Source organism: Paenirhodobacter populi (assembly GCF_004022215.1).
In the GTDB taxonomy this organism is placed as follows: Bacteria; Pseudomonadota; Alphaproteobacteria; order Rhodobacterales; family Rhodobacteraceae; genus Rhodobacter; species Rhodobacter populi.
In genome coordinates this window covers 1-55,668 of the sequence record NZ_SAUZ01000020.1, presented here as the reverse complement: position 1 = coordinate 55,668, position 55,668 = coordinate 1, and the positions used below count along the sequence as shown (strand labels likewise).

Below are 55,668 nucleotides of genomic sequence, written 5' to 3'. Positions count from 1 at the left end.
GTTTCAGGAACCCACCCTGATGCCCTGGGCCACGGTCGAGGAGAACGTCTACCTGCCCTTCCGCCTGAAGCACCGCCGCTTCGTGCAGGTGGCCGAGGACATCCGGCTGGCCCTGCGGCTCGTCGGGCTCGAAGGGTTCGCCCGCGCCTATCCGCGCGAACTCTCGGGCGGGATGAAGATGCGGGTGTCGATCGCGCGGGCGATGGTGACGCGGCCGAAACTGATCCTGATGGACGAACCCTTCGCCGCGCTCGATGAAATCACCCGCCACAAGCTGAACAAGGACCTGCTGGAGTTGAAGGAGAAGATTTCCTCGACGGTGATCTTCGTCACCCATTCGGTGTTCGAATCGGTCTTCCTGTCGGACCGGATCGTGGTGATGGCCGCGCGTCCGGGCCGGGTGTTTCGGGAACTGGCCGTCCCCGCCCCCTATCCGCGCGGCGAGGAATTCCGCACCTCCGCCGATTATGCCGCGCTGTGCCGCACCGCATCGGATACATTGCATCACGCGATGGGAGAGTCCGCATGACCGTGACCGATACCACCGAGCCGCTGATCGACGCGGGCGAACAGGCGCGCCTCACCGCCCGGCGGCGCGAGCGGGTGCTGCGCTGGCTCCTGCCCATGCTGACGGTGATCGCAGCGCTGGTGCTGTGGGACCGGATCGTGGTGTGGAACGCCATTCCACATTACATCCTGCCCGGGCCGGGGCTGGTGGCGCGGACGCTGGTGCAGGATGCGCCGATCCTGTTCCCGGCGCTTCTGGTTACGTTGCAGATCACGCTGATGGCGCTTGCCGTCGCGGTGATCGGCGGGGTCGGGCTCGCCGTGCTCTTCAGCCTCAGCCGCTGGACCGAGATGTGCTTCTACCCCTTCGCGGTGATCCTGCAGGTCACGCCCGTCGTCGCCATCGCGCCGCTGATCTTCATCTATGTGGAAAACCGGCTGGTGGGGCTGCTGCTCTGCGCATGGATCGTCGCCTTCTTCCCGATCCTGTCGAACACCTCGCTTGGCCTGCGCTCGACCGATCCGAACCTGCGCGACCTTTACACGATCTACGGCGCCAGCCGCTGGCAAAGGCTGCGCTACCTGCAACTGCCCACCGCGCTGCCCTATTTCCTTGGCGGGCTGCGCATCGCGGGCGGGCTGAGCCTGATCGGCGCGGTCGTCGCGGAATATGTGGCGGGCACCGGCGGGATCGGATCCGGCCTCGCCTTCCGCATCCTCGAGGCGGGCTACCGGCTCAACATTCCCCGGATGTTCGCGGCGCTCGCGCTGATCGCGCTGACCGGGATCGTCATCTTCGCCGCGCTCAGCCTGATCAGCCATCTGGCCCTGCGCAAATGGCACGAAAGCGCCGTCAGGAGGACGGAATGAGCGATTTCCTGACCCTGCCCCCCGGTCCGCTGCGGCTGGTGAACCTGCAAACGCCCGCCTGCCTGATCGGGCGGCCGGGCGATCTGATGCCCGTCAGGATCTGCATCGAGAACGGCCGCATCGTCCCCGATGTCGCCAGCCCGCCGATCGACATGAAGGGCGCGATGGTCTTTCCGGCCTTCATCGACATGCACACCCATCTGGACAAGGGCCATATCTGGCCCCGCGCGCCCAACCCGGACGGCACCTTCGACGCGGCGCTGGCCACGGTGGAGGCCGACCGCCGCAGGCACTGGACCGCCGAAGACGTCCGTGCCCGGATGGATTTCGCCCTGCGCTGCGCATGGGCGCATGGCACGCGGGCGATCCGCACGCATCTGGATGCGCTGGCACCGCAGGACGACATCTCCTTCCCCGTCTTCACCGAGATGCGCGCCGAATGGGCCGGGCGGATCGAGATGCAGGCCGTCTGCCTCGTCCCCGTCGACATCATCGAGGAAGGCGGCCCCTTTGCCCGCACCGCCACCATCACCGCACGGGCGGGCGGCGTGCTGGGCTGCGTCACCTTCCCCATCCCGGATCTGCGCCGGCGGCTGCGGGTGTTCCTCGACCATGCGCGGCGGCGCGGGCTGCCGGTGGACCTGCATGTCGATGAAACGGGCGATCCTTCGGTCGCGACGCTGCGGGTGATCGCGGAAACCGTGCTGGAAACCGGCTTCGACGCGCCGGTGACGGTGGGGCATTGCTGTTCCCTCGCCACCCAGCCGGAGGCCGAGGCGCTGCGCACGCTCGACCTCGTGGCGCGGGCGCGGCTGAACGTCGTGTCGCTGCCGATGTGCAACATGTATCTGCAAGACCGGACCGCGCATCGCACCCCGCGCTGGCGGGGCGTGACGCTGGTGCATGAAATGGCGGCGCGGGGGATCAACGTCTCTTTCGCCTCGGACAACACCCGCGATCCGTTCTACGCCTATGGCGACCTCGACATGATCGAGGTAATGCGCGAGGCGACCCGGATCGCCCATCTGGACCACGCGGGCACGGACTGGCCCGCCGCCTTCACCCTGAACCCCGCCCGCGCCTGCGGCTTTGCCGCGCCCGGCCTTGCCCCCGGCGCGCCCGCCGATCTGGTCATCACCCGCGCCCGAAGCTGGAGCGAGCTTTTCGCCCGCCCGCAATCCGACCGGATCGTGATCCGCAAGGGTGCGCAGATCGACCGCAGCCTGCCCGACTATGCCGAACTCGACGGATTGATCCCATGAACCTCGACGCGGCAAAGGCCGCCCTCGCGCATCTGGAGCTTGACGACAACCCCGCCTCGGTCCGCGCGAAAAGCCGCGATTTCTTCTGGTATTCGCCGGTGCTCAAGGCCCGGCTGGATCATGTCGTGGCGGATTTCGTCGTCTCGCCCCGAAACGAGGCCGAGGTGATCGAGGTCCTGCGCATCTGCCATGCCCATGACGTGCCCGTCACCCTGCGCGGCGCGGGCACCGGCAATTACGGGCAGGCGATGCCGCTGGCGGGCGGCTGCGTGATGCACATGAAGAACATGGCCGGGGTGAAGGAAATCCATCCGGGCCGGGTGATCTGCGAACCCGGCATCGTGATCCGCGACCTTGACGCGATCACCCGCGCGCAATCGGGGCAGGAGCTGCGCATGACCCCTTCGACGGCGGCCACCGCCTCGATCGGCGGGTTCGTCGCGGGCGGCTCGGGGGGCGTCGGCTCGGTCCGCTGGGGGGCGTTGCGCGACCTCGGCAACCTGATCCGGCTGCGCGTCGTGTCGATGGAGGCGGACCCCCGGATCCACGACTTCACCGGGGAGGAGCTGCACCGCGTTTCCCACGCCTATGGCACCAACGGCGTCATCACGGAGATCGAGCTGCCCCTCGCCCCCGCCTACGACTGGATCAGCACCTTCGTCGCCTTTCCGGATTTCCCCACGGCGGCGGAGTTCGGCGCGCGGCTCGCCGATGAGGACGGCATCCTCGTCAAGCTCATCACCATATGCGAGGCGCCGACCGCCAGCCGCTATTTCCAGCGCTTTCGCGGCCATGTCGGCGAAGGCGACCATGTGGTGCTGGTGATGGTCGCGCCGCATGCCATGCCGGCCTTCGGCACGTTCCTGACCCGCTGGCCCACGGGGCGGATGATCTACCGCTCGGACGCGCCCGACTGGCCGCGCGACCCCGGCGTCGCCTATGAATACGGCTGGAACCACACCACCCTGCGCGCGATCAAGGTCGATCCCGCGATCACCTATCTGCAGGTGCGCTACCACGGGCCGGATTTCCTCAGCACGATCGAACGTATCCGCGCGCGCTTCGGCCCCGAGCTGATCCAGCATCTGGAGGCGATGCGCGAAAACGGCCGCACGATCTATGCCGGGCTGACCCTCGTGCGCTTCACCACCGAGGAACGGCTGGACGAGATCATCCGCATCCACGAGGACCTCGGCGCGATGATCTTCAACCCCCACCGCTACACGCTGGAGGAAGGCGGGCGGCAGTCCACCGATGCGCGGCAACTGGCCTTCAAGCGCGAGGCCGACCCCAAGGGGCTGCTGAACCCCGGCAAGATGATCGCCTGGGATACGCCCGACTGGGATTACCGCACGATCTACAGCTATGCCGGGCTGAGGCCCGCGCCATGAGGCCCACACCATGACCCGCGTGTTGATCCTCTATGCCCATCCCTGCGACGACAGCTTTGCCGCCGCGCTGCATGGGCTGGTGTGCGCCACGCTGGCCGCGCGGGGCTGGCAGGTGGACGACTGCGACCTTTACGCCGAAAGGTTCGACCCGGTGATGACGGCCACCGAGCGGCGCGCCTATCACGACATCGGCGCCAATCTGCGCCCCGTGGCGGATTACGTGCAACGGCTGCGCAATGCCGACGCGCTGATCATCATCGCGCCGGTGTGGAACTACGGGTTTCCGGCGATCCTCAAGGGGTTCTTCGACCGGGTGTTCCTGCCCGGCGTGTCGTTTCGCATGATGGGCGGCCAGACATGGCCGGCGCTGACGCATATCTCGCGCCTGTGCGCGGTCACCACCTATGGCGGCTCGCGGCTGCGGGCGGTCTGGGCGGGCGATCCGCCACGCAAGCTCGTCACCCGGGTGCTGCGCCGCACGACCTCTCCGGCGCGGATGCGCTATCTGGCGCTCTATGACATGAACCGCGCCAGCCCCGCGCGGCGGGAGGCCTTTCTCGACAAGGTCCGCAAGGAAATGGAGATGATCTGATGCGCGCCCTGATCGTCTATTGCCACCCCGATCCCGGCAGCTTCACCGCCGCGGTGCGCGATGTCGTGCGGGACAGGCTGCGTGCCGCCGGGGCGGAGGTGCAGCTCCTTGACCTTTACGCCCGCGATTTCCGCCCGGTGCTGAGCCGGGACGAATGGCAGGGCTATCTGGACTGTCCGGGCAATGCCGGCCCGGTGGCCGATGACGTGGCGGCGCTGCGTTGGTGCGACACGCTGATCTTCGTCTATCCGACATGGTGGTATGGCCTGCCCGCGATGCTCAAGGGCTGGCTCGACCGGGTGCTTTTGCCCGACGTGGCCTTTCTGATGCCGGATGCCGGGAATGCCACGATCCGGCCGGGGCTGCACCATGTCACGCGGCTTGGCGTCTTCACCACGGGCGGGGCCTCGCGGTGGCTGACGCTGTTCGTCGGCGCGCCGGGCAAGCGCACGCTGCTGCGCGGTGTGGGGGCGCTGTGCGCGCCGGGGCGGCGCACGGCCTTCGCCATGCACTACCTGATGGACAGCTCCACCGCCGCAAGCCGCGCCCGCCACCTGCGCCGCGTCGCGCAGCGGATGGACCGGCTGATCGGCCCCTTGCCCCATGCTAAGGAGATCCGGATATGACCCGTTTCGACTGGACGCAGTATCGCGCGCCGGAGTTTCGCGGGCTCGACCCGGAACGGGTGATCGCCATCCTGCCCACGGCGGCGGTGGAACAGCACGGGCCCCACCTGCCCGTCGGCACCGACACGACGATCATGGAAGGCATGCTGGCCGAACTGCGCCGCCAGCTAGCGGCCCTGCCCGACGCGCCCGAGGTGCGCATCCTGCCGGTGCAGGCGGTGGGCAAGTCGAACGAGCATCTCTGGGCACAGGGCACGCTGACGCTGTCGGCGGAAAACGCGCTGCGGGTCTGGACGGAGATCGGCCTGTCGGTCGCCCGCGCCGGGCTGCGCAAGATCGTTCTGGTCAACAGCCACGGCGGCAATCTGGACCTGATCTCGATCCTGTCGCGGGAATTGCGGGTGCGCGCGGGGATGTTCGCGGTGAAGTGCCAGTGGACCGGCTTCGGCACGCCCGAGGGGATGTATCCCGCGCGCGAGCAGGCCTTCGGCATCCACGGCGGTGACATGGAGACCTCGCTGATGCTGCATTTCGCGCCGGAAACGGTGGATATGGCGCAGGCGCGGGATTTCGGTTCCAGCGCCGAACGGGGCGGCATTCCCCCGATCGGGCCGGTGTCCTACGGCTGGATCGCCTCCGACCTGAACCCGGCGGGGCCGGTCGGCAATGCCGCCGCCGCCAGCGCGGAGAAGGGCCGCGCCACCTGCGCCCATCAGGTGGCGGGGTTCATCGCCCTGCTGCGGCAGGTGGCGGCGCAGCCGCTGGACGGTTTCGCCCCCGCCGGGGCGCCGGATACGGATTGGTAAGATTCTGCCGATAGGCTTCGGGGGCAGCCGCGCGGAGGGCCCATGAATCTTTACGCCGAGATCATCAACGACGCCCTCGTCATTCATCTGGCGGAAGACCGGCTGGATGCCGCCGGCGCCATCCGCTTCAAGGACCGGATGCGCGAACTGACCGAACAACCCGCGCCGCATGTGGTGCTGGACCTGTCGCAGGTGACCTTTCTGGACAGCTCCGGCCTTGGCGCGCTGGTGTCGGTGATGAAGGAGCTGGGGCCCCGCCGCAGGCTGGAACTGGCCGGGCTGCGCCCGCATGTGGAAAAGGTCCTGCACCTGACCCGGATGAATACCGTCATCAGGATCCACCCCGATGTCGATCATGCGGTGGGGAGGTTGCGGGATGTGGGTTGAACAGCACTCCTCCTCCCGCAGCTTCGACGATCGCCGCCACGGCGAAGGCCAGACAGGTCCCGGCGGCCTGACCCCGGCCCGGGACGGCGCAGCGCAAGGCCCTCCCGAAGACGTCGCCCCGCCGGAACCCGCCCGGCATATCCACCTGCACAGCTTCCGCGCCAATCCCTTTGCCGTGCGCGACGCGCTATACGCGGCCCGGGCCACGACCGAACGGCTCCTGCTCATTGACGACGCATGGGCACTGGAACTGGTCCTGGCCGAGATCATGAACAACATCGTCGAACACGGCTATGGCGAGGGGGATGAGGGCACGATCTTCCTTACCCTGACATTGCAGGGCAACGACCTCGTCTGCACCGTCGGCGATTTCGGGCCAGAGCTGCCGACCGCCTGCCTGAACGGCGAACGGCCGCCGCCCGATCCGGGCGATCTGCCGGATGGCGGCTTCGGCTGGTTTCTGATCCGGGATCTGGCGCAGGACCTGCATTACGACCGGGAAGAGGGCCGCAACCGACTCACCCTGCGCTTTCCGCTGGCGAATCCCGCCTGACGCCCGTCAGTTCAACTGGAACTGCAACGGATAGCGTCCGTCCGAGAAATCGCCGAACAGCTCGATCAGGTCGGGATGCTCGACCGGCTCGCCGGAATCGTCGGCCTCCAGATTCTGCTCGGACACATAGGCGACGTAGAAATTGTCGTCATTCTCGGCCAGCAGGTGGTAAAAGGGCTGGTTCCGGGCGGGACGGCTTTCCTCGGGGATCGCCTCATACCATTCCTCGGTATTGGCGAAGCTCGGATCGACGTCGAAAACCACCCCCCGGAAGGGATGCTTCCGGTGCCGGACAATCTGCCCCAGATGGTATTTGGCGCTCGTGGTCAGCATGTTTGGCCTCCGCGCCGGTCCCTAGCGCCTGCGATCCCGTCCGTCCAGCTTTTCCCGAATGGAAGAGCGCGGAAATCGCGCATATGTGTCCGTTCCGCCGCGCAGTCAAATCATGTCTTTGTCATTTCCCCCCCTGCCGAATTCACGTAAAATATAACAAAACAAAGCCATGCAGGCAGAGCAGCAATGAACAAATTCCTGAAACTGGCCATCTTGCTGATGGTCGCCTCCTGCGGGGGAGGAGGATCGCAGGCGCCCCGGAATCTGGACAACGCCTGCCTTCTAGCCCGTGAAAAGCCTCAATATTTCGCCGCGATGAAGCGGACGGAGGCGCGTTGGGGCGTGCCCGTCCATGTGCAGATGGCGACCTTCCATCAGGAATCGAAGTTCATCGGCAATGCCAAGACGCCGCACCGCTACGCGCTCGGCATCATTCCGCTTGGCCGGCAGAGTTCCGCGCTTGGCTACAGTCAGGCGATCGATTCAACCTGGAAGGATTACCAGCAGGCGACCGGCAAGCGCAGCGCGCGGCGGACCAAATTTCAGGACGCGGCCGATTTCATGGGCTGGTACATGGACGGCACGACCCGGTCGCTTGGCATTTCCAAGCAGGACGCGCGCAACCAGTATCTGGCCTATCACGAGGGCCGCTCCGGCTTTGCCAACGGCTCGCACAATTCCAAGGGCTGGCTTCTGTCCACCGCGACCCGGGTGCAGCAGCGCGCCAACATGTATCAGACGCAGCTGGCGGGCTGCCGCCGCTAAGTCACTTCCGCGCGGTGATCTCGGATTCGATGCTGAACAGCCGCGGGCCAAGCGTCACGCCATTCTGCAGCCCGTTCAGCATCACCACCGTCTTGGCGCCGGAATCGTCGCTGATGATCCAGCGTTCCAGCCGCGTCGGATTGGCCGCGAAGACAAGGCTGATCGTGCCGTATTCCGGGTGCTGGGGGTCCTGCGCGACGACCGTGGTGGTCTTGCCGTCGGTGGTGTGACCCACCACCATCCTTGCCTGCGACAGGTTGACCGTGGGCGCAAGGATCACGCTCAGCGGCGTGCGCGACAGCGGATATTGCGTGGCCGGCTGGTTCGACTTCGGATCGAAAACCGCCACCTGTCCGGCCGAGGCCATCACCAGCGTCTTGTCCTTGTCGTATTCGAACCGCACCCGCCCCGGCCGCTTGATATAGACCGTGCCGGTCGCGGTCGTGCCATCCGCATTCACCTGGGTGAAGCCCGACTTCGCGCTGTCGATGCTGTTCAGATAGCGCGAAAGCTCGTTCAGCGGTATGGCCTGCGCGAAGGCGGGCACCGCGAGACAAAGGGCGAAGACGGGCGCAAGGGCGAAGCGAAGCATTCTCATGGCGCAAAGATAGCGCAAGTGCCGGAAAGCAAAAGCCCCGCCGGTTCAACTCGGGCGGGGCTTTCATCACTTTCGCGCGGCCTTACTGTTCGGGCACGAGGATCTCGCGTTTGCCGACATGGTTGGCGGCACTGACGACGCCTTCGTCCTCCATCTGCTCGACCAGGCGGGCGGCCTTGTTGTAGCCGATGCCCAGCTTGCGCTGGATGTAGGAGGTGGAGCATTTGCGATCCTTGATGACGATCGCCACCGCCTGATCGTAAAGCGCGTCCTCGCCATCCGTGTTGCCGCCAAGGCCCAGCACCGCGTCGATGTCGCTTGCGGCTTCCTCGTCCGGCCCCTCGACCACGCCCGACATGTATTCCGGCGGGCCGAAGCTCTTCAGATGGTTGACGATTTCCTCGACCTCCTCGTCGCTGACGAAGGGGCCGTGGATACGGGTGATGCGCGAGCCGGTGCCCATGTAGAGCATGTCGCCCATGCCCAGAAGCTGCTCGGCCCCCTGCTCGCCCAGAATGGTGCGGCTGTCGATCTTGGATGTCACCTGGAAGGAGATCCGGGTGGGGAAGTTCGCCTTGATCGTGCCGGTGATGACATCGACCGAGGGCCGCTGCGTCGCCATGATCAGGTGGATTCCGCTCGCCCGCGCCATCTGTGCCAGACGCTGGATGCAGGCCTCGATCTCTTTCCCCGCGACCATCATCAGGTCGGCCATCTCGTCGACGATGACGACGATATAGGGGAAGGGCTGCGGCTGGAATTCCTCGGTCTCGAACACCGGCTCGCCGGTTTCCTCGTCGAAGCCGGTCTGGACGGTGCGCTTGAACATCTCGTTCTTGGCCATCGCCTCGCGGACGCGGCCGTTGTAGCCCTCGATGTTGCGCACGCCCATCTTGGACATGCGGCGGTAGCGTTCCTCCATCTCGCCGACGACCCATTTCAGCGCGACGACCGCCTTTTTCGGATCGGTGACGACGGGCGACAGCAGATGCGGGATGCCGTCATAGACCGACAGTTCCAGCATCTTTGGGTCGATCATGATCAGCCGGCATTCCTCGGGCGACAGCTTGTACAGCAGCGACAGGATCATCGTGTTGATCGCCACCGACTTGCCCGAGCCCGTCGTCCCGGCGATCAGCAGGTGGGGCATCTTGGCGAGGTTGGCGATCACCGGCTCGCCGCCGATATCCTTGCCGAGCGCAAGCGGCAGCCGCATGTTGCTGTCGCCGAAATCGCGCGCGGACAGGATTTCCCGCAGCACGACCTTTTCCCGATGCGCGTTCGGCAGTTCGATCCCGATCACCGAGCGGCCCGGCACCGTGGACACACGCGCCGACAGCGCCGACATCGACCGCGCGATATCGTCCGCCAGACCGATCACCCGGCTGGCCTTCAGCCCCGGCGCGGGTTCGAGTTCGTACATCGTCACCACCGGCCCGGGCCGGACCGAGACGATTTCCCCCTTCACGCCGTAATCGTCGAGCACCGATTCCAGCATCCGGGCGTTCTCCTCCAACGCTTCGTCCGAAAGCTGATGGCGCTGGATCGTCGCCGGATTGGTCAGCAGGCTCAGCGGCGGGGTTTCGTAGTCCGGATGTTTCGGCGCCTCGAAGGCGAGCTTCGGCTGCGCCTCGGCCACCGCCTGTTTCGAGGGCGCCGGCGCCTTTTTCGGCGGCGCGACGACGCGGCGTTCCGGCGCGGGCGGGATCACCCGACGGTCAAGCTGGATCCCCGGCGCGCGGCCGCCCGTGCCCGCAAGCGCCGAGGGCAGCGGCGGGATCTCGTCGCCGTCGTCATCCTCGTCCAGCGCGGCAAAGGCGTTGCGGTCGAAATCGTCTTCCTCGACCCATTCGGGCGCGGCGCGGCGGGCGGGGACGGGCGGAATCTCCGGCTCCCCTTCCCACGCCTCGACCGCATCGACGGGTTCTTCCGGTTCATGCCATTCCGGCGTGGCCTCGACCACAGGGGCCATGCCGGGCATGTAGCGCGGGCGCGCCTGCAAAGGCGGCTCGGCCCGGCGCAGCGGCGGGGCGGGTTGCGCCACCTTGCGCGCCCCACCCGCCAGCCGTTTCGCCACCGCGGCAAGGACCGAGGCCGGCGTGCTGACCACGGGCGCAGGCTCGGCCACCGGCATCTCGGCGCGGCGCGGCGCGGCCAAAGGCGCGGGCTCCGGTTCGGCATGGATCATCGGCGCCTCGGCGCGGGTCTGCACGGCGCGGGCGATGCGGGCGCGGATACGGTCTTCGGGCACCGTTTCCTCGACCACCGGCTGATGCCAGCGGTCATCGGTGTCGATCAGTTGCGCCGTTTCCGCGGGCGGGTCCATCGGATCCACCGCGCGGCGGATGCGCGACATGAGCGAGCCCTTCGCCGGCGCGGGCGCATAGTCATCATATTGATATTGCGGATCGTTTCCCTGGTCATAGGAATCGGCCCAGTTCGCCTGCGCGGTCTGGTTCGCCTCCCATTCCGCCAGTTCGCGGGCGCGCTGCGCGGCCTCTTCGCGCCGCTGGCGGATCCGTTCCGCCGCCGCCTGCGCCGCCACGACCGAGGCCTGCGCCCCGCGTCCCAGCATCATCATCACCCCGGCATAGGCCGCCGCCGTGCCCAGCATCAGGAACCGGGCGATGGCGCGCAGTTCGGCCCGCTCGAAGCCCAGCACGAACAGGCCCATGGCCACCGTCGCCACCGCCAGAATCACCGACATCAGCTTCAGCCCGATCGAGCCTGACACCGGCGACATGCCCAAAAGCGACCCGGCCACCATGTCGCCGAAATGCCCGCCAAGGCCGAAGGCCTGCCCCCAGTCGTCATTCGGCACCAGCAGCGCGGCATAGACCGAGGCCAGCGCGATCCCGATCGGGAAAAAGATGACGCGCGAGGACAGCCGTTCCTCCCCCCGGTGCAGGATCAGCCGCACGCCCCAGACGATCAGCCCCACCGGCAAGAGCCACGCGCCCCGCCCGATGATGACGAACAGCGGCGAGGCGATGCCCGCCCCGATCCGGCCCAGCCAGTTGTGCACCGGCTGGTCGGAAACGGCCATCCAGCTCGGATCCTCGGGCGAATAGCTTCCCAGCAGCATCAGCGCCAGAACCCCGATGACGACCAGCGCCGCCCCGAGCAATTCCTTGAACCGCCGTTCCAGCGCCGCTTGCGTGTTCTGGTCCAGAAGCGGATCGCGTTGCCGTGCCTGATAAGAAGCCATGCCCAACCGTCCTTACGTATACAGGCAGTCGCGGAGCCGGATCAGCCCGCGCTGCGTTTCTTCTCTTGGGGCGACGAGAGCCACCCGGATATAGCCTTTCCCGGGGTTTTGCCCGTTCACCTCCTGCGCCAGATAGGCGCCGGGCAGGACCCGCACACCCGTCTCGCGCCACAGCTTCAGCGCCGCCTGTTCGCCGTCCTCGACCGGCAGCCACAGGAAGAAGCCGCCATCGGGCAGCTTGAAGCTGTTGACGCCCGCGAAGATCCGCGCGGCGTCGGCGTATTTTTCCGCATAGAGCGCGCGGTTGGCAACCACATGGCTCTCATCCGCCCAGACCCGTTCCGACACCCGTTGCAACGGCAGCGGCACCGCCGCGCCCGCATAGGCGCGCAGCTGCCGGATGCGGGCGATGGCATCCGTCCCCGAGGCCACGAACCCCGACCGCAGCCCCGGCAGGTTGGAACGCTTGGACAGGGAATGGAATGCCACGACCCGTTCGGGATCAATCCCCTCGGCCGCCGCGACCTCGAGCGCGCCGGGCGGCGGATCGCCAAGATACAGCTCGCAGTAGCATTCATCGGCAAAGACGCGGAAATCGTATTTCTCGGCCAGATGCAGCAGCCGCGCCAGATAGTCGCGCGAGGCGACGGACCCCTGCGGATTGGCGGGCGAACAGATATAGGCGATGACCGTGCGTTCCAAAATCTCGGGCGGCAGGGCGGCGTAATCGGGCAGGAACCCTGTTTCGCCGGTCGCGGGAACATAGACCGTCTCGGCCCGCACCTCGCGCGCGGCGACCGCATAGACCGGGAAGAACGGATTGGGCACCAGAACGACGGGCTTCTTGCCGTTCTTGGTTTCCGGCGCCAGCGCGACGGCGGCGTTGAACAACCCCTCCTTCGTGCCGTTCAGCACCATCAGCCGATCCGGCCCGACATCGACGCCATAACGCCGCCCGATCCAGCCCGAAATCGCGTCCAGCAATTCCGGCGTGCCATTCGCGGGCGGATATTTCCCGAATCCCGCGATGTTTTCCGCCAGCACCCCGGCCACGAAATCCGGCATCGGATGACGCGGTTCGCCAAGGGTGAACTGCACCACCTCGCCGCCCGGGGGCGTCGAATCAAGCAGCCTCCGCAGGCGCGGAAACGCATATTCGGGCAGGTTCGAGAACCGCTCGGGAGTATTCATCTGTGCCTCATGGTCGGAGTCGTCGCGCCCCGTTTGGCCCGAAGTTACCCAAGCCGCGCGCCCGCGTCCAGAAAAAGGAAGCGGCCGCCAAGGGTTGACGGCCGCAGTTGTGACATTTGCGCCGGAGAATCAGGCAAGCGCCGCCTCGGCCGCCTGCCCAAGGCGCAAGAGCCGTTCCTCGGTGAAAGGCGCGGCCATCAGGGAAATGCCGCACATCGGCTCGCCCGTCGGCAGGGTCAGCACGCACAGGCCGAACAGGTTGCCGATCCGGGTGTTGCGCAGCGCCAGCAGGTTCTCGGCCGAGAAGTAATCGGGATCGACCAACAGCCGGCGCGCATCGGGCGGCAGGATCGGCGCCGTCGGCACCAGCACCGCATCATAGCCCGCCACCGCCACCGCCCATTCGGCGCGGAGCGCGTCGAGCTTTGCCCAGCCCGCGACGTAATCCGCCGCCAGTACCGTCCGCCCGCCCCGGAATCGATCAAGGATCGGCTTCCACATCCGCTCGGGATGCGCCTCGATCACCGCTTTCCACAGCCCATAGGCCTCGGGCGCATACAGCAGCCCGGCCAGAGACATCGCCGGCGCCACCATCGGCAGGGCCTTGCGCTCGATCTTCGCGCCGGCCTGCGCCAGCCGCTCCACCGCCGCCTCGAAGGCCGTCACCGGCGCCTCGCGCGCATCGCCGAAGGGCACGCCCTCCAGCACCAGAAGCCGCGTTCCCGCCAGCGTCGCGTCGCGCAGATCGGGGGCCTTGCCGCCCTCGATCGCCGCCAGCAGCAGGGCGCAATCCTCGACCGTGCGGGCCAGCGGACCAACCGTGTCGAAGCGGGTGCAGAGCGGCACCACCCCCTTGGTCGACACCCGCCCATGCGTGGTCTTCAGCCCGACCAGATCGCTCCACGCCGCCGGCAGCCGCACCGACCCGCCGGTATCCGACCCCACCGCCGCCGCCGCGAGGCCAAGTTTGACCGATACCGCCGCGCCGGAACTCGACCCGCCCGGGGCCAGCCCCCCGGTCACCGCATTGCGCGGCGTCGCGGTCATCGGGTTCAGCCCGAGGCCGGAAAACGCCAGCTCCGTCATATGCGTCTTGCCCAGACAGACCGTGCCGTTCAGCGTCGCCTGCGCCAGAACCTCGGCGTCGCGCTCGGGCACCCGGCCCTGCAACAGGCGCGATCCGGCCTCGGTCGCCACGCCCGCCGTGTCGAACAGATCCTTCCAGCTGATCGGCACACCGTCGAGCGGCCCTCGCAGCAACCCGGCCCGCGCCCGGCCCCGCGCGGCCATCGCCTCGCCCCGCGCCCGCACGGGCGTCAGCCGGGCATAGATCTCGGGTTCCTGCGATGCGGCTTCCAGATAGGCCTCGGTGATGTCGACGGGATCGAGGTCACCCGCCGCGATCGCCCTCCCCTGCTGCGCCGCCGTCCAGAACCGTTCGAGCATCCGCCCCTCCTGTCGTTTTCCCGAAGCTAGCGCCGCCATGCACAGCGGACAATCCCGCGCATGGACAATCCCGCCCGACGCGCCATATTCAGCGCCATGAAACACGATTCAGACGTTCTCATCGCCGGTGGCGGGCTGAATGGCCCGGCGCTTGCGCTTGCGCTGGCGCAGGCGGGGCTGACGGTCACCGTGATCGACGCGGCCCCGCCGCGCGCACGGGCCGAACCCGCCTTCGACGGACGGGCCTATGCGCTGGCGCTCGCCTCGCAAAAGCTGCTGGCGGCGACGGGCGTCTGGCCCGCCATCGCCGACCGGACCCAGCCAATGATGGAGGTGAAGGCCTCGGACGGGCGCCCGGGCGAAGGCGCCGCGCCGCTGTTCCTGCATTTCGACAGCCGCGAGTTGGACCAGTCCCCCGTCGGCTACATGATCGAGGACCGCTTCCTTTATGCCGCCTTCCTCGACGCGATGGAGGCCGAACCGAACCTGACGCTGATCCGCGGCACCGCCGTCACCGCGCAACAGGTCGCGCCGGGCGGCGTCACCGTCACCCTGTCCGACGGGCGCACCCTGTCGGGCGCGCTGCTCGTCGGCGCGGACGGACGCCGCTCGGCCACCGCCGAACGGGCCGGCATCGCGCGCGAGGGCTGGGGCTACGGCCAGACCGCCCTTGTCGCCGCCATCGCGCATGAATTGCCGCATGAGGGCATCGCCCATCAGTTCTTCATGCCCACCGGCCCGCTGGCGATCCTGCCGCTGCCGGGGAACCGCTCCTCGATCGTCTGGAGCGAGACAGCGGAGAACGCCCGCATCGCCGCCGCCCTGTCGGACGAGGATTTCCTCGCCGTGCTGCGGCCGCGCTTCGGCGATTTCCTCGGCCGGATCAGCCTTGCCGGGCCGCGCTTCAGCTATCCGCTGGATCTGACGCTGGCGAAATCCTACGTCGCGCCGCGTGTCGCGCTGATCGGCGATGCGGCGCATGGGGTGCATCCGATCGCGGGACAGGGGCTGAACCTCGGCCTGCGCGACGTGGCGGCGCTGGCCGAAGTGCTGGTCGAGGCCCGGCGACGCGGCGAAGACATCGGCGCCATCGACGTGCTGGAACGCTACCAGAGCTGGCGGCGGTTCAACGGCACCACGCTCGCGCTTGGCATGGATACGGTCAACCGGCTGTTCTCGAACGACAACCCGGTCCTGAGGCCGGTCCGGGATCTGGGCATGGGGATCGTGCAGGCCATCGGCCCGCTGCGGCGCGGCTTCATGCGGCAGGCGGCGGGACTGTCCGGCCCGCTGCCGCGCCTGCTGCAAGGCCGCCGCCCCTAGCGCAGGCCTCACCTTCGCTTTGCCCTTCATTCTTCCCTAAATATCCCGGGGGTGAGGCGCTTGCGCCGAGGGGGCTGGCCCCCTGCGACGGCTCCGCCCGGAGGTCGGGTTACAGAACACAACCGCCGCGCCAATCGAGAGCGATAATGGGGGCCAGCCCCCTCTTTGCGCTAACGCGCAAATTCACCCCCGGGATATTTAGGGAAGAATGATGGGCAGAAACCCGCGCAGTTTCGTGACCGGGGCTAGTCGATCCTGCGGGCCTCGTCGGCGATCATGATCGGGATGCCGCCGCGGATCGGATAGGCGAGATGCGCGGATTTCGAGATCAGCTCCTGCGCCGCGGCGTCGTAATGCAAAGGCCCCTGCGTCAGCGGGCAGACGAGCGCCTCAAGCATGCGCGGATCGAAGGGGGGGCGGCTCGCCTCGCGCGGTTCGGTCATTGCCGGATGTCCCCCGGCCCGCCGCGCAGGCGGAATTCCAGCAATGTCACCAGCGTTTCGCGCCGCGTCACCAGATCCGGTGCCTCAAGCAATGCCTGCTTGTCCTCGGGGTCGAGCGGCAGCAGCATCGACAGCGAGTTGATCAGCAGTTCATCCTCGGCATCCTTGAGCGAGGCCCAGTCCGTATCCAGCCCCTGCGAATGGAAGAACCGCGCCAGCAGCCCCAGAAAGGCGTCGCGGTCAAAGCCCGGATCCTCTTCGGCGCGGCTCAGGTCGCGGGCGAAATCGTCCCAGCGGACGCGCCCGCGCCGGTAGGGGCAAAAGCCGTCCACCTCGCCCAGCAGGCGAAACCGCGACACGCCCGACAGGGTGATCATGTAGCGGCCGTCCTCGGTTTCCGAAAAGCCGGTCAGCCGCCCGGCACAGCCGATCCTGCTGAGCCCGTCGCTGCCGTCGCGTGCCTTGCACGGCTGGATCATGCCGATCAGCCGCCGTTCGGTCTTCAGGCAATCCTCGATCATCTGCAGGTAGCGCGGCTCAAAGATATGCAGCGGCAGCCGCCCCCGGGGCAGCAGGAGCGCCCCCGGCAGCGGAAACAGCGGGATCTGGTCGGGCAGGTCCATGGGCTTCATCATACGCATGATCTAGCCCGCTCCCGCGTTCAGACGAGGATCATCGAGGCCAGCCGACGCCGCCCCTTGGCCACGATCGGATCATTCGGCTTCAGCGCGTCGAAAATGGTGAAGAGCTGCGCCTTCGCCGCGCCGTCGTTCCATTCGCGGTCCCGACGGAACAGCTCGAGAAGCTGGTTCACCGCCTCCTCGACATTCCCGGCGGCGTGGAGCGCGGTGGCATAGTCGAAGCGGGCCTGATGATCGTCCGGATCGGCCTCGACCTTCGCGCGGAGCTGGTCCAGAGGCCCGGCTTTCGCCGCCTGCTTCGCAAGCTGGAGCTGGGCGCGCGCGGCCTCGACCGGGGCCGAAGTGGCGATCTTCGCCGGGGCGGCGGTCAGGATCTTTTCCGCCTGTTCCAGATTGTCCGCCGCGATATGGGCGCGGATCAGGCCGCCATAGGCCTCGGCATTCTCGGGTTCCTCGCCAAGGATCGCGGCGAAGGTTTCGGCGGCATCGGCCGCGGCGCCCTCGGTCAGCATTTCCTCGGCCGCGGTGATCGCATCCGCAAGGCCGCCGTCACCTGCCAGCGCCGCAAGCTTGTCGACGAAGGCCTTGATCTCGGACCCCGGCAGCGCGCCCTGAAAGGCATCGACCGGCTGGCCCTGCCAGAAGGCATAGACGGTGGGGATCGACTGGATCCGCAACTGCCCCGCGATCATCTGGTTTTCGTCGACATTGACCTTGGCCATGACGACCTTGCCCTTGGCGGCCTTGACCTCGGCCTCGAGCTGCGGCCCGAGCGTCTTGCACGGCCCGCACCATGGCGCCCAGAAATCGACGATCACCGGCACGGTCATGGATTTGTCCACGACCTCGGCCATGAAATTCGCTTCGTTCACATCCTTGATCAGGTCCGCCGCGGGGGCGGCCTGGGTATCGGTGCCGAACATCATCGGTATCTCCCGGAATTCCTTTGCCCCCTATATGCGACGGCAGGGGCGCTTCGCCAAGGGCTACAGATCGAAAGTCGCAAAGACCGGCGCGTGGTCCGACGGCTGTTCCCATCCCCGGGCCGCGCGCAGCACGCGCGATCCATGCGCGGCGTTGGAGATATCGGGCGTCGCCCAGACGTGATCGAGCCGGCGCCCCTTGTCCGCCGCATCCCAGTCGGGCGAGCGATAGGACCACCACGAATAAAGCCGCCCCTCCGGCACGTCCTGCCGGGTGACATCGACCCATTGCCCGGCCTCCTGCGTTTCGCCCAGTTGCGCGACCTCGACCGGCGTATGCGAGACGATCTTCAGCAGCGCCTTGTGGTTCCACACGTCATCCTCGCGCGGGGCGATGTTCAGATCGCCCACGAGGATCGCCTTCTCCGGCCGGCTTTCGTGGAATTCGTCGCGCATATGGGTGAGGAAATCGAGCTTCTGCCCGAATTTCACATTCACCTCGCGGTCCGGAATGTCGCCGCCCGCCGGAACGTAGAAGTTGTGGATCGTGACGCCGTTTTCCAGCCGCGCCGCCACATGCCGCGCATGGCCGAGGGCCGCGTAATCGCCCGCCCCCGCCTCACTGATCGGCAGCTTCGACAGGATCGCGACGCCATTGTAGCCCTTCTGCCCGCGCGCCACCATCCAGTTGTAGCCAAGCGCGCGGAAGCCCTCGACCGGGATCTTCTCGACCGGGCTCTTGCATTCCTGCAGGCACAGGATATCGGGCATTTCCTCGCGCATCAGGCGCTGCACGAGGCCCTCGCGCAGCCGGACCGAGTTGATGTTCCATGTGGCGAGGGTGAAGGCCATGGGATTCTCCTTGAAGGGCGGCGCGATACTGGCCCGGTCCGCCGCGAAGGGCAAGGCGGGGGTGATGCGCCGATCACCGATTTGTCATCGCCGGCGCCGCAGGAAAGCCGCATATCCGGCGTTGAAGGAATCTTCGTTCTCAAGGGGTGGGCAAATGGCCACTTTCAAGTTCAATCCGCGCCGCATCGGCAAGACCTCCTGCCTGCTGACGGCGGGCGCGCTGGTATCGGCGCTGGCGGGCTGCATGCCGCCGCCGAACGCGGGCTGCGGGCAATCGACGGTCGAGGGCGCCTTGCTCGGCACCGTCGCGGGCGCGGCGATCGGCGATACCTCGCGCCGGCGCGGCGGCGCGATCGACTCGGCTACCGGCGCGCTGATCGGCGGCACATCGGGCGCGGTCCTTGGCAGCACCGTCGACGGCGCAAGCTGCGGCGGCGGCTATGGCTACGGCGGGTCGACGCAGGTCGTCGTCCAGTCGGGCGGCGGCGGATACGGCCCGCCCCATGGCGGCCCGCATGGCCCGGGCGGCCCCGGTGGCCCGCGCGGGCGCTGGTAACCCCCGAAACGCGAAAGCCGCCCTTTGGGGCGGCTTTCCGTTCAGGCGTGATCCGCGAAGAGGGAACCTCCCCCGGTCCGGTTACTCGAACCAGCCGCCGATCGATTTCGAATCGCAGAATTCCTCGATTCCCCAGCGGCCGCCCTCGCGCGCCCGGCCCGAGGCCGAGACCCCGCCGAAGGGCGCGCCGGCGCCGCGGCTCTTACCGTTCGCCACCGCCATGCCGGAATGGAAGGCACGCAGCACCCGGTTCACCTGTTCGCCATTCTGCCCCTGCACGTAGTTCGTCAGGCCATAGGGCGTGTCGTTGGCGACGGTCAGCGCCTCTTCCTCGGTGTCGAAGGGCATGATCGACAGCACCGGGCCAAAGATCTCCTCGCGCATGATCGTCATGTCGGGGGTGCAGTCGGCAAAGATCGTCGGGCGCACGTAATAGCCCTTGTTCAGCCCCTCGGGCCGGCCAAGACCGCCCGCCAGAAGCGTCGCCCCCTCCTTGATGCCGGTTTCGATCAGGCCCTGGATCTTCTCGAACTGCGCCTGATTGATGACCGGGCCGATGTGATCGCCGCTTTCGCGCGGAGAGCCGACCTTCGTCGCCTCGGCCGTCGCCTTGGCGATGCTCAGCGCCTGATCGTAGACCGGGCGCTGGACCAGCATCCGGCTGGGCGCGTTGCACGACTGCCCGGCGTTCTCGAACATGTGGACGACACCGCGGCGCACCGCATCCTCGTCGGCATCGGCAAAGATGACATTCGCGCCCTTGCCCCCAAGCTCGAGGCAGACGCGCTTCAGCGTCTCGGCCGCATTTTTGGAAATCGCCCGCCCGGCGCGGGTCGAGCCGGTGAAGGAGATCATCTCGACATCCGGATGACCCGACAGCACCGTGCCGACCCCGGCCCCGTCGCCGTTCACGAGGTTGAACACCCCGGCCGGCACCCCGGCCTGCGCCACGAATTCGGCGAAGAGCAGCGACGACAGCGGCGCCTCCTCCGAAGGCTTCAGCACCATCGTGCAGCCCGCGATCAGCGCCGGGATGACCTTCAGCGTGACCTGGTTCATCGGCCAGTTCCACGGCGTGATCAGCCCGACGACGCCCACCGGCTCGTAGGAGATCATCGCCCCCGGCGTGCCGTCGCCCAGAGGATGCACCCACTGGAATTCCCGCGCCGCCTCGATGAAGTTCTGGATGTGCCAGCTGCCCGCACCGGCCTGCTCGGCCAGCGCGAAGTCGATCGGCGCGCCCATTTCAAGGCTGATCGCCTCGGCCATCTCATGCACGCGGGCTTGATAGATCGACAGGATCTTTTCGACATGGGCGATGCGTTCCCCGGGCGGCGTCGCGCGCCATGCGGGCAGCGCGGCCTTCGCGGCGGCGATCCCCGCCTCGGCATCCGCCGTTCCGCCAAGCGAGATCACCGCGCAGGGTTCCTCGGTCGAGGGGTCGATCACCGCGTAGTCCCGTCCGGCCTGCGGCGCGACCCATTCACCGTTGATGTAGAATTCGCGTTTTTCGATCATGCTGCGACCCTTCCTGTTCTTCGGCCCGTTCGGCCATCGGCGCGGACTCTATCATGGAAAACCCGCCCCGCCAGAGCCGTCACCGCCCCCTTCCGCAACGACGCGATTTTCCGCCAGAACCGAAAAAGAGAAGAATATCCTACGCGCGAAGACAGCGGCACATGTTTATCCCGATTTTCCATGCGGCAACCGCGGGGGGCTGAAATTCCGTTCCGCATCCCGTAGATTCCCCGCGAACAGAACGGACAAGGAGATCTCCGATGGGTCTGCGCATCAACGACACCGCCCCCGATTTCACCGCGAATTCGACGGCCGGCGAGATCAGGTTCCACGACTGGCTCGATGGCCATTACGCCATCCTGTTTTCGCATCCGCGCGATTTCACCCCGGTCTGCACCACGGAATTCAGCGCCGTCGCGCAGCTCGCCCCGGAATGGGCGAAGCGGAACACCAAGGTGATCGGCGTCTCGGTCGATACCGTCGCGGAACATGAGAAATGGAAGCACGACATCGAGTCGCTCGCCGGCAACCCGGCCGACTTCCCGATCATCGACGACACCTCGCTGACCGTGTCGAAGGCCTATGACATGCTGCCCGCGGACTACTATCTGCCGACCGAGGGCCGCACCCCGGCCCATTCGGCCACCGTGCGCACCGTCTACATCATCGGCCCGGACAAGAAGATCCGCCTGACGATTTCCTACCCGATGTCGGTCGGGCGCAACTTCGCGGAAATCCTGCGCGCGCTCGATGCCGTGCAGGCGACGGACGGCAAGCCCTTCGCCGCGCCCGCGAACTGGGTGCCCGGGCAGGACGTGATCCTCGCGCTCTCGGTCTCGACCGAGGATGGCGAGAAGAAGTATGGCCATGTCGAGACGAAACTGCCCTATCTGCGTTTCGTCAAGCTGCCCGCCTGAACCGACTGTTGCCGAGGGGGCGCCGCCCCCTCGCCCGTTCCGGGCTCACCCCCGGGATATTTATGGAAAAACGACGGCAGAGCGATTTCTCCCATCATCTTTCCTTAAATATCCCGGGGTGAATTTTGCCGGCAGGCAAAAGAGGGGCAGCGCCCCTGCGCCCTCTCCGTCAGCGCGGCGGTGGGCCGAAATGCGCCGTCAGCGCCGCGATGGCCCGGTCGTTTCCCGCCCCCACGCCCAGATTTCCGGCCCGGAGGCTCTGTTCCTGCGATCCCGGCCATTCGATGATCCGCATCGGCGCGCCGACATGGCGCACGATGCTGCCCGCGCGCCGCGCCATCCAGTAGAGCCAGACATCATCGGCGCTTGGCGCAAGTTCCATGAACAGATCGGCCCGCCCCGCCTCGGGCGCGAGGCTGCCGGGCGGATAGAGCACGCCGCCGACGCCGGTGCCGAAAATCTCCGGCCCCTCGACCGCGCCGGCGATGTTCTTGTCCCAGCTTTCATAGGGGGCGAGCCCGCCTTCGGGCAGCCATTTCACCCGATGTGCGCGATGCGAGACGATCCGCCCCGGATGCGCCCGTGCCACATCGGCCAGCCCGGCGAGCCAGTCCGGCCCGTAATACATGTCATCATCCGCCGTGACGATCGCCGCCCCGGGGAACTCCGCCAGCGCGGGCGCGAATTTCGTGTAGGAGCGCAGATTCTCGCAAGAGCGGATCTCCAGCCCCTCGGATTTCAGCGCCAGCACATCGGCGGGCAGCGCTTCCAGATCCGGCTCCGCGATCCACAGGATCACCCGGTCCGGCTGCACGCTTTGCCGCAACAGCGCCCTGAGCGTGATCGCCAGCACGGGATAGCGCGGCGGGTAGGATGTCAGCGAAACGATCAGCGGCACCGCCAGCCCATGCGGGCGCGACACCACCTGCCGCGCGGCGATCTCCCGCAAAGCACGCGACACCCGCCAGCGCCGCTTCAGCGCGCGGAACCAGTCAGCCACGGCCCTGCTCCCACAGCTTGCGCAGCCAGCTTACGTCGCCGATGCGGCGATACCATTTCTGCCCGCCGCCGCGCAGAGCCACGTCCATTTTCGGATTGCCGGCAAAGACCACGATCTTCGCCCCCGGCGGCAGCGTGGGATCGCGGAAATAGCTGGAGAACCCGCGCGGCACGCAATCGTTCTTGAAGCTGACACACCAGCCCCTGGGCCAGTAGTTCAGATGCCCGTGCGCGGCCAGCTGCGCCGACTGGAACTGCTGGCTGATTTCATATTTCGCCGTTGCCGCCGCCGGATCGGCCAGAAAGGCGTCGAGGATATAGGCATGCTCCCCCACCCGGTAGCGGAACACCGAGGAATTGCCCACCGAATGCAGAAAGGCATCGCGTTCCGGATTCACCCGGCGCAAGGGCTTTGCCCGGAACAGATCGTCGTCGCGGATGATGTAGAAATCGCCCGGCAGGTCGAAGAACGGATCAAGGCTGTCGACGATCACCTGATCGAGATCGAGGAACAGCGCCGTCCCCTCAAGCCCCAGATCGCGGCGGAACAGCGCCAGCTTGCGCCAGCGCGAGTCCTTGTGCCCCGGCGGCAGGCCAAGATCGGGCAGAGGCAGCGCCTCCACGCCCTCATCCAGCCCCGCCGCATCGTCGGTGAAGCAGATGAAGCGATGCGGACGGGCCAGATTCTCCCGCACCCCGCGCGCCAGATTGTTCACATAGTCGGGGCCATAGAGCGTGCCCCATTTCATCGTCAGGATCAGGACGGGTTCTGCATGCATAGAATCGACTTCCAGAGATTATCCAACCTATTCAATAGTCGGATGCTACTTTGACATAACGTCCGTTGAACTCTGGCTCACCAGAACGTTGCGCCCGTATCCCAGACAGGTCATCTGCATAGCATCCCGTGCTTGCTCGTTCATTGAATCTGTCCCTGAACCGATCTGAAAGTTCCCGCCATTTACGAAGCTCCTGACGCTCGCGACGGGACGGAACACCGATAGATGACAGCCATCTATAAATGTGGAATTTCATCTTGCGGACACTTTTCACAGGAACTTTCCTGCAATACTTATCCGGGTTGAAACCTGCATCTTTCAAGTTCTTTGCGAAGGCTCGAAGATAGTATGGATCCGTCGGCGACGCATACTCCTCCTGAATGCCCCACCAAGGCTTCTGCGAACGGCAAAGATGCACGAAAATCGGTTGAATGGAGCGAGTCAGACCAAGTTCCAACACATGCGCCTGAAAATTAAAGCGCGGACTGATCTCGGTCCATTGTCCATCAAACAGCCAATTCAGAAAATCCTGATCGAACGTCTTGGCCGTCGGATGCTTGCGAAAATATTCCAGCAAAAGCCTCCCAAAGTCATATTCGGAAAATTTCTTTGGATCTATTAGAAGAACTCCAGAATTTGCATACCGACCCGATTTTACGCCAATAGTATCGAACCATTCTCCGCGCGTCATACCCTTGAATACATGCGGAACCTTGTCCAGTGTTGCGATATCAGCAACCATTCCCAGACCTGACGGCAACGGCACGGACCAGATCCGATGATCCGCCCTCATCGAGAGTATATCGACATCCACGTAGATCAGGCGATCATACTGCTTCAGGAAGCTCGGTACGAAAAGGCGCAGATAGACAATATTGGGCCATTTCTTGTCGCCGGGGAGTCCTGCCGGAAGAAGAGGGGACAATCGATCATAGTGATAGAATACCCCGGGCGACAAAACTTCCGTGATATCAATCGAGGGATCTTTCCGCTCAATGAATAAATGGACGTCCACGCCCCACATTCGATGAAGATGGAGCGCCTGAGCACTTGCAACATCGGCAAGCCGGTCATCCGTCACAAGATAGATCGCGTTCATGGCTGTCTCCCCCTGCGGCTGCGAACCTGCGGATGGCGTGACTGGGTTCGCATCATATCATTCCCCGCTATCACAACAAAAAACGACCCCGGATGTTCCGGGGCCGTTTCCGACAAGCGCAGAATTGCTCAGGCTTCAGCGCCTTCGCTCTTCTCTTCCTTCTTTTCCGGGGCGATTTCCGCGCCGGTGTCCTGATCGACCATCTTCATGCCGAGCCGGACCTTGCCGCGATCGTCGAAGCCCAGAAGCTTGACCTTCACTTCCTGACCTTCCTTCAGCACTTCGTTCGGGTGGTTCAGGCGCTTGTTGGCGATCTGGGACACGTGGACCAGACCGTCGCGCTTGCCGAAGAAGTTCACGAAGGCGCCGAAGTCGACCAGCTTCACCACCTTGCCGGTGTAGATCTTGCCTTCTTCCGGTTCCGCCACGATCGACCAGATCAGGTCGTAGGCCTTCTTGATCGCCGCCGCATCCGAGGACGCGATCTTGATCATGCCGTCGTCGTTGATGTCGACCTTGGCGCCCGAGGTTTCCACGATCTCGCGGATCACCTTGCCGCCCGAGCCGATCACTTCGCGGATCTTGTCGGTCGGGATCTGCATCGTCTCGATCTTCGGCGCATATTCGCTGAAGCCCTGCGGCGCGGAAATGGCCTTCGACATCTCGCCAAGGATATGCATCCGGCCATCCTTCGCCTGCGCAAGCGCCTGCTCCATGATCGCCGGGGTGATGCCCGCGACCTTGATGTCCATCTGCAGCGAGGTGATGCCGTTCGACGTGCCCGCGACCTTGAAGTCCATGTCGCCGAGGTGATCCTCGTCGCCGAGGATGTCGGTCAGAACCGCCCAACGGCCGTCGTCTTCAAGGATCAGGCCCATCGCCACACCGGCGACCGGCGCCTTCAGCGGCACGCCCGCATCCATCATCGACAGCGAAGACCCGCAGACCGTCGCCATCGAGGACGAACCGTTCGATTCGGTGATCTCCGACACGACGCGGATCGTGTAGGGGAAGTCGGTCGGCGCCGGAAGCACCGCCTGCAGCGCGCGCCATGCGAGCTTGCCGTGGCCGATCTCACGCCGGCCGGGCGAACCCACGCGGCCAACCTCGCCGACCGAATAGGGCGGGAAGTTGTAGTGCAGCAGGAAGTTCGAACGGAAATTGCCGTTCAGCGCGTCGATGATCTGTTCGTCGTCGCCGGTGCCGAGCGTGGTCACCACCAGCGCCTGCGTTTCACCGCGGGTGAACAGCGCCGAGCCGTGGGTGCGCGGCAGGACCGTGGTTTCCGAGGTGATCGGGCGCACCGTCTTGTTGTCGCGGCCGTCGATGCGCGCGCCACCGTTGATGATGTCGCCGCGCAGGATCGCGCTTTCCAGCTTCTTGATCGCCGAACCGAGGTTCTTGTCCGCCAGATCGTCTTCCGACAGCGAAGTCTTGACCTTCTCGATGGTCGCGGCGATCGCATCCTGACGGGCCAGCTTGTCGCGGATCGCGAAAGCGGCGCGCATGTCTTCCTCGCCCGCGGCCTTCACCTTGGCGTAGAGGTCGGAATAATCCGGCGGGGTGAAGTCGAAGGGTTCCTTCGCCGCATCCTCGGCCAGCGAAACGATCAGGTCGATCACCGGCTGCATCTGTTCGTGGCCGAACTTGACCGCGCCCAGCATCTCGTCTTCCGACAGCTCATAGGCTTCGGATTCGACCATCATCACCGCGTCCTTGGTGCCCGCGATGACCAGATCGAGCCGCTGCTCCGGGTTGTTCCGGAGGTTGACCATCTCGTCCATCTTCGGATTCAGGACATAGGCGCCGTTCTTGAAGCCGACGCGGGCCGCCGCGATCGGGCCCATGAACGGCACGCCCGAAATGGTCAGCGCCGCCGAGGCCGCGATCATCGCAAGGATGTCCGGGTCGTTTTCAAGGTCGCACGACAGGACCGTCGCCATGACCAGAACTTCGTTCTTGAAGCCGTCGACGAACAGCGGGCGGCAGGGACGGTCGATCAGGCGCGAGACCAGCGTTTCGCGTTCGGAGGGGCGGGCTTCACGTTTGAAGAAGCCACCGGGGATCTTGCCGGCGGCGTAGTATTTTTCCTGGTAATGCACGGTCAGCGGGAAGAAGTCCTGGCCTTCCTTCGCCGTCTTGGCAAAGGTCACGTTGGCCATGACGGAGGTTTCGCCGAGCGTGGCGATGACCGAGCCGTCGGCCTGACGGGCGACCTTGCCCGTTTCCAGCGTCAGCGTTTCACCGCCCCACTGGATCGATTTTTTCGTAACGTTGAACATTCAGCGTATCCTATCTGGAGGCACCCACGGGCCCATCCCGTGTCCCCCGGTCATATGGCGGCCCCATTGCCGCCGCCCCCATCCTTTGCATGCGCCCGGGGGCCGAGGGCGTCACATCGCAGATGGCGATGGCCCATACACGAAAATACGGCCTTTGGAAAGCACGGAGATTGGGCCGCCGCGGCCATACACGCGGCATTTCGCCCGGATGAGCGCGAGGGACGATTGACAGACGGTATCGCACCCCTGAATTCTGAGCCCATCCTTTTTACGGAATCCATCATGACCATTCGATTTCACGCAGTATCGCTCGCTGCTCTGTGCCTGTTTTCCCCCGTCCTGCCCGCCCATTCCGCCACCCTCGGGCCAGCCGCCGTGCTCGACATCGGCCTGACTGTCAGCGTCACCCAGGTCGGAACATTCGCCGCACCGGCGGGAACCAACAACTACGCCTCCCCCGTCACCATTGGAGACCATCTCTATATCGTCAACCAGCGCGGCGGCACGCTCTCGATCCACACCGGCGACGGCACGATGACGAGCGTGATCTCCCCTTCCGGCGGCATCCCCGAAGGCGTCTCGCCGACCGGAGCGAACGCGCTTGTCAACATCGCCGGGGCGGACGGACGCATCTACGTCGCCTATACCTCCTCCATACTGCCAACAGGGTTCGCGAATGTCGAAGCCTTGCCGGAAGATCCGAAATACGGGACCGTCTCGACCTATCAGCTCGTCTATTCCTACACCCAGCAGGCGGACGGATCACTGACCGATCCGCAGCCGCTTGCCGCCTTCGAAACCTCAACCGTCTCCGGTGGCCATTTCGGCGGCGGCATGCTGGTGCTGCCCGACGGCAATCTGCTCATCGCGCGCGGAGACAATCTTGGCGGCAACGATTACGGCGGAACCGGGGCGCAGGCGCCGGACAACACGGTGGCCAAGCTGCTCATCGTGGACGGCACCTCGGGCGAGGTCACCGTGGCCGCGACGGGCGTGCGCAATGTCCAGCAGCTGATCTACGCCGACAACAGCCGGACCACGATCGCCTTTGCCGATATCGGCTGGCGCGCGGCCGAGGAAATCAACGTCATCGACACCGCGACCCTGACCGACACCACGACCGTCGAGAATTTCGGCTGGGGCATCGCCAGCGACGGGCTGGCCCGCGAGGGCACCTTCTACGTAGGTTATGACGGCACCGGCACCAAGGAACAGAACGCCGCAATTCTGGGCGAAGCGCCGCTGGGGGAGGAAGGCTTTCTTCAGCCCTATGCGCAGTTCACCCGCGAGGGCGGCACCTTCGACAGCTATTTCGCCAGCTCCGGCCCCATCGCCTCGGATATCTCCTTCAGCAGCATCGGCTTTCTCTTTGCGGATCTGGGCACCGGCAACCTTTTCGCCACCCTCGCCGATGCCAGCGAAAGTGTGCTGAATGATGTTTACAAGGTCTGGGTGCAGAGCCCGACGGGCGCGCTCGTCTCGATGTATGAGTATCTGGGGAATCGCAGGCCGGACCTGCGCTTCTTCACCTTCGCCGACGGATCGGTCGGAGCCATCTCGGAACGGTTCGGCACGATCTACCGCATCACCGAGGTTTCGCTGCCAGCCGTGCCGCTGCCGGCGACCGGCGGCATGCTGCTGTCGGCGCTGGCGGCCGGGGCGCTGCTGCGGCGTCGCGCCCGTCGCTGACCCACAAAAGCAGAACGCCCGCGTCTTGCGACGCGGGCGCCCGGTCTTCGGAAGGTCCGCAGTTCAGCGACGCAGGCCGAGACGCTCGATCAGCGACTGGTAACGCGCCACGTCGTTCTTCTTCAGGTAGTCGAGCAGCTTGCGCCGTTGCGCAACCAGCATCAGAAGGCCACGGCGGGAGTGGTTGTCCTTCTTGTGGATCTTGAAATGCTCGGTCAGGTTGGCAATACGGGTCGACAGCAGCGCGACCTGGACTTCCGGCGAACCGGTGTCACCTTCCTTGGTGGCATATTCTTTCAGAATGCGGTTCTTGTCTTCGACGGTGATCGACATCGGGATCTCCTTTTTCAGGGGTGGATGGCGCAAGCCGGGATGTCGTCCAGCAAGGCCCGTTGAGTCCGCCGTCTCCGGCAGATGGCTGCCCATAAGGGAAAACCGCCCGGATGGGAAGCCCGATTCGCAGGCTTCAGCCGGCGATGGCGGCGAATTCCGCGGGCCGCATCAGCAGCAGATCGCCCGGGGTCAGGTCCGCGCCATGCAGCACCTCGGCCAGACGGTCGCCGTTGACGGTGATCCAGCGCGCATCGCCCGCGCCCGCCTCGATGCCGAGTTCGGGCGGCTCCTCCCCGTCCCAGAGCACGACCAGACGATCCTCTCCCTTGGTGAAATCGGCGATGGTCGCGGGATGCGCCGGGTCGATCCAGTCGCCGATGGCAAAGTCGTCCGCGCCCTCGTTGCCGCTGGCCCGGTCGTCCGACCCGGCGATCAGCCGGTCGTCGCCCAGCCCGCCGTTCAGATAGTCGCGCCCGTCGATGTCCTTGCCGTCGACCAGCGCCCTGCCGTCCAGCAGATCGTCCCCCGCCCCGCCCATCAGCGTGTCGTTGCCCAGACCGCCGATCAGCGTATCGTCGCCGTCATTGCCCATCAGCGCGTCATTTCCCGCGCCGCCCCACAGCAGATCGTCGCCCGCGCCGCCCAGCACCGTGTCGTCACCGTCACCCCCGGCAAGCGTGTCGTCGCCCATGCCGCCCGCAAGGTAATCGTTCCCCTCACCGCCCGACAGGCGGTCGTCGCCGGTGCCGCCGTCCAGACTGTCGTCCCCCGCGCCGCCCGTGATGCTGTCGTTTCCCGCGCCGCCGAAGATGAAATCCCGCCCTTCGCCGCCCGACAGCGTATCGTCGCCCTCATAGCCGTTGATCTGGTTGATACCGCCGCCGCCCGAGATCTCGTCATCCCCGAGATCACCCCAGAGCGTGTCGTTCCCCTCCGTCGCGGCGGGCGAGACCGGGCGACCGGGCTCCGGCCAGCCGCCGGTCGGCGCGACCGTCCCCGCCCCGGTTTCGGGCAGGGACGGATCACCGAAACCGGGCAGGTCCATTTCCGCGGGGGAATCGGGCCGCAGCCCGGTTTCCGCGATCCCGTCGGTCTCATCCTCGCCGGTCTTGCCGTCGACGGAAGGGACCAGCGCGATCGTCGCGCCTGCCATCAGCAGGCCCAACAGTCCCGTCATCATGAACATGCCCGCACCCCTTACACTACGGGGCCTGTGTCGCATGAAATCCATGCCCGCCAAAGCGATGGCATGGTAAAGACGCGGCGAAATTTACCTATGGTTAAGCTCGTCCGCGAAGACCCACGGCTCCGGCTGGCGGTCGTAGCCGATATACAGCGGATGCTTCGGCGCGCCCGCCCGCGTCAGGCCAAGGTGGAACAGCTCGCGCCCCGTGCCGCGCAACAGCCGCTCGACCGCCGCACCCCGGCCCAGATGCGCGCCGTGCGCCCCCCAGGCGCAGACGATCCGCGCCCCCGGCCCCTCGGCCCAGGCCACGCTGTCCAGAATGGCGCGGTCGTTTTCCGGCCCGACCGGATCGGGTTGGGCGCGCATCTCCTTGGGGTCCGTCGCGCGCCAGGCAAAGATATTGGTGACGCGGAAGCTGCCGAATCCCAGCGTCCGGGCGCGGCGCTCGCACCGCTCCACGGTCGGGTCGTTCTGCACCTCCGTCGCGGTCGAAGGATTGAGCATCACGAACAGCGCCCGCGGCCCCGACACGTCCCAGACCCGGGTGAGCAGGTAACGATACCTCTCGCAATCCGAATAGACCGCGATTGACGGGGCGTCGCCCTTCACATGCTCCCTGATAATCATTCGTGCCTCTTACCTGTGCGATGGCCTTGTGCCCGGTCCGGGGTCATTCCGGGGTGACGAAGACCCGCGCCGGATGCAGCTCGCCGCCCATGTAACGGCCGACGGCGACGGCGCGGCCGTCGAAGCTCGCCCAGACCTCTTCGCCATATTCCACGTCGCGCGGCGCGATGACCATGCCCGGATTGCCGTGGCGCAGCCGCACCGCGCCCTCGGCCGTCGCCTTCACCTCGGGCAGATCCTCAAGCCCCAGTTCCAGCGGCAGCAGATGCGCATCCAGTTCCGGCGTCCGCGCCATGCGCTCGATATCCTCAAGGCTCAGCCCCTTGTCCGCCTCGAACGGGCCGGACCAGTCGCGCCGCAGCCATTTCACATGGCCGAGGCAGCCGAGTTTACGCCCGAGATCCCGGGCGATGGAGCGCACGTAACCGCCCTTGCCGCAGACCATTTCCAGTTCGACCGTATCCGCATCGGGCCGCGCCAGCATGATCAGGCTTTCGACGAACAGGGGCCGCGCCGCGAGATCCATCGCCTCGCCCTCGCGGGCAAGGTCATAGGCGCGCTCGCCATCCACCTTCACGGCGGAGAACTGCGGCGGCACCTGCATGATGTCCCCCCGGAAATCCGCCAGCGCGGCGGCGATCTGGTCATCCGTCGGGCGCAGGGCCGAGGTCTCGATCACCTCGCCCTCGGCATCGTCGGTATTGGTCGCGGCGCCAAGCGTGATCTGGAAGCGGTAGCATTTCAGCGCGTCGGTGATGTAGGGCACGGTCTTCGTCGCCTCGCCCAACGCGACGGCCAGAACCCCGGTCGCCGCCGGGTCGAGCGTGCCGGCATGGCCCGCCTTCTTCGCGTCCAGCGCCCAGCGCACCTTGCCCACGACCGAGGTCGAGGTCACCCCCGCCGGCTTGTCGACGATGATCCAGCCCGAAATGTCGCGGCCCTTCTTGCGGCCCATGCCGTTCTCCCTATCAGAAGGCCCGCCTGCTACCCCGATCGGGCGCGATGGTCAATCGCGGCGGGGGTGGGACCGTCGCGGCGGGGGCTGTCTGCCCCCGCACCCCCGAGGATATTTATGGAAGAATGAAGGGAAAAGGGTCAGTCCCGCGCGACCATGCCGACGATCGGCCCCATCGGCCAGCCGAAATCGGAACGCCCCTGCGCCGGAACCATCAGCCGCGAGATCGAGCCGTCGAGATACAGCGCATCGCGCGCGCCGAGTTCGTCGCGGAAGAACCGGGCGAGGCGATGGAAGTTCACCGGCCGGTCGGAGATCACGAACCAGGCGGTTTCGCCATCGGGCGAAACGCCGACGCCGTTGCGGATATAGGTGCTGTCGCTGTCGGGGATGAAACGCGGGTGCAGCGCCCCGTCGATCACCAGCATCGGCCCGGATTGGGTGGCATAGCGGCAGGCGGGGCGTTCGGCGGCAAAGCGGCGGCTTTCGATCACCCGCAGCCTGTCGCCCACGCAAAAGACGCCGTTCGGCAGCATGCCGAAATTGCCTTCGCCCGCGCCGGTGACGATCGGGTGATCCTCGCGCCCCTTCTCGACATAAAGCCCGACGGGGCTGCGGTCCGGCGCATACATGCCGCCGTTCATCGCGAAAACCAGCCGTTCTCCCGGTGCCATCAGCGCCTGCAACCGCCCCGGCGTGCCGATCAGCCGCCCGTTGTCATCCCTCAGCCAGACCCGCACGTCATCCGCGGCGGTGGCCGCGCAGACGGTGAAGGGCACGCCCTCGAAGGTGACCGTGCGGCAGGGATCCTCCGCCAGAGCGACACGCGGCACCACCAGCGCGAGCGCGGCGAACAGGCTAGCCCAGATCTTCATCGTCGCGCCGGGCGATGTCGCGCTGCACCGTCTCGTCCGAGAACATCCGGCGCGTCTCGTCCAGCCTGTCGAAGGTCTCATCGATGCGGAAGCGCAGATCGGGCGCGTATTTGATCGTCATCGCCTTCGCCACATGATGGCGCAGCTCGCCCGTGTGACGGCGCAGGGCGGCGAGCATCGCCTCCGCCCCCTCACCGCCAAGCGTGCCGCCGAGAGGGGCGACATAGACCGTCGCCACCTTCAGATCCGGAGAGGTGCGCACCTCCCCCACGGTGATCGAGATCCGGTTCAGGTCCGGATCATGGACCTCGCCGCGAAGCAGCACATCCGAAAGCGTGCGCCGGATGAGTTCCCCCACCCGAAGCTGACGTTGCGAAGGGCCATCGCCCGATGAAAAACGGTTCTTTGCCATATCCCGCACATAGTGCCTTGTGCGGCGCACCGCAACTCGGGCCTTTGCCCGCGACGCCGCAGGGGCTAAGAAAACCTGCAAAGAAGGAGAGAGAGATGGATGATCTGCCGGGAATCGTGATCGCCGGGGCCTCCGGCCGGATGGGACGGATGCTGGTCCGGACGGTTCTGGACTCGGACAAGGCGCGGCTTTCGGGGGCGGTGGTGCGCCCCGGACACGAATGGGTCGGCAAGGATCTGGGCACGGTCATGGGCGGCGCGCCGAACGGCGTGATCGTGACCGATGACCCGCTGGAGGCCTTTGCCGGCGCCCGGGCGGTGATCGACTTCACCACCCCGCGCACGACGCTGGAATTCGCCCGGCTCGCCGCGCAGGCGCGCGTCGTCCATGTCATCGGCACCACCGGCTTCGAGAAGGAACAGCTCATCGCGCTGGAACCCTGCGCGCGGCACGCGGTGATCATTCAGGCGGGCAACATGAGCCTTGGCGTCAACTTGCTGACGGTGCTGACCCGCAAGGTGGCGGCGGCTCTGGATGCCGACTGGGACATCGAGATCGTCGAGGCGCATCACAACCGCAAGGTCGACGCCCCTTCCGGCACGGCGCTGATGCTGGGCGAGGCCGCCGCCGAGGGCCGGGGGATTTCCCTCGAAGGCAATACCGAGGCCGGGCGCGACGGCATCACCGGGCCGCGCAAACGGGGCGCGATCGGGTTTTCCTCGATTCGCGGCGGCGATATCGTGGGTGAACATGACGTGCTTTTCGCCACGGCGGGCGAACGCATAGTGCTTCGCCACATGGCGACGGACCGCGGCATCTTTGCCCGCGGCGCGCTGAAGGCGGCGCTCTGGGGCCTCGACCGCAAGCCCGGGCGCTACGACATGATCGACGTGCTGGGTCTGTGACCTTCGTTCACCCCCGGGCACACCGGACTCTTATGACTTTCGTGTTTCCATAAATATCCCGGGGGTGAGGGCCGAAGGCCCGAGGGGGCTGGCCCCCTGCGCCCCATCCGACGGGGATTCCCGTTCCCGGCGAAAACTCCCACGGATGTGCAAACGGAACGGAAGAAGGGGGGCCAGCCCCCTCTTTGCCTGCGGCAAATTCACCCCCGGGATATTTAAGGAAAGATGAAATGCATAAGAACCGGGGCGTTGGTCTTTGACGATTTCTTCGCGCGCGGTCGTGCGGGGCGGGAAGCGCGGGGTCAGAAATCGATCGCGATGCCCTTCTTTTCCCAATCGCCGTAGCGCACGGGTTCCGGGCCGTCGCGGCCGCCGAGTTCGGCGGGCAGGCCCAGCGGCTTTGCCTTGCGGCGGCGTTCCTCTGCCTCGGCCAGGGCGCGTTGTGCAGCGGGGGGCAGGTCCTTCGGAGTCTCTGTCATGGCGGCCTCCTTGTTTCCGGGATGCACCTGTTATAGGCCGCACGGGACCTTGCAACAAGCCGGAGGACAGCGCCGATGGGCGGGATCGACCTTGCACGCCGCGCCGCCTGCGCGCTTTTGACCGGGGTGACCGAGGAACACCGGACGCTGTCCGAGCAGATCGGCGCCGGGGCGCTGGATGGGCTGTCGCCGCCCGAACGCGCCCGGGCGCAGCGGCTGGCGCAGACCACCCTGCGCAATCTGCCGCGCGCCGACGCGATGCTGAAGCCGCATCTGCGCAAATCCCCGCCGCCCGATCTGCGCGCGCTGCTGCGGCTGGCGGTGACCGAGCTTTGCGCCGAGGATGCCGCGCCGCATGGCGTGGTCAATGCCGCCGTCAGCCTTGCCCGCGCGGGCGGGCAGCGGACGGAGGGGTTCACCGGCCTCGTCAACGCGGTGCTGCGCAAGGTGGCCGAGGCGCGCCCGGCATGGGATACCCTGCCGCCGCCCGCCCTGCCCGGCTGGCTGCGCGGGCGGCTGATGTCGGCTTACGGCAAGGTCGCCGTGCAGCGGATGGAGGCCGCGCATCTGACAGGCGCGCCCACCGACCTGACGGCGAAGGGCGATCCGGCGGCGCTGGCCGCGCGGCTCGGGGGATTGCTGCTGCCGACGGGATCTGTGCGGCTCGCCCCCGGGGCGCATGTGACCGACCTGCCCGGCTATGCCGAGGGCGACTGGTGGGTGCAGGATGCGGCGGCGGCGATGGCGGCGCGCGCGCTAGCCCCGCGGGCGGGCGAAAAGGTGCTGGACCTTTGCGCCGCGCCGGGGGGCAAGACGTTGCAGCTTGCGGCGGCGGGGGCGGAGGTCACCGCGCTCGACATTTCCGCGCCGCGGCTGGCGCGACTGCGCGAGAATCTGGAGCGTTGCGGGTTGCAGGTGCAGACCGTTGCGGCAGATGCGCTGGACTGGCAACCCGAACAGCGATACGATGCGATCCTGCTGGACGCGCCCTGTTCGGCTACGGGCACGATCCGGCGCCATCCCGACCTGCCCTATGTCAAGGATGCCGCCGGGATCAAGGTGCTGGTCGCCCTGCAGGCGGCGTTGCTCGACCGGGCGCTGACATGGCTCGCCCCGGGCGGCAGGCTGGTCTTCGTCACCTGTTCGCTGCTGCCGGAGGAGGGCGAGCGGCAGATCGAGGCCGCGCTGGCCCGTCACCCCAGCCTGCGCTGCACCACGATCGACCTGCCCGGGATCGAGCCCGGCTGGATCACGCCGACGGGTGGGCTGCGGCTGCGGCCGGACTACTGGCCCGATCTGGGCGGCATGGACGGTTTCTTCATCGCCTCGCTGACCTTCACGCGCTGAAAACGCGGCAGATCGTCCCGTCGTGATGGCGCAAACACCAAATTCTCTGGACCTTGGGGCAGGCTCGCGCTAGGCCCCCGACCATCCGCGACAGCGGCGCCCGCGCGCCGCGACCAGACATCTGAGCATAAGGACTGCCAGCCATGACCAGACCCGTCCCCCTCACCCGCGCCCTCATTTCCGTTTCCGACAAGACCGGGCTCATCGACTTCGCGCAGGAGCTTGCCACCCGCGGGGTGGAGATCCTGTCCACCGGCGGCACCGCCAAGGCGCTGCGCGAGGCCGGGCTGTCGGTCGTCGACGTGGCCGAGGTCACGGGTTTCCCGGAAATGATGGACGGCCGGGTCAAGACGCTGCATCCGGTCATCCACGGCGGCCTTCTGGCGCTGCGCGACAACGAGGAACATCTGGCCGCGATGGAGGCCCACAACATCCAGCCGATCGACCTCTTGGTGGTGAACCTCTATCCGTTCGAGGAAACCGTCGCCAAGGGCGCCGCCTATGACGACTGCATCGAGAACATCGACATCGGCGGTCCGGCGATGATCCGCGCGGCGTCGAAGAACCACGCCTTCGTCGCCACCATCGTCGATGTCGAGGATTACCCCGCGCTGCTGGCCGAACTCGATGCCAACGACGGCGCGACCAGCTATGAATTCCGCCAGCGGCAGGCGCAGATCGCCTATGCCCGCACCGCCGCCTATGACGCCGCCGTTTCGACCTGGATGGCCAAGGCGATCAACGAGGAAACGCCGCGCCGCCGCGCCTTTGCCGGCAAGCTCGCCCAGACGCTGCGCTATGGCGAGAACCCGCACCAGAAGGCGGCCTTCTACCTTGACGGCTCGAACCGTCCGGGCGTCGCCACGGCGAAGCAATGGCAGGGCAAGGAACTGTCCTACAACAACATCAACGACACCGACGCGGCCTTTGAACTGGTCGCCGAATTCCCGGTGAACCAGCCCGCCGTCGCGATCATCAAGCACGCCAACCCCTGCGGCGTGGCGACCGGCGCGACGCTGGCCGAGGCCTATTCCCGCGCCTTCGACTGCGACCGCACCTCGGCCTTCGGCGGCATCATCGCGCTGAACCAGACGCTGGACGAGGCCACCGCGAAAGAGATCGCCGCGATCTTCACCGAGGTCGTCATCGCCCCCGACGCGACCGACGAGGCCAAGGCCGTCTTCGCGGTGAAAAAGAACCTGCGCCTGCTGACCACCGGCGCGCTGCCCGATGTGAAGGCGCCGATCACCACCTTCCGGCAGGTGGCGGGCGGCTTCCTCGTGCAGGACAAGGACAACGGCACGATCACCCCGGACGACCTGCAGGTGGTGACGAAGCGCGTGCCCACGGAACAGGAACTGAAGGACCTGCTCTTTGCCTGGACGGTCGCCAAGCACGTCAAGTCGAACGCGATCATCTACGTCAAGGACGGCGCCACCGTGGGCGTCGGCGCGGGGCAGATGAGCCGCGTCGATTCGACCCGCATCGCCGCGCGGAAATCGCAGGACATGGCCGAGGCGATGGGCCTGAGCGAGCCGCTGACCAAGGGATCGGTCGTTGCCTCGGACGCCTTCTTCCCCTTCGCCGACGGGCTGATCACCGCGGCCGAGGCGGGCGCCACGGCGGTGATCCAGCCGGGCGGCTCGCTGCGCGATCAAGAGGTGATCGACGCGGCGAACGAACGCGGGCTCGCCATGGTCTTCACCGGCATGCGGCACTTCCGCCACTGAGCCATCCCCCCGCGCCTGCGGGCGCGGGGTTCCTCAGCACAGGGTGACACCATGCGTCTGACGGCATGGGTCGCGGCGGGGGTCTTCCTGCTCGACCAGATTTCCAAATACATCGTTGTCCATCTGATGAACCTCGACCGCCTGCTGGTGATCGAGGTGCTGCCGCCCTGGCTGAATTTCCACATGGCGTGGAATCAGGGGGTGAACTTCGGCCTGATGGCCGGCGAGGGCGACCTGACCCGCTGGGTGCTGATCGCGCTGTCGCTGGTCATTACCGGCTGGGTCTGGATCTGGGTGCGGCGCGAACGGCATTCGCGGCTGATGCTGGTGTCGGCGGGGCTGCTGATCGGCGGCGCGCTCGGCAATGTCATCGACCGGCTGGTCTATGGCGCGGTGGCGGATTTCCTGAACATGTCCTTGCCGTTCTGGCGCAACCCGTGGTCGTTCAACGTCGCCGATATCGCGATCTTTGCCGGGGCGGTGGGGCTTGTGCTGTTTTCCGGCAAGGGCGACGGCGCGGCGAAAAAGCCCCGCCCGAAATCGGACGCGAAAGCCCGCCGCTGATGCGCCAAGGGGCGTGACGCCGCCGTGCCGATAGGCTAAGAGGGGGCGAAACGGTGATGGAGTGGCCCATGCGCGCGACAATCGGAAAGCTCGGGATCGCAGTGGCGATTGCGGCGCTGGTCGCGGCCTGTGGCGGGGGCGGAGAGCCCAGGCTGATGCATCTGCGCTCGACCGGCGGGCCGGACGAATTCGGCATCCTGCCGACCAAGCCCCTGCAGATGCCGACGAATCTGTCCGAACTGCCGACACCCACGCCGGGCGGCGCCAATCTGACCGACCCGACGCCCGTGGCCGATGCCACCGTGGCACTTGGCGGGCGGCCCGCCGGCACGACGGGCGCGATACCCGCGGCGGATGGCGCGCTGATCGCGCAAGCCTCGCGGCATGGCACGGATGCCTCGATCCGCACGCAGCTTGCGGCCGAGGATCTGGAATACCGGCGCCGGCACAAGCCGCGGCTGCTGGAACGGATGTTCTCGATCAACAGCTATTTCGACGCCTATCAGCCGATGGCTCTGGGTCAGGCCGCGGAACTGGAACGCTGGCGCGCCGCCGGGGCCAAGACGCCGGGCGCGCCGCCTCCGGACGACATGAAATAGCCGCGGAACGCTTGGCTGCCTTCGTTTTTCCATAAATATCCCGGGGGTGAGGGCCGCAGGCCCGAGGGGGCTGGCCCCCTGCGCCCCATCCGTTCGCGATTCCGGTTTCCGGCGCCCCTGCGGACATGCAAACACGGCAAAAACGGCGTCAGCCGCCCTCTTCCTTTCCCGTCGGACCAATCCCGGTCCGGGGCGCGAAATGCGCTCCGCCCCCATCAACTCCCCGTCACCCGCAATGCGGAAGGTTGCGCATTTCCGCGCGCACCGGCAAAGTCCCGCCGAACCAACGAGGAACCCATGTTGCGCGCATCCCTTGCCGCCGTTTTCGCGGTCTTCGCCATCGGCTCGGCCCATGCCGATCCCGTAAGCCACTTCACCCTCCCCAACGGCCTTGAAACCGTGGTGATCGAGGATCACCGCGCCCCCGTCGTCGTCCAGATGGTCTGGTACAAGACCGGATCGGCGGACGAACAGCGTGGCAAATCCGGCATCGCCCATTTCCTCGAACACCTGATGTTCAAGGGCACCGACACGATGGCGGCGGGCGAGCTGTCCAAGACCGTCTCCGCCAATGGCGGGTCGGACAATGCCTTCACCTCCTACGACTACACCGCCTATTTCCAGCGCATCGCCGCCGACCGGCTGGAGCTGGTGATGAAGATGGAAGCCGACCGGATGCGGAATCTGCAGATCTCGCCCGACGACTGGAAGACGGAACGCGAGGTGATCCTTGAAGAACGCTCGCAACGCACCGACAGCGATCCCGGCGCGCTTTACGGCGAACAGGCGCGCGCGGCACAATACCTCAACAGCCCCTACGGCACGCCGGTCATCGGCTGGCGGCAGGAGATGGAGGGCCTGACCCGTGACGACGCGCTGGCCTGGTACAACCGCTTTTACGCACCGAACAACGCGGTTCTGGTGGTGGCGGGCGACGTCACCCCGGATGAGGTGAAGGCGCTGGCCGAGAAATATTATGGCCCGCTCGAACCCTCCTCCGACATTCCGCCGCGCCTGCGCCCGCAGGAACCGCCGCAGCTTGCGGCCCGGCGGCTCGACTTCCGTGACGATCGGGTGGCGCAGCCCTATCTGAGCCGCACCTATCTGGCACCCGAGCGCAATCCCGGCGACCAGAAACAGGCGGCCGCGCTGACGGTGCTGTCGGCGATCCTCGGCGGCAATGCGCAGACCTCGGTCCTGTCGCGCAAGCTGGTGTTCGACCGGGGCGATGCGATCTATGTCTCGACCTCCTATGACGGCATGTCGATCGACAAGACGACCTTCGCCATCTCGCTGATGCCGGCGCCGGATGTGTCGCTGCCGGATGCGGAAAAGGCGCTGGACGCGGCGCTGGCCGAATTCCTCAAGGAAGGCATCGACACCGCCCAGTTCGAGCGGATCCGCGCGCAGGTCCGCGCCGGCCAGATCTACCAGCAGGACAACACGCAGGGCCTTGCCCGCCGCTACGGCGAGGCGCTGGCCTCGGGCTTCAGCATCGAGGATGTGCAGGACTGGCCCGATATCCTGATGTCGGTGACGGAGGATGACGTGATGGCGGCGGCGAAAAGCCTTCTCAATCCGGCGGCTTCGGTCACCGGTTATATCACGAAACCGGACAGATCGGACCCGGCCGCTCCGGCCTCCGCGGTTCCGGCCTCCGCCGGACAGGAGGTGGTGCAATGACCCGTTCCGTCCTCCGCACCCCGCTCCGATTGGCTGCGATGGCGCTTGTCGCGCTGATGGCGGCGATACCCGCCCATGCGCTGGACATCCGCGAGGTCACATCCCCCGGCGGGATCAGGGCCTGGCTGGTCGAGGCGCATGACATCCCCTTCACCGCGCTGGAAATCCGCTTCCGCGGCGGGGCGTCGCTCGACGCGCCGGGCAAGCGCGGCGAGATCAACCTGATGACCGCCACGCTGGAGGAAGGCTCCGGCAATCACGACAGTCAGGGCTTCGCCGCCGCGCAGGAAATGCTGGCGGCGCGGTTCGGCTTTGACGTCGATGACGATACGCTCAGCGTGTCCGCCCGGATGCTGACCGAGAACCGCGACAAGGCGGTGGATCTGCTGCGCGGCGCGCTGACCGATCCGCATTTCGATCAGGCCTCGGTCGACCGGGTGCGCGGGCAGGTGCTGTCGATCATCGCCTCGGACGCCAAGGATCCGGGCGCGCTGGCCACGCAGACCTTCCGCAAGATCGCCTATGGCGACCATCCCTACGGTTCCTCGCTGAACGGCACGTCGGACAGCGTGAAGGCCCTGACGCGCGAGGACATGTTCGACGCCAAGGCCCGCGTCATGGCCAAGGACCGGATGGTGGTTTCCGCCGTGGGCGACATCACGCCCGAGCAGTTGGGCGAGATGCTCGACCGCCTGCTGGGCGATCTGCCCGACACCGGCGCCCCCCTGCCCGAACCGGTCGCGCCCACGCTCGGCGGCGGGGTCACCGTCGTCCCCTTCGACAGCCCGCAATCGGTGGTGATCTTCGGGCAGAAGGGCATCGCGCTGGACGATCCAGACTTCTTCCCGGCCTATGTGCTGAACCAGATCCTTGGCGCGGGCGGGTTTTCCTCGCGCCTGATGGACGAGGTGCGGGAAAAGCGCGGCCTGACCTACGGGATCTACACCTACCTCGTCAGCCGCGACCTGTCGGACACTTGGCAGGGCAGCTTCGCCTCGGCCAATGAAAAGGTCGCCGAGGCGGTGAAGATCACGCAGGAGGAATGGGCCAGGGCCGCGACAGGCGAAGTGACGGATCAGGAACTGGACGACGCCAAGACCTACCTGACCGGCGCCTATCCGCTGCGCTTCGACGGCAATGCGAACATCGCCGACATCCTTGCCGGGATGCAGCTGAACGGCATGCCCATCGACTATATCGACACCCGCAACGACAAGGTGGAGGCGGTGACGAAGGAAGACGTGGCCCGCGTCGCCAAAAGGCTGATGGACCCGGCGGGGCTGCATTTCGTCGTCGTGGGCACGCCCGTCGGCCTGGAATAAACCACGAACAAAGCGCCCGGAATCTGTTGGGCTTTCGGCGGGGCTGTGCTAACTCTGGTAGCATGAACGCACAGCCCCCCAATATCGGCCAGTCCCGGCCCCAGTCCCGCCCGGTCATCCGCCAGCTTGACGAATCGGCGGCGAACCGGATCGCGGCGGGCGAGGTCGTGGAACGCCCCGCCTCGGCGGTGAAGGAACTGGTGGAAAACGCGCTCGATGCCGGCGCGACGCGGGTGGAAATCGCCTATGCCGACGGCGGCAAGACGCTGATCCGCATCCGCGACGACGGCTGCGGCATGACGGATGCCGATCTGCCGCTGGCGCTGTCGCGCCATGCCACGTCCAAGATCGACGGATCGGACCTGCTGAACATCCATACCTTCGGCTTTCGCGGCGAGGCGCTGCCCTCGCTTGGCGCGGTGGGGCGGCTGGTCATCACCTCGCGCGCCGAGGGGTTCGAGGCGGCGCAGATCTCGGTTTCCGGGGGCGCCATCGGCCCGGTGAAGCCCGCCGCGCTGAACCGCGGCACGCTGGTCGAGCTGCGCGACCTGTTCTTTGCCACCCCCGCGCGGCTGAAATTCATGCGCACCGACCGGGCCGAGGCGCAGGCCATCGCCGATGTGGTGAAGCGGCTGGCGATGGCGGAACCCTATGTCAGCTTCACCCTGCGCGACGTTTCGGGCGGTGGTGACGGACGGGAGGTTTTCCGCGCCGATGCCGAACAGGGCGAATTGTTCGGCGCGCTGGCGGGGCGTCTGGCGCGCATCCTCGGGCGTGACTTCACCGACAATGCCGTGGCCATCGACGCCGACCGCGAGGGCATCCGCCTGACCGGCTATGCGGCCCTGCCCACCTATTCGCGCGGCGCGGCGGTGGAGCAGTTCCTGTTCGTCAACGGCCGCCCGGTGCGGGACAAGATGCTGATCGGCGCGCTGCGGGCCGCCTATATGGATTTCCTCAGCCGCGACCGGCATCCGGCGGCGGCGCTGTTCCTGACTTGCGACACCGAGCGCGTGGACGTGAACGTCCACCCCGCCAAGGCCGAGGTCCGTTTCCGCGAATCGGGCATCCCGCGCGGCCTGATCGTCACCGCGATCCGCCATGCGCTGGCGCAGGCGGGGCACCGGGCCTCTTCCACCGTGGCGACGGCGACGCTTGGCGCCTTCCGGCCGGAGCCGGAACCCGCGCAGGCGCGACTCGACATGCCGCCGCGGGTGTATCAGATGGACCGCCCGTCCCTTGGCGCGATCCGCACGAGTTACGCCGCGCAGGCCCCGGCCTTTGACGAAGCCGCCCCCGTCTGGCAGGCGCCAAGCGCCCGGGCCGAGGCCCCGCCCCCCGAGGACCGGCAGCTACAGCACACCCCGCTTGGCGCCGCCCGCGCGCAGGTGCATGAAAACTACATCATCGCCCAGACCGAAACCGGGATGGTCATCGTCGATCAGCATGCCGCGCATGAGCGGCTGGTCTATGAACGGCTGAAACGGCAGATGGCGGACAGGGGCATCGCGGCGCAGGCGCTGCTGATCCCCGAAATCGTCGATCTGTCGGCGGGCGATGCCGCGCTGCTGCTGGAACATGCCGACGCGCTGTCGCGTCTTGGCCTGACGATCGAGCCCTTCGGCGGCACCGCCATCGCCGTGCGCGAAACCCCGGCGATCCTTGGACAGATCAACGCCGCCGCGCTGCTGCGCGACGTGCTGGACGAACTGGCCGACCTTGGCGACAGCCAGCTGGTGCTGGCGCGGATCGACGCGGTTCTGTCGCGCATGGCCTGCCACGGCTCGGTCCGGTCGGGGCGGCGGATGCAGGTCGACGAAATGAACGCATTGTTGCGCGAGATGGAGGCGACGCCCCATTCCGGCCAGTGCAACCACGGCCGCCCGACCTATGTGGAACTCAAGCTCGCCGATATCGAGCGGCTGTTCGGGCGGACGTGATGGAGCTTGATCTGAACAATCCGCTGATTCTGGGCGGCCTTGCGGTGGTGGCGCTGATCGTGGTGCTGCTGATCCTCGTGCTGCGGTCGGCCGCGCGCTCGGCGCAGGCGGTGGTGCCGCTGACCTCGCAGCTGGTGGCGCTTGGCCAAAGGGTGCAGTCGCTGTCCGACGGGCAACAGCAGATGGCGGGCGGCCTGCATCACGTGTCCGAGGCGCAGGCGACCAGTCAGGCCAAGATGCTGTCGCTGATGGAACAACGGCTCGGACAGGTGAACCGGCAGATGGTCGAAAGCCTGCACGGCTCGGCCACCCGCACGGCGCGGTCTCTGGGCGATCTGCAACAGCGGCTGGAGGCCATCGACAAGGCGCAGGCGAATATCGAGAAGCTGTCGGGCAATGTGCTGGGCCTGCAGGACATCCTGTCGAACAAGCAGACCCGCGGCGCGTTCGGGGAAATCCAGCTCCATGACATCGTGCTCAAGGCGCTGCCCGCCGACAGCTACACGATGCAGGCGACGCTGTCGAACGGGCGGCGCGCCGATTGCCTCGTGCATCTGCCGAACCCGCCCGGCCCCATCGTCATCGACAGCAAATTCCCGCTTGAGGCCTACGAGGCCCTGCGCCGCGCCGAAAACCAGTCGCAGGTGATCGAGGCGCAGCGGATGATGCGCATCGCCGTGCGCAGCCATATCCGCGCCATTTCGGACCGCTACCTGATCGAGGGCGAGACCGCCGATGGCGCGCTGATGTTCCTGCCCTCCGAGGCGGTCTATGCCGAGCTTCACGCCAATTTCCCCGAACTGGTGCGTGAGGGCTTTGCCGCCAAGGTCTGGATCGTCTCCCCCACCACCTGCATGGCGGTGCTGAACACGATGCGCGCGGTGCTGAAGGATGCAAGGATGCGCGAACAGGCGGGTGCGATCCGCAAGGAACTGGCGGCGCTCTATCAGGATGTCGACCGGCTCGGCGCGCGAGTGGCGAATCTGGACCGGCATTTCGGTCAGGCGGCGAAGGACATCGAGGAAATCAAGATCTCGGCCGAAAAGGCGGGCAAGCGCGCCCACCGGCTCGACAATTTCGATTTCGAGGAACTGGCCCCGGAAACGCCGCCGAAGCTGATGCAGGTGAAACCCTGAGCCAGGCGGAGAGGAAGTAGGGGGCCAGCCCCCTCTTGGCCTTTGGCCAATTCACCCCCGGGATATTTTGGGAAGAATGAAGGGAAGGGGCCGTCGGGGGAGTTTGGAACCTCGTTATTGCCGCTTGCGCAAATCGCCCGGGCCGCGCAACATTGCTTATCCAGAGGAGGTTTCCATGTCGCTGCCGATCAGCCCGGAGAAAATCGCCCATGTCATCATCCGCGCCCGCAAGTTCGATGCGGACGTGCCCGGATCCGGTCAGGGGCGCGAATTGCGCGCCTTCATCGCCGGGCTGAACGAGGATGAACAGGCCGCGCTGACCGCCGTGATGTGGATCGGTCGCGAGACCTATGAGCCCGAGGAGATCGACGAGGCGATCGAGACCGCGAAGGCCGAGGCCTCGGCCCCGACCGAGGATTACCTGATGGGGATCCCGATGCTCGCCGATTATCTGGAAGACGGACTGAACGCCCTGGGCATCACGCTCGACGAGGCTCAGGAAGATTTCGACCGCTCCGTGTGAACAGCAAAAAGGCGGGGTTTCCCCCGCCCCTTCGCCTTCTTCCGTGAGTGCGGAATGCGTCAGGCGACCAGCCGGTAGCCGCCCGATTCCGTGACCAGAAGCCGCGCATTGGCGGGATCTGGTTCGATCTTCTGCCGCAGCCGGTAGATATGGGTTTCAAGCGTATGCGTCGTCACGCCCGCGTTGTAGCCCCAGACCTCGTGCAGCAGTACGTCGCGCGCCACCACGCCATCCGTCGCCCGATACAGGAATTTCAGGATATTGGTTTCCTTCTCGGTCAGGCGGATCTTGTGATCCTTGGCGTCGATCAGCATCTTCATCGCCGGCTTGAACGTATACGGCCCAAGCTGGAATACCGCGTCTTCGGATTGTTCATGGGTGCGCAGTTGCGCGCGCAGCCGCGCCAGCAGCACCGGGAACTTGAACGGCTTGGTGATGTAGTCGTTCGCCCCCGAATCGAGGCCAAGAATCGTATCCGCATCGGTATCGTGGCCGGTCAGCATGACCACCGGGCATTTCACCCCGAGCTTGCGCAGCTTCTTGCACAGCTCGCGCCCGTCGGTGTCGGGCAAGCCGACATCCAGCACGACGATATCGTAAAGCCCCGACTTGGCCTTTTCCACCGCCTCGGCGCCCGAACCCGCCTCGAACACCTCGAATTCGTCGGTGGCGGTCAGCTGCTCGGCCAGCGCCTCGCGCAGGTCTTCCTCGTCGTCCACCAGAAGGATCTTCTTCAGTCCAGCCATCTCGGGGCCTCCGTTTCTTGTGGTCCTCTGTCTCGCGTGAAAGCTGAGGCCGGATCACGCCCGCGGCAAGGGGGCTGAAATCTTTCTCACGCGGACGTGTCGCACAGCGGCTGTGTGTTTCAATTTGTTTCAGGCCTCGCTATCTGTGTCGCATGGATATGCTGTCGCCCCTTGGCCCCACCCCGATCGAGCGCCTGAACCGCGCCCGTGCCGATCTGCGGATCGGCCTGCCCGTCGTGCTGTCGCGCCGGACGCTGGCGGTGGCGGTGGAAACGCTTGGCGCGGACCGGCTGGCGGCGCTGCGCGGGCTTGGGCCGCTGACGCTGGTGCTGACCTCGTGGCGGGCGGAAACGCTGAAGGCGCGGGTCTACGACAACGATCTGGCGCGCATCCGGGTGCCGGAGGATGCGGATCTGGCCTGGCTTCAGGCGCTGGCCGATCCGGCGGATGACCTGCGCGTGCCGATGAAGGGGCCGCTTGCCTCGGAACGCGGCGGCGATGCGACGGTGGCGCGCGCGGCGATCGCGCTGGCGAAGACGGCGCATCTGCTGCCCGCCGCACTTCTGGTGCCGCTCGACGGCCCGGTGCCCGAGGGGCTGACCTGCCTCGATGCCGATGAGGCGCTGCGCGAGCTTTCGGCGGAAACCGTTCTGGCGCCGGTCTCCGCCGCGCGGGTGCCGATGCGGGCGGCGGAAAAGGGGCGGCTCCACATCTTTCGCCCCGATGACGGCGGCGAGGAACATTACGCGGTCGAGATAGGTGCCCCCGACCGGGCGCAGCCGGTGCTGGCGCGGCTGCATTCGGCCTGTTTCACGGGCGACGTCCTCGGCTCGCTCAAATGCGATTGCGGGCCGCAGCTGCATGCGGCGCTGGATCACATGGGGCGCGACGGCGCGGGGGTTCTGCTCTACCTCAATCAGGAGGGGCGCGGCATCGGGCTGGCCAACAAGATGCGTGCCTATTCACTGCAGGATCAGGGCTTCGACACGGTCGAGGCAAACCACCGGCTGGGCTTCGAGGATGACGAGCGCGACTTCCGCATCGGGGCGGCGCTGCTGCGCCGGCTGGGCTTCGACAGGGTGCGGCTGCTGACCAACAACCCGGCCAAGGTCAGGATGCTGGAATCGCACGGGATCGAGGTGGTGGAGCGCGTGCCCCTGAAGGTCGGGCTGAACCATTTCAACGCCGGCTATCTGGCGACCAAGGCCGCCAAGTCGGGGCATCTGCTGTGAGGGAGCGCCTGCGGCTGACGCCCTCGGGCGTGCTGTTCCGGGGGCGGCGCTATCCGGTGCAGATCGGCCGCGGCGGGCTTGCGCAGGACAAACACGAAGGCGATGGCGCGACGCCCGTCGGACGGTTGCGGATCGTCGGAATGCTCTATCGCGCTGACCGGCTACCCCGGCCCTCGGACTGGGCCCGGCCGATCGGCCCGGGCGATCTGTGGTGCGACGCGCCGGACCATCCGGCCTACAACCACCCCGTCCGCGCCCCCTTCGGCGCCAGCCATGAAAGGCTGCGCCGCAGCGATCCGCAATATGACATCGTGCTGATCACCGACTGGAATTTCCCGAAGGCCGTTCCGGGCCGGGGCTCCGCCATCTTCCTGCATCAGCGCCGGAGGCTGGGCCATCCGACGGCGGGCTGCATCGCCTTCCGCCGCCGCGACCTGATCGACCTCGCGCGCCAGATCCGCCCCGGGACCGAGGTGCTGATCCCGCTCCTCGCCAGCTTCCGCGGCCCCCGGCGTTGAAGCGCCGTCTCTCTTTCGTGTTTCCATAAATATCCCGGGGGTGAATTGGCCGAAGGCCAAGAGGGGGCTGGCCCCCTGCGCCGGCCCGGTTCAGCGATGCGCGTAATCGCGCGCGCCAAAGATCGCCGATCCCACCCGCACATGGGTCGCCCCATGGGCGATGGCGATCTCGAAATCCGCGCTCATCCCCATCGACAGGCCGGTCAGGCCGTTCCGCGCGGCCATTTCGGCCAGCATGGTGAAATGGGGGGCGGGGTCGATACCTTCGGGCGGGATGCACATCAGCCCAATGACGGGCAGGTCCATCCCCCGCGCCTCGGCGACGAAAGCGTCCAGATCGGCGGGCAGGACGCCGGCCTTCTGCGGCTCGGCGCCGGTGTTCACCTGAATGAAAAGATCGGGGCTCCGCCCCCGCGCCTGCGCGAGCCGCGCGAGCTTTTGCGCCAGCGACGGCCGGTCCAGCGTATGGATCGCCTCGAACAGCTCGACCGCCAGCTTTGCCTTGTTGGTCTGCAATGGCCCGATCATATGCACCGCGATGCCCGGATATTCCGCGCGCCAGGCGGGCCATTTGGCCTCGGCCTCCTGCACGTAATTCTCGCCGAACAGGCGGTGGCCGGTACGCAGGACCGCCTCGACCCGCTCGGCCGGCTGCACCTTGGACACCGCGATCAGCGCGACATCCCCGGCGGGACGACCGGCCCTTGCCTCGGCCTCGGCCACACGGCGGGTGATTTCGGACAATCCCATGGCAAACTCCGTTTCGATAGCGCGCCGGAGTCAGCCACACCCCGGCCAAAAAGAAAAGAGCGGGCCAAGGCCCGCTCTTTCCGTTCCGGTCCCGAAGGATCAGAAGTTGAACTTCACGCCGAACTGGGCGATCGTTTCTTCGTCCTTGTCGCTCGACTTGGAGCCGTAGCCGCGCTCGATCGAGCCGAGCAGCTTGGTGCCGCCGCCCAGATCGTAGTCGGCGCCCAGACCGTAGGTGGTGTCGCTCTTGTTGTCGTCGGCATCGTTGTTGGCGATGTAGGCGTGCAGGGCGACCGCGTCGATGGCGTAGGTGCCGTAGACCACGACGGTCTTGCCAAGATCGCCTTCCTTGTTCCAGCCTTCGTAGCCTTCATCGATGTAGTTCAGACCAGCCGAGAACTGATCGGTGAACTGATAAAGACCGCCGATGAACCAAACATTGTTCTTCTTGATGCCGGCGCTGTCCCAGTTGCCCGCAGCGGAGATGGTCAGCGGGCCGGTTTCGTAGCTGAACGACACCGACTTTTCGCTTACCAGACCGATGCCATCCTCGTTAAGCGGCTGATCATCCGACTTCTGATCCGGGTCGACATACGAACCACGCGCGGTGAAACCGGCAATGCTGTACTGCGCATAGATGCCCGTACGATTGTCGGTATCATAGGCATAGGTGTTATAAGACAGGAACGCGCTGCGCGGGTCACCGAACGAACGTTCGGTCAGGCCGATTTCCGAATTCTGGGCCAGCGGATCTGAGTCGAACGCGGTGTTGGCGTTGCCGACTTCGACGCGCAGACCGCCATAGCTGACATAGAGCAGCGCCGGGGCAGTGCCAGTGGAGTCGTTGCCGTCGTCGAACTGCAGACGGATGCGACCACCGAACTCGACGCCACCATCGGTGGTGGTCAGAGCGTCGATGTTCAGACGCAGGCGCTGTTCGATCCAGGAGGTCGACTTTTGCGAGTCGTTGTCATCAGCGCTCGAATCGTACGAAGCACCGAACCGGCCGTAGCCCGAGATCGAGACCTCAGCGGCCGCGAAACCCGCCGAGAAGACCAGCGCGGTCGTCGCGAAGAGAACCTTTTTCATCGTTTTCCCTCATTGTATCTAAGGTAAGTCCCAGCCCGGTGAGATCCGTGCTGAGCATGTCGGCAATTTCATGCCTGCCGCCCGGCATTGCAATGGAATCAGTCCGGTCCCCGCCGAATGCCCCCCGTCATGGTGCAGTCTTGCCACAGTAGGCCCGACCGGCGGCTTGCGGCCTTCGCCTTATGCGCGCACGGGAAAATCCTTGTCGCCCCCCGGCCCTTCGGCTAGAGACAGACAGGCCTGAAGACACGTTCCGGGGACAGCCACCGATGATGATCCGACATATCCTGCGCATGGGCATCCTTGTCTGTGGAACGCTTTCGCTCGTGGCCTGCGGGGGATCGCAGTCCGGTTCCGGCGCGAACGACCAGAGCGAGGGCAAGATCTGGGACCTGTTCACCGATCATGCCGATCCGAACGTGCAGATCTCGGTGAACAAATATCTGTGGAACGCCTCGCTCGATGTACTGAACTTCCTGCCGATCCAGTCGGTCGATCCGTTCTCGGGGCTGATCGTGACGGGCTACGGCACGCCGCCGGGCGGCGGGCGCGCCTATCGCGCGACGATCCACATCACGGATCCGGCGCTCGATGCGCGCAGCCTGAAGGTATCGCTCGAAAGCCGCGGCGGCACGGTTTCGCCCGACACCGTCCGCGCGGTCGAGGATGCGATCCTGACCCGCGCCCGGCAGCTGCGCATCGCCGATTCGAGGCTTTGACCCGCCGCCGGCCCCGAAAAACGGGGCGGGAACGCCCGGCTCTCTGGACCTCGGCCCCGCTTGCGGTGTAGCAAGCGCATCGCAGAATTCCGCCAGCGGACCGAGAACGAGAGGCCGAGATGACGCCATACGCACCCGCGCAATCCGAAAAGAAGTGGCAAGCCGCATGGAACGCGGCGGGCGTCTTTACCGCCAGGCACGACCCCCTCAGGCCGAAATACTACGTGCTGGAGATGTTCCCCTATCCTTCGGGGCGCATCCACATGGGCCATGTGCGCAACTACACGATGGGCGACGTGGTGGCCCGCTACAAGATGAGCTGCGGTTTCTCCGTGCTGCATCCAATGGGCTGGGACGCCTTCGGGATGCCCGCCGAGAATGCGGCGATGGAACGCGGCGGCCATCCGAAGGAATGGACCTACGGCAATATCGCCGACATGCGCGGGCAGATGAAACCGCTTGGCCTGTCGATCGACTGGTCGCGCGAATTCGCCACCTGCGACCCGGAATACTACGGCCAGCAGCAGGCGATGTTCCTCGACATGCTGGATGCGGGGCTGGTCTACCGCAAGAACGCGGTGGTGAACTGGGACCCGGTCGACATGACCGTTCTGGCGAATGAACAGGTGATCGACGGGCGCGGCTGGCGTTCCGGCGCGCTGGTCGAGCGCAGGGAACTGACCCAGTGGTTCTTCCGCATCTCGGATTACGCGGGCGAGTTGCTGGAGGCGCTGGACGGGCTCAAGGACTGGCCGGAAAAGGTGCGGCTGATGCAGGCGAACTGGATCGGCCAGTCGCGCGGGTTGCAATTCGCCTTCGGCACGGTGAACGCGCCCAAGGGCTTCGACCGGATCGAATGCTACACCACCCGCCCCGACACGCTGATGGGGGCGAGCTTCGTGGGCATCTCCCCCGATCATCCGATCGCCCGGGCGCTGGAAAAGACCGACCCGGACATGGCGGCCTTCATCGCCGAATGCCGCAAGGGCGGCACCACCGAGGAAGCCATCGAGACGGGCGAGAAGCTCGGCCGCGATACCGGCATCCGCGTGCGCCATCCGCTGGACGAGGCGTGGGAGCTGCCGGTCTACATCGCCAACTTCATCCTGATGGATTACGGCACCGGCGCGATCTTCGGCTGCCCGGCGCATGACGCGCGCGACTTTGAATTCGCCACGAAATACGGCCTGCCGATCAATCCGGTCTTCATCGCGCCGGGCGCCGACGCGCCGCAGGGCGCGCCCGAGGCCGAATACGTGCCGCCGAAGACCGAAAAGGTGCGCTACATCCGCGGCTATGCCGGGGACGAGCTGCAGACCGGCGAGGATGCCATCGCCGCCGCCATCGCCTTCTGCGAGGCGAACGGCATCGGCCGCGGCGTCACCAACTACCGCCTGCGCGACTGGGGCCTGTCGCGCCAGCGCTACTGGGGCTGTCCGATCCCGGTCGTCCACTGCCCGAATTGCGGCGTGGTGCCGGAGAAGAAGGAAAACCTGCCCGTCCGCCTGCCCGACGACGTGACCTTCGACAAGCCGGGCAATCCGCTCGACCGTCATCCGACCTGGCGCGACACCACCTGCCCGAACTGCGGCGCCCCGGCGCGGCGCGAGACGGACACGATGGACACGTTCGTCGATTCGTCCTGGTATTACGCGCGCTTCACCGCGCCCCATGCGACGACGCCGACGGACCCCGAGGAAACCGAATACTGGATGAACGTCGACCAGTATATCGGCGGCATCGAACATGCGATCCTGCATCTCCTGTATTCCCGTTTCTTCGCCCGGGCGATGCACAAGACCGGCCACCTGCCCGCCAAGGCGATCGAGCCGTTCAACGCGCTCTTCACCCAGGGCATGGTCACGCACGAGATCTACAAGACCACCGACACCAACGGCCGCCCGGTCTATCACCTGCCCGAGGACATCGACCGCGAAGCCGGCGTGGTGAAGGAGACGGGCGAAAAGGTCGAGATCATCCCCTCGGCCAAGATGTCGAAGTCGAAAAAGAACGTCGTCGATCCGATGAACATCATCGCCTCTTTCGGGGCGGATACGGCGCGGTTCTTCGTCATGTCCGACAGCCCGCCCGAACGTGACGTCGAATGGACGGCGGCGGGGGCCGAGGCCACGTCGAAATTCCTGGCCCGGGTGTGGCGCATCGCCTCGGAAATCGCCGAAGGGGCTGACGGCCCGGGCGGGGCCGAGGATCTGGCCCTGCTCAAGGCCGCGCATCGCGCCATCGACGAGGTGACCCGCTCGATCGAGGGATTCGCCTTCAACAAGGCGGTCGCGGCGATCTACGGGCTGGCCAATGCGATGGCCCGGACGCAGGCCGCGAACCCGGCCCGGCGCGAGGCGATGCAGATCATGGCGCAGCTGATGGCGCCGATGGTGCCGCATCTGGCCGAGGACATCTGGGCCGCGCTTGGCGGCGAAGGTTTCGTCGTGCAGGCGGGCTGGCCCAAGGCCGATCCCGCCCTGCTGGTCGAGGATGACGTCACCCTGCCGATCCAGATCAACGGCAAGAAACGGGGCGAGGTGACGGTTCCCAAGACCATGCCCGCATCCGAGGTTGAAAAGATCGTTCTGGCGGACGAAGCTGTCATCAAGGCGCTGGCCGGCGGCCAGCCCAGAAAGCTCATCGTCGTGCCGGGGCGGATCGTCAATGTCGTCATCTGACAGGAGAACCTTCCTGCGCCTCGCCGCGGTCGCGCTTGGCGGGGCGGGGCTTGCCGCCTGCGGCTTCACCCCGGCCTATGGCCCTTCGGGCGGGGCCGGCAAGCTGCTGTCGCAGGTCGATTTCACCGATCCGCGCACGCGCGATGAATTCGCGCTGACGGAACAGCTTGCCGAACGGCTCGGCCCGCCCGACAACCCGCGCTACCGGCTGGAATACGGCATCCGGACCGAGGTGCTGGGTCAGGCTATCACCCCCGACAACGCCACGACGCGCTATTCGCTGTCGGGCAATGTCGATTACACCCTGCGCGACATCGGCACGAATGCGGTGCTGCTGACCGGGCGTGCGGCGTCCTTCACCTCGTGGTCGGCCTCGGGTTCCGCGGTGGCGACGCAGACCGCCTCCGAGGATGCGCGGCGGCGGCTGATGGTGATCCTCGCCGATCAGATCGTGACAAGGCTGCTCGCTCAGGCGGGCTCTTTGCCGCAGTGATGGCGCGATGAAGCTCACCGGGGTCGCAGCGGCGCGCTACTTTGCACGGCCGGAGGCGGACCGCACCGGCCTGCTGATCTTCGGCGCCGATGCGATGCGCGTGGCCCTGCGCCGGCAGGAGGTCATCGCCGCCCTGATCGGCCCGGAGGGCGAGGCCGAGATGCGCCTGACCCGCCTGCCCGCCGGCGAATTGCGCAAGAACCCCGCCGCGCTGAACGATGCGGTGAAGGCCGTGGGCTTCTTCCCCGGCCCCCGCGTGGTGTTTGTCGAGGACGCCAGCGAAACCGCCACCCCCGCCGTCACCGCCGCGCTGAAGGACTGGCAGAAGGGCGATGCGCAGATCATCGTCGCCGCCGGATCGCTGACGGCGAAATCCGGCCTGCGCAAGATCTTCGAGGCGCATCCGAACGCCTATGCGATCGGTATCTACGACGATCCGCCAAGCCGCGAAGAGATCGAGGACATCCTCCACCGCGCCGGGCTGCGCCATATCGACCCCGCCGCGATGACCGACCTGCTGGCGCTGGCACGGATGCTCGACCCCGGCGATTTCCGTCAGACGGTGGAAAAGATCGCGCTGTACAAATGGAACGACCCGGCGCCGCTGGCGTCATCCGAAGTCGCCGCCTGCGCCCCCGCCACGATCGAGGCGGATGTGGACGACGTGCTGGATATCGTCGCAGAGGGGCGCCCCGGCGAACTGGGCCCGATGATGCGCCGGATCGAGGGACAGGGCATCCAGCCCGTCGCGCTGGCGATTCAGGCGCTGCGGCATTTCCGGTCGCTGCATATCGTCGCCTCGGACCCCGGCGGGCCGGGCGCGGGGATCGGCCGGCTGCGCCCACCCGCCTTCGGCCCGCGCCGCGACAAGCTTCTGTCGCAGGCGCAACGCTGGGGCATGTTCCGGCTGGAAGAGGCGCTGAAAGTGCTGGTCGAGGCCGACCTGACGCTGCGCTCAGCCTCCAAGGCGCCGCAGATGGCGCTCTTGGAACGGGCGCTGATGCGGCTGGCGATGCTGGGGGCGCGGCGATGACGGCCTTGGTGATCGGCGGCGGTCCGGCGGGCCTGATGGCGGCCGAGGAACTGGCCCGCGCCAGACATCGCACCGTGCTGGTCGAGGCAAAACCGACGCTCGCGCGCAAATTCCTGATGGCGGGGAAATCCGGGCTGAACCTCACGCGCGACCAAGCCCCCGACACCTTCCATGCCGCCTATCGCGGCGATTTCGGCGACATCCTCGCCGGTTTCGGCCCGGCCGAGGCGATGGATTTCGCCCGCGGGCTGGGGATCGAGCTGTTCACCGGCTCCACCGGCCGGGTCTTCCCGACGGGCATGAAGGCCTCGCCGATGCTGCGCGCATGGATCCTGCGTCTGACCGGCCTCGGGGTCGAGATCCGTACCCGCTGGCGCTGGACCGGGTTTCAGGGCGACAGGCTGACCTTCGACACGCCGGGCGGCCCGGTCTTGGAACAGGCGGCAGTGACGGTGCTGGCGCTTGGCGGCGCAAGCTGGCCAAGGCTCGGATCGGACGCCGCATGGGTGCCGTGGCTCGCGGATCGCGGCATCGCGATCGCGCCCTTCCGCCCCGCCAACATGGGCTTCGTCATCCCTTGGTCGGAACACATGACCCCGCATCTGGGCCAGCCGGTGAAAGGCGTGGCGCTGCGCACGCCGGGGCATCTGTCGCGCGGCGAGTTCGTCCTGTCCGCACGGGGGATCGAGGGCGGCGGCGTCTATGCCCTTTCGGCCGAAGTGCGCGACGGCGCCCCCCTGACGCTCGACCTGATGCCCGACGCGACGGAGGCCGTGATCGCGCGGCGCCTCGCCCGTATCCCGGCGAAGGAAAGCACCGCGAACCGGCTGCGCAAGGGGCTCGGGCTCGACCCGGTGAAACTGGCGCTCCTGAACGAATGGGGCCGGCCGCTGCCCTCGGACCCGACAGCACTGGCGCGGCGGATCAAGGGGCTCATGGTGCCGCATCGCGGGCCGCGCCCGCTGGCCGAGGCGATCTCCTCCGCCGGCGGCATCCGGCGCGAGGCGGTGACCGCCGATCTGGAACTGCGCGCCCTGCCCGGCATCTTCGCCGCGGGCGAAATGCTGGACTGGGAAGCACCCACGGGCGGCTACCTGCTCACCGGCTGCCTCGCCACCGGCCGCCACGCCGGCCGCGCCGCGGCGTCGCTACTGACCTGACGAAGCCATCGCGCGCCCCTCCCTTTCGTGTTTCCATAAATATCCCGGGGGTTAATTGGCCGCAGGCCAAGAGGG

At 66.7% G+C, this 55,668-nt stretch carries 55 protein-coding genes (1 of these 55 only partly in view); 31 read left to right on the top strand and 24 right to left on the bottom strand.

Features of this window, described 5'->3' with window-relative positions:
* The 9 genes in view from D2T30_RS16735 to D2T30_RS16695 are tightly spaced (at most 42 nt apart) and all read left to right on the top strand, a layout consistent with a single transcriptional unit that may run on beyond the window.
* A protein-coding gene (locus D2T30_RS16735) for an ABC transporter ATP-binding protein (RefSeq protein WP_241651316.1) crosses the window boundary here: on the top strand, positions 1 to 529 show its 3' portion. The gene continues 257 nt to the left of window position 1, outside the view; 529 of the gene's 786 nt are visible here — the last part of the coding sequence; its start codon lies off the left edge, out of view; its stop codon occupies positions 527 to 529.
* A complete protein-coding gene (locus D2T30_RS16730) occupies positions 526 to 1,377 on the top strand; it encodes an ABC transporter permease (protein ID WP_128185141.1) in 852 nt (283 codons plus the stop codon). Before D2T30_RS16735 ends, D2T30_RS16730 begins: the two co-directional genes overlap by 4 nt.
* Complete coding sequence (locus D2T30_RS16725) at positions 1,374 to 2,639, top strand: cytosine deaminase (RefSeq protein ID WP_128209815.1); 1,266 nt, start codon at positions 1,374 to 1,376, stop codon at positions 2,637 to 2,639. The genes D2T30_RS16730 and D2T30_RS16725 overlap by 4 nt, the downstream gene beginning before the upstream one ends.
* Complete coding sequence (locus tag D2T30_RS16720) at positions 2,636 to 4,030, top strand: FAD-binding oxidoreductase (RefSeq protein ID WP_128209814.1); 1,395 nt, start codon at positions 2,636 to 2,638, stop codon at positions 4,028 to 4,030. Before D2T30_RS16725 ends, D2T30_RS16720 begins: the two co-directional genes overlap by 4 nt.
* A gap of 10 nt (positions 4,031 to 4,040) precedes the next feature.
* The gene (locus D2T30_RS16715) at positions 4,041 to 4,622 is read left to right on the top strand and encodes an NAD(P)H-dependent oxidoreductase (RefSeq protein WP_128209813.1); all 582 of its coding nucleotides are present in this window, start codon (positions 4,041 to 4,043) and stop codon (positions 4,620 to 4,622) included.
* Positions 4,622 to 5,248 (top strand): NAD(P)H-dependent oxidoreductase, encoded by a 627-nt coding sequence (locus D2T30_RS16710; RefSeq protein ID WP_128209812.1) that lies wholly within the window; start codon positions 4,622 to 4,624, stop codon positions 5,246 to 5,248. Before D2T30_RS16715 ends, D2T30_RS16710 begins: the two co-directional genes overlap by 1 nt.
* Entirely contained in the window at positions 5,245 to 6,054 is an 810-nt protein-coding gene (locus D2T30_RS16705) for a creatininase family protein (RefSeq protein WP_128209811.1), read from the top strand. Before D2T30_RS16710 ends, D2T30_RS16705 begins: the two co-directional genes overlap by 4 nt.
* Positions 6,055 to 6,096: 42 nt before the next feature.
* Positions 6,097 to 6,441: an STAS domain-containing protein gene (locus tag D2T30_RS16700; protein ID WP_128209810.1), complete on the top strand. Its 345-nt coding sequence runs from the start codon at positions 6,097 to 6,099 to the stop codon at positions 6,439 to 6,441.
* Positions 6,431 to 6,994: an ATP-binding protein gene (locus D2T30_RS16695; RefSeq protein ID WP_164884329.1), complete on the top strand. Its 564-nt coding sequence runs from the start codon at positions 6,431 to 6,433 to the stop codon at positions 6,992 to 6,994. The genes D2T30_RS16700 and D2T30_RS16695 overlap by 11 nt, the downstream gene beginning before the upstream one ends.
* Positions 6,995 to 7,000: 6 nt before the next feature.
* Here the strand turns inward: D2T30_RS16695 and hspQ are convergent, their stop codons facing one another.
* Positions 7,001 to 7,327, bottom strand: coding sequence for a heat shock protein HspQ (hspQ, locus tag D2T30_RS16690; protein ID WP_128185125.1), 327 nt, complete (start codon positions 7,325 to 7,327; stop codon positions 7,001 to 7,003).
* 186 nt (positions 7,328 to 7,513) lie between these two features.
* On the opposite strand from hspQ, the gene D2T30_RS16685 reads away from it, so the two are divergent.
* Entirely contained in the window at positions 7,514 to 8,092 is a 579-nt protein-coding gene (locus D2T30_RS16685; RefSeq protein ID WP_128209808.1) for a transglycosylase SLT domain-containing protein, read from the top strand.
* 1 nt (position 8,093) lies between these two features.
* Here the strand turns inward: D2T30_RS16685 and D2T30_RS16680 are convergent, their stop codons facing one another.
* From D2T30_RS16680 to D2T30_RS16665, 4 genes are all read right to left on the bottom strand, one after another.
* Positions 8,094 to 8,690: a LolA family protein gene (locus D2T30_RS16680; protein ID WP_128209807.1), complete on the bottom strand. Its 597-nt coding sequence runs from the start codon at positions 8,688 to 8,690 to the stop codon at positions 8,094 to 8,096.
* A gap of 82 nt (positions 8,691 to 8,772) precedes the next feature.
* The gene (locus tag D2T30_RS16675; RefSeq protein ID WP_128209806.1) at positions 8,773 to 11,898 is read right to left on the bottom strand and encodes a DNA translocase FtsK; all 3,126 of its coding nucleotides are present in this window, start codon (positions 11,896 to 11,898) and stop codon (positions 8,773 to 8,775) included.
* 12 nt (positions 11,899 to 11,910) lie between these two features.
* Positions 11,911 to 13,089 carry an aminotransferase class I/II-fold pyridoxal phosphate-dependent enzyme gene (locus D2T30_RS16670; protein WP_128209805.1) on the bottom strand — a complete coding sequence of 393 codons (1,179 nt, stop codon included), beginning with the start codon at positions 13,087 to 13,089 and terminating at the stop codon, positions 11,911 to 11,913.
* Positions 13,090 to 13,218: 129 nt separating this feature from the next.
* Positions 13,219 to 14,535 (bottom strand): amidase, encoded by a 1,317-nt coding sequence (locus tag D2T30_RS16665; protein WP_128209804.1) that lies wholly within the window; start codon positions 14,533 to 14,535, stop codon positions 13,219 to 13,221.
* Positions 14,536 to 14,631: 96 nt separating this feature from the next.
* Here D2T30_RS16665 and D2T30_RS16660 point away from each other — a divergent pair, with 96 nt between their 5' ends.
* A complete protein-coding gene (locus D2T30_RS16660; RefSeq protein WP_128209803.1) occupies positions 14,632 to 15,858 on the top strand; it encodes a UbiH/UbiF/VisC/COQ6 family ubiquinone biosynthesis hydroxylase in 1,227 nt (408 codons plus the stop codon).
* Between the two features lie 245 nt (positions 15,859 to 16,103).
* Here the strand turns inward: D2T30_RS16660 and D2T30_RS16655 are convergent, their stop codons facing one another.
* The 4 genes from D2T30_RS16655 to D2T30_RS16640 all read right to left on the bottom strand — a co-directional run bounded on the left by D2T30_RS16655 (position 16,104) and on the right by D2T30_RS16640 (position 18,717).
* Positions 16,104 to 16,301, bottom strand: coding sequence for a Trm112 family protein (locus D2T30_RS16655; protein ID WP_128185111.1), 198 nt, complete (start codon positions 16,299 to 16,301; stop codon positions 16,104 to 16,106).
* A complete protein-coding gene (locus D2T30_RS16650; protein WP_128209839.1) occupies positions 16,298 to 16,936 on the bottom strand; it encodes an LON peptidase substrate-binding domain-containing protein in 639 nt (212 codons plus the stop codon). The genes D2T30_RS16655 and D2T30_RS16650 overlap by 4 nt, the downstream gene beginning before the upstream one ends.
* Positions 16,937 to 16,962: 26 nt before the next feature.
* Entirely contained in the window at positions 16,963 to 17,865 is a 903-nt protein-coding gene (locus tag D2T30_RS16645; RefSeq protein ID WP_128209838.1) for a thioredoxin family protein, read from the bottom strand.
* A gap of 63 nt (positions 17,866 to 17,928) precedes the next feature.
* Complete coding sequence (locus D2T30_RS16640) at positions 17,929 to 18,717, bottom strand: exodeoxyribonuclease III (RefSeq protein WP_128209802.1); 789 nt, start codon at positions 18,715 to 18,717, stop codon at positions 17,929 to 17,931.
* A 154-nt stretch (positions 18,718 to 18,871) separates the two neighbouring features.
* Between D2T30_RS16640 and D2T30_RS23395 the strand changes: the two genes are divergently transcribed.
* The gene (locus D2T30_RS23395) at positions 18,872 to 19,273 is read left to right on the top strand and encodes a hypothetical protein (RefSeq protein WP_128209801.1); all 402 of its coding nucleotides are present in this window, start codon (positions 18,872 to 18,874) and stop codon (positions 19,271 to 19,273) included.
* Positions 19,274 to 19,354: 81 nt separating this feature from the next.
* On the opposite strand, the gene D2T30_RS16630 is transcribed toward D2T30_RS23395, so the two are convergent.
* Entirely contained in the window at positions 19,355 to 20,791 is a 1,437-nt protein-coding gene (locus D2T30_RS16630; RefSeq protein ID WP_128209800.1) for an aldehyde dehydrogenase family protein, read from the bottom strand.
* 260 nt (positions 20,792 to 21,051) lie between these two features.
* Here D2T30_RS16630 and D2T30_RS16625 point away from each other — a divergent pair, with 260 nt between their 5' ends.
* Entirely contained in the window at positions 21,052 to 21,708 is a 657-nt protein-coding gene (locus tag D2T30_RS16625) for a peroxiredoxin (RefSeq protein ID WP_128209799.1), read from the top strand.
* Positions 21,709 to 21,877: 169 nt separating this feature from the next.
* On the opposite strand, the gene D2T30_RS16620 is transcribed toward D2T30_RS16625, so the two are convergent.
* From D2T30_RS16620 to pnp, 4 genes are all read right to left on the bottom strand, one after another.
* Positions 21,878 to 22,708, bottom strand: coding sequence for a glycosyltransferase family A protein (locus tag D2T30_RS16620; RefSeq protein WP_128209798.1), 831 nt, complete (start codon positions 22,706 to 22,708; stop codon positions 21,878 to 21,880).
* Positions 22,701 to 23,486: a hypothetical protein gene (locus D2T30_RS16615; protein ID WP_128209797.1), complete on the bottom strand. Its 786-nt coding sequence runs from the start codon at positions 23,484 to 23,486 to the stop codon at positions 22,701 to 22,703. The genes D2T30_RS16620 and D2T30_RS16615 overlap by 8 nt, the downstream gene beginning before the upstream one ends.
* 31 nt (positions 23,487 to 23,517) lie before the next feature.
* The gene (locus tag D2T30_RS16610) at positions 23,518 to 24,585 is read right to left on the bottom strand and encodes a glycosyltransferase family 8 protein (protein ID WP_128209796.1); all 1,068 of its coding nucleotides are present in this window, start codon (positions 24,583 to 24,585) and stop codon (positions 23,518 to 23,520) included.
* Between the two features lie 128 nt (positions 24,586 to 24,713).
* Positions 24,714 to 26,867, bottom strand: coding sequence for a polyribonucleotide nucleotidyltransferase (pnp, locus tag D2T30_RS16605; RefSeq protein WP_128209795.1), 2,154 nt, complete (start codon positions 26,865 to 26,867; stop codon positions 24,714 to 24,716).
* 282 nt (positions 26,868 to 27,149) lie between these two features.
* On the opposite strand from pnp, the gene D2T30_RS16600 reads away from it, so the two are divergent.
* Positions 27,150 to 28,556: a PQQ-dependent sugar dehydrogenase gene (locus D2T30_RS16600; RefSeq protein WP_164884328.1), complete on the top strand. Its 1,407-nt coding sequence runs from the start codon at positions 27,150 to 27,152 to the stop codon at positions 28,554 to 28,556.
* Between the two features lie 63 nt (positions 28,557 to 28,619).
* Here D2T30_RS16600 and rpsO read toward each other — a convergent pair whose 3' ends face one another.
* The 6 genes from rpsO to rbfA all read right to left on the bottom strand — a co-directional run bounded on the left by rpsO (position 28,620) and on the right by rbfA (position 32,944).
* A complete protein-coding gene (gene rpsO / locus D2T30_RS16595; RefSeq protein ID WP_128185093.1) occupies positions 28,620 to 28,889 on the bottom strand; it encodes a 30S ribosomal protein S15 in 270 nt (89 codons plus the stop codon).
* A gap of 133 nt (positions 28,890 to 29,022) precedes the next feature.
* Positions 29,023 to 30,069 carry a calcium-binding protein gene (locus D2T30_RS16590; RefSeq protein WP_164884327.1) on the bottom strand — a complete coding sequence of 349 codons (1,047 nt, stop codon included), beginning with the start codon at positions 30,067 to 30,069 and terminating at the stop codon, positions 29,023 to 29,025.
* Positions 30,070 to 30,159: 90 nt separating this feature from the next.
* On the bottom strand, positions 30,160 to 30,702 hold the full coding sequence (locus D2T30_RS16585) for a DUF1643 domain-containing protein (RefSeq protein ID WP_128209792.1): 543 nt from the start codon (positions 30,700 to 30,702) through the stop codon (positions 30,160 to 30,162).
* A gap of 43 nt (positions 30,703 to 30,745) precedes the next feature.
* Positions 30,746 to 31,657, bottom strand: a complete 912-nt coding sequence (truB, locus tag D2T30_RS16580) for a tRNA pseudouridine(55) synthase TruB (RefSeq protein ID WP_128209791.1) — start codon at positions 31,655 to 31,657, stop codon at positions 30,746 to 30,748.
* 140 nt (positions 31,658 to 31,797) lie between these two features.
* Positions 31,798 to 32,526: a phosphodiester glycosidase family protein gene (locus tag D2T30_RS16575; protein ID WP_380730478.1), complete on the bottom strand. Its 729-nt coding sequence runs from the start codon at positions 32,524 to 32,526 to the stop codon at positions 31,798 to 31,800.
* A complete protein-coding gene (gene rbfA, locus D2T30_RS16570; RefSeq protein WP_128209789.1) occupies positions 32,516 to 32,944 on the bottom strand; it encodes a 30S ribosome-binding factor RbfA in 429 nt (142 codons plus the stop codon). The genes D2T30_RS16575 and rbfA overlap by 11 nt, the downstream gene beginning before the upstream one ends.
* Before the next feature lie 95 nt (positions 32,945 to 33,039).
* Between rbfA and dapB the strand changes: the two genes are divergently transcribed.
* A complete protein-coding gene (dapB, locus tag D2T30_RS16565; protein ID WP_128185081.1) occupies positions 33,040 to 33,849 on the top strand; it encodes a 4-hydroxy-tetrahydrodipicolinate reductase in 810 nt (269 codons plus the stop codon).
* 302 nt (positions 33,850 to 34,151) lie between these two features.
* On the opposite strand, the gene D2T30_RS16560 is transcribed toward dapB, so the two are convergent.
* Positions 34,152 to 34,328 (bottom strand): DUF1674 domain-containing protein, encoded by a 177-nt coding sequence (locus D2T30_RS16560; protein WP_128185079.1) that lies wholly within the window; start codon positions 34,326 to 34,328, stop codon positions 34,152 to 34,154.
* Positions 34,329 to 34,403: 75 nt separating this feature from the next.
* Between D2T30_RS16560 and D2T30_RS16555 the strand changes: the two genes are divergently transcribed.
* The 9 genes from D2T30_RS16555 to D2T30_RS16515 all read left to right on the top strand — a co-directional run bounded on the left by D2T30_RS16555 (position 34,404) and on the right by D2T30_RS16515 (position 45,172).
* A complete protein-coding gene (locus D2T30_RS16555) occupies positions 34,404 to 35,675 on the top strand; it encodes an RsmB/NOP family class I SAM-dependent RNA methyltransferase (RefSeq protein WP_128209788.1) in 1,272 nt (423 codons plus the stop codon).
* A gap of 143 nt (positions 35,676 to 35,818) precedes the next feature.
* On the top strand, positions 35,819 to 37,405 hold the full coding sequence (purH, locus tag D2T30_RS16550; RefSeq protein ID WP_128209787.1) for a bifunctional phosphoribosylaminoimidazolecarboxamide formyltransferase/IMP cyclohydrolase: 1,587 nt from the start codon (positions 35,819 to 35,821) through the stop codon (positions 37,403 to 37,405).
* A gap of 51 nt (positions 37,406 to 37,456) precedes the next feature.
* Entirely contained in the window at positions 37,457 to 37,969 is a 513-nt protein-coding gene (gene lspA, locus D2T30_RS16545) for a signal peptidase II (RefSeq protein WP_128209786.1), read from the top strand.
* Positions 37,970 to 38,037: 68 nt separating this feature from the next.
* On the top strand, positions 38,038 to 38,568 hold the full coding sequence (locus D2T30_RS16540; RefSeq protein WP_128209785.1) for a DUF3035 domain-containing protein: 531 nt from the start codon (positions 38,038 to 38,040) through the stop codon (positions 38,566 to 38,568).
* A gap of 297 nt (positions 38,569 to 38,865) precedes the next feature.
* Positions 38,866 to 40,251 (top strand): M16 family metallopeptidase, encoded by a 1,386-nt coding sequence (locus tag D2T30_RS16535; protein WP_128209784.1) that lies wholly within the window; start codon positions 38,866 to 38,868, stop codon positions 40,249 to 40,251.
* Complete coding sequence (locus D2T30_RS16530) at positions 40,248 to 41,573, top strand: M16 family metallopeptidase (protein ID WP_128209783.1); 1,326 nt, start codon at positions 40,248 to 40,250, stop codon at positions 41,571 to 41,573. The genes D2T30_RS16535 and D2T30_RS16530 overlap by 4 nt, the downstream gene beginning before the upstream one ends.
* A 62-nt stretch (positions 41,574 to 41,635) precedes the next feature.
* Positions 41,636 to 43,513, top strand: coding sequence for a DNA mismatch repair endonuclease MutL (mutL, locus tag D2T30_RS16525; RefSeq protein ID WP_128209782.1), 1,878 nt, complete (start codon positions 41,636 to 41,638; stop codon positions 43,511 to 43,513).
* The gene (locus D2T30_RS16520; RefSeq protein WP_128209781.1) at positions 43,513 to 44,649 is read left to right on the top strand and encodes a DNA recombination protein RmuC; all 1,137 of its coding nucleotides are present in this window, start codon (positions 43,513 to 43,515) and stop codon (positions 44,647 to 44,649) included. The genes mutL and D2T30_RS16520 overlap by 1 nt, the downstream gene beginning before the upstream one ends.
* 175 nt (positions 44,650 to 44,824) lie before the next feature.
* A complete protein-coding gene (locus D2T30_RS16515; protein ID WP_128185061.1) occupies positions 44,825 to 45,172 on the top strand; it encodes a DUF3775 domain-containing protein in 348 nt (115 codons plus the stop codon).
* 59 nt (positions 45,173 to 45,231) lie between these two features.
* On the opposite strand, the gene D2T30_RS16510 is transcribed toward D2T30_RS16515, so the two are convergent.
* Positions 45,232 to 45,918, bottom strand: coding sequence for a response regulator transcription factor (locus D2T30_RS16510; protein WP_128185059.1), 687 nt, complete (start codon positions 45,916 to 45,918; stop codon positions 45,232 to 45,234).
* 152 nt (positions 45,919 to 46,070) lie between these two features.
* Between D2T30_RS16510 and ribA the strand changes: the two genes are divergently transcribed.
* Together ribA and D2T30_RS16500 are read left to right on the top strand one after the other, a co-directional pair.
* Positions 46,071 to 47,150, top strand: coding sequence for a GTP cyclohydrolase II (ribA, locus tag D2T30_RS16505; protein WP_380730425.1), 1,080 nt, complete (start codon positions 46,071 to 46,073; stop codon positions 47,148 to 47,150).
* Positions 47,147 to 47,668, top strand: a complete 522-nt coding sequence (locus tag D2T30_RS16500) for a L,D-transpeptidase family protein (protein WP_380730422.1) — start codon at positions 47,147 to 47,149, stop codon at positions 47,666 to 47,668. The genes ribA and D2T30_RS16500 overlap by 4 nt, the downstream gene beginning before the upstream one ends.
* 90 nt (positions 47,669 to 47,758) lie before the next feature.
* On the opposite strand, the gene D2T30_RS16495 is transcribed toward D2T30_RS16500, so the two are convergent.
* Both D2T30_RS16495 and D2T30_RS16490 read right to left on the bottom strand, forming a co-directional pair.
* On the bottom strand, positions 47,759 to 48,418 hold the full coding sequence (locus tag D2T30_RS16495) for a YggS family pyridoxal phosphate-dependent enzyme (protein WP_128209780.1): 660 nt from the start codon (positions 48,416 to 48,418) through the stop codon (positions 47,759 to 47,761).
* Positions 48,419 to 48,517: 99 nt separating this feature from the next.
* Complete coding sequence (locus D2T30_RS16490) at positions 48,518 to 49,507, bottom strand: porin (protein WP_128209779.1); 990 nt, start codon at positions 49,505 to 49,507, stop codon at positions 48,518 to 48,520.
* Positions 49,508 to 49,779: 272 nt separating this feature from the next.
* Here D2T30_RS16490 and D2T30_RS16485 point away from each other — a divergent pair, with 272 nt between their 5' ends.
* The 5 genes from D2T30_RS16485 (at position 49,780) to D2T30_RS16465 (ending at position 55,593) form a co-directional block, all read left to right on the top strand.
* Complete coding sequence (locus D2T30_RS16485; RefSeq protein WP_380730475.1) at positions 49,780 to 50,226, top strand: DUF3576 domain-containing protein; 447 nt, start codon at positions 49,780 to 49,782, stop codon at positions 50,224 to 50,226.
* Positions 50,227 to 50,345: 119 nt separating this feature from the next.
* Complete coding sequence (leuS, locus tag D2T30_RS16480) at positions 50,346 to 52,907, top strand: leucine--tRNA ligase (RefSeq protein ID WP_128209777.1); 2,562 nt, start codon at positions 50,346 to 50,348, stop codon at positions 52,905 to 52,907.
* Complete coding sequence (lptE, locus tag D2T30_RS16475) at positions 52,894 to 53,400, top strand: LPS assembly lipoprotein LptE (protein WP_128209776.1); 507 nt, start codon at positions 52,894 to 52,896, stop codon at positions 53,398 to 53,400. The genes leuS and lptE overlap by 14 nt, the downstream gene beginning before the upstream one ends.
* 7 nt (positions 53,401 to 53,407) lie before the next feature.
* Positions 53,408 to 54,433 (top strand): DNA polymerase III subunit delta, encoded by a 1,026-nt coding sequence (holA, locus tag D2T30_RS16470; protein WP_128209775.1) that lies wholly within the window; start codon positions 53,408 to 53,410, stop codon positions 54,431 to 54,433.
* Positions 54,430 to 55,593 (top strand): TIGR03862 family flavoprotein, encoded by a 1,164-nt coding sequence (locus D2T30_RS16465; RefSeq protein ID WP_128209774.1) that lies wholly within the window; start codon positions 54,430 to 54,432, stop codon positions 55,591 to 55,593. Before holA ends, D2T30_RS16465 begins: the two co-directional genes overlap by 4 nt.
* The last annotated feature ends 75 nt before the right edge of the window (positions 55,594 to 55,668 follow it).

Bases quoted from the DNA above. Each gene is read 5' to 3' on its own strand.
- D2T30_RS16585 (WP_128209792.1), bottom strand. From the start codon at position 30,702: ATGATTATCAGGGAGCATGTGAAGGGCGACGCCCCGTCAATCGCGGTC.
- mutL (WP_128209782.1), top strand. From the start codon at position 41,636: ATGAACGCACAGCCCCCCAATATCGGCCAGTCCCGGCCCCAGTCCCGC.
- D2T30_RS16625 (WP_128209799.1), top strand. From the start codon at position 21,052: ATGGGTCTGCGCATCAACGACACCGCCCCCGATTTCACCGCGAATTCG.
- D2T30_RS16535 (WP_128209784.1), top strand. From the start codon at position 38,866: ATGTTGCGCGCATCCCTTGCCGCCGTTTTCGCGGTCTTCGCCATCGGC.
- D2T30_RS16640 (WP_128209802.1), bottom strand. From the start codon at position 18,717: ATGGCCTTCACCCTCGCCACATGGAACATCAACTCGGTCCGGCTGCGC.
- D2T30_RS16530 (WP_128209783.1), top strand. From the start codon at position 40,248: ATGACCCGTTCCGTCCTCCGCACCCCGCTCCGATTGGCTGCGATGGCG.
- D2T30_RS16680 (WP_128209807.1), bottom strand. From the start codon at position 8,690: ATGAGAATGCTTCGCTTCGCCCTTGCGCCCGTCTTCGCCCTTTGTCTC.
- D2T30_RS23395 (WP_128209801.1), top strand. From the start codon at position 18,872: ATGGCCACTTTCAAGTTCAATCCGCGCCGCATCGGCAAGACCTCCTGC.
- D2T30_RS16730 (WP_128185141.1), top strand. From the start codon at position 526: ATGACCGTGACCGATACCACCGAGCCGCTGATCGACGCGGGCGAACAG.
- dapB (WP_128185081.1), top strand. From the start codon at position 33,040: ATGGATGATCTGCCGGGAATCGTGATCGCCGGGGCCTCCGGCCGGATG.
- D2T30_RS16540 (WP_128209785.1), top strand. From the start codon at position 38,038: ATGCGCGCGACAATCGGAAAGCTCGGGATCGCAGTGGCGATTGCGGCG.
- lspA (WP_128209786.1), top strand. From the start codon at position 37,457: ATGCGTCTGACGGCATGGGTCGCGGCGGGGGTCTTCCTGCTCGACCAG.
- D2T30_RS16675 (WP_128209806.1), bottom strand. From the start codon at position 11,898: ATGGCTTCTTATCAGGCACGGCAACGCGATCCGCTTCTGGACCAGAAC.
- lptE (WP_128209776.1), top strand. From the start codon at position 52,894: ATGTCGTCATCTGACAGGAGAACCTTCCTGCGCCTCGCCGCGGTCGCG.
- rpsO (WP_128185093.1), bottom strand. From the start codon at position 28,889: ATGTCGATCACCGTCGAAGACAAGAACCGCATTCTGAAAGAATATGCC.
- D2T30_RS16665 (WP_128209804.1), bottom strand. From the start codon at position 14,535: ATGCTCGAACGGTTCTGGACGGCGGCGCAGCAGGGGAGGGCGATCGCG.
- D2T30_RS16630 (WP_128209800.1), bottom strand. From the start codon at position 20,791: ATGATCGAAAAACGCGAATTCTACATCAACGGTGAATGGGTCGCGCCG.
- D2T30_RS16515 (WP_128185061.1), top strand. From the start codon at position 44,825: ATGTCGCTGCCGATCAGCCCGGAGAAAATCGCCCATGTCATCATCCGC.
- hspQ (WP_128185125.1), bottom strand. From the start codon at position 7,327: ATGCTGACCACGAGCGCCAAATACCATCTGGGGCAGATTGTCCGGCAC.
- truB (WP_128209791.1), bottom strand. From the start codon at position 31,657: ATGGGCCGCAAGAAGGGCCGCGACATTTCGGGCTGGATCATCGTCGAC.
- D2T30_RS16720 (WP_128209814.1), top strand. From the start codon at position 2,636: ATGAACCTCGACGCGGCAAAGGCCGCCCTCGCGCATCTGGAGCTTGAC.
- D2T30_RS16555 (WP_128209788.1), top strand. From the start codon at position 34,404: ATGGGCGGGATCGACCTTGCACGCCGCGCCGCCTGCGCGCTTTTGACC.
- D2T30_RS16520 (WP_128209781.1), top strand. From the start codon at position 43,513: ATGGAGCTTGATCTGAACAATCCGCTGATTCTGGGCGGCCTTGCGGTG.
- leuS (WP_128209777.1), top strand. From the start codon at position 50,346: ATGACGCCATACGCACCCGCGCAATCCGAAAAGAAGTGGCAAGCCGCA.
- D2T30_RS16615 (WP_128209797.1), bottom strand. From the start codon at position 23,486: ATGCATGCAGAACCCGTCCTGATCCTGACGATGAAATGGGGCACGCTC.
- purH (WP_128209787.1), top strand. From the start codon at position 35,819: ATGACCAGACCCGTCCCCCTCACCCGCGCCCTCATTTCCGTTTCCGAC.
- D2T30_RS16560 (WP_128185079.1), bottom strand. From the start codon at position 34,328: ATGACAGAGACTCCGAAGGACCTGCCCCCCGCTGCACAACGCGCCCTG.
- D2T30_RS16590 (WP_164884327.1), bottom strand. From the start codon at position 30,069: ATGATGACGGGACTGTTGGGCCTGCTGATGGCAGGCGCGACGATCGCG.
- D2T30_RS16725 (WP_128209815.1), top strand. From the start codon at position 1,374: ATGAGCGATTTCCTGACCCTGCCCCCCGGTCCGCTGCGGCTGGTGAAC.
- holA (WP_128209775.1), top strand. From the start codon at position 53,408: ATGAAGCTCACCGGGGTCGCAGCGGCGCGCTACTTTGCACGGCCGGAG.
- D2T30_RS16490 (WP_128209779.1), bottom strand. From the start codon at position 49,507: ATGAAAAAGGTTCTCTTCGCGACGACCGCGCTGGTCTTCTCGGCGGGT.
- D2T30_RS16655 (WP_128185111.1), bottom strand. From the start codon at position 16,301: ATGACCGAACCGCGCGAGGCGAGCCGCCCCCCCTTCGATCCGCGCATG.
- D2T30_RS16705 (WP_128209811.1), top strand. From the start codon at position 5,245: ATGACCCGTTTCGACTGGACGCAGTATCGCGCGCCGGAGTTTCGCGGG.
- D2T30_RS16495 (WP_128209780.1), bottom strand. From the start codon at position 48,418: ATGGGATTGTCCGAAATCACCCGCCGTGTGGCCGAGGCCGAGGCAAGG.
- D2T30_RS16510 (WP_128185059.1), bottom strand. From the start codon at position 45,918: ATGGCTGGACTGAAGAAGATCCTTCTGGTGGACGACGAGGAAGACCTG.
- ribA (WP_380730425.1), top strand. From the start codon at position 46,071: ATGGATATGCTGTCGCCCCTTGGCCCCACCCCGATCGAGCGCCTGAAC.
- D2T30_RS16610 (WP_128209796.1), bottom strand. From the start codon at position 24,585: ATGAACGCGATCTATCTTGTGACGGATGACCGGCTTGCCGATGTTGCA.
- D2T30_RS16700 (WP_128209810.1), top strand. From the start codon at position 6,097: ATGAATCTTTACGCCGAGATCATCAACGACGCCCTCGTCATTCATCTG.
- D2T30_RS16645 (WP_128209838.1), bottom strand. From the start codon at position 17,865: ATGTTCGGCACCGATACCCAGGCCGCCCCCGCGGCGGACCTGATCAAG.
- D2T30_RS16465 (WP_128209774.1), top strand. From the start codon at position 54,430: ATGACGGCCTTGGTGATCGGCGGCGGTCCGGCGGGCCTGATGGCGGCC.
- pnp (WP_128209795.1), bottom strand. From the start codon at position 26,867: ATGTTCAACGTTACGAAAAAATCGATCCAGTGGGGCGGTGAAACGCTG.
- D2T30_RS16485 (WP_380730475.1), top strand. From the start codon at position 49,780: ATGATCCGACATATCCTGCGCATGGGCATCCTTGTCTGTGGAACGCTT.
- D2T30_RS16695 (WP_164884329.1), top strand. From the start codon at position 6,431: ATGTGGGTTGAACAGCACTCCTCCTCCCGCAGCTTCGACGATCGCCGC.
- D2T30_RS16660 (WP_128209803.1), top strand. From the start codon at position 14,632: ATGAAACACGATTCAGACGTTCTCATCGCCGGTGGCGGGCTGAATGGC.
- D2T30_RS16650 (WP_128209839.1), bottom strand. From the start codon at position 16,936: ATGATGAAGCCCATGGACCTGCCCGACCAGATCCCGCTGTTTCCGCTG.
- D2T30_RS16670 (WP_128209805.1), bottom strand. From the start codon at position 13,089: ATGAATACTCCCGAGCGGTTCTCGAACCTGCCCGAATATGCGTTTCCG.
- D2T30_RS16600 (WP_164884328.1), top strand. From the start codon at position 27,150: ATGACCATTCGATTTCACGCAGTATCGCTCGCTGCTCTGTGCCTGTTT.
- D2T30_RS16710 (WP_128209812.1), top strand. From the start codon at position 4,622: ATGCGCGCCCTGATCGTCTATTGCCACCCCGATCCCGGCAGCTTCACC.
- rbfA (WP_128209789.1), bottom strand. From the start codon at position 32,944: ATGGCAAAGAACCGTTTTTCATCGGGCGATGGCCCTTCGCAACGTCAG.
- D2T30_RS16715 (WP_128209813.1), top strand. From the start codon at position 4,041: ATGACCCGCGTGTTGATCCTCTATGCCCATCCCTGCGACGACAGCTTT.
- D2T30_RS16685 (WP_128209808.1), top strand. From the start codon at position 7,514: ATGAACAAATTCCTGAAACTGGCCATCTTGCTGATGGTCGCCTCCTGC.